Source organism: Micromonospora musae, assembly GCF_003626635.1.
Classification (GTDB): Bacteria; Actinomycetota; Actinomycetes; order Mycobacteriales; family Micromonosporaceae; genus Micromonospora; species Micromonospora musae.
This window is the reverse complement of sequence record NZ_RAZT01000005.1, coordinates 287,869-344,522: the sequence shown is the minus strand read 5'-3', so window position 1 is coordinate 344,522 and position 56,654 is coordinate 287,869. Positions and strand designations below refer to the sequence as shown.

The following is a 56,654-nucleotide window of genomic DNA, read 5'->3' as shown; positions in this document are numbered from 1 at the left end:
TTGATCGGTCAGTCAAGAACCCTGGCCCACGGCGTCCGCCCTGGTCAGGCCACCCCGGTGGTGCGGAAACGGCGCTGGTAGACCGAGGGCGGGATGCCGTACGCCGTGATGAAGGCCCGCCGCAGCGTCTCGTCGCTGCCGAACCCGCTGCGCCGGGCGGCGTCCCCGACGGTGCCGCCCTGCTCCAGGAATACCCGGGCCGCCTCGATGCGCGCCAGCTCCAGGTAGCGCCCGGGCGTGAGGCCGAGCTCCTGTTGGAAGATCCGCCGCAGGTGCCGTGGGGTCACGGTCGCGTCGCGGGCCATCGCCTCGATCGGGTACGGCCGGGCCGGGTCGGCCGCCACCCGGTCGACGACCCGGCGCAGCCGCTGGTCGCCGCTGGGCGGAAGATCCTGCCGGACGGAGAACTGGGACTGCCCGCCTGGACGCTGCATGAAGACCACGAGTTCGCGGGCCACCTCCCGGGCCGGGCCGGCACCGTGGTCCGCTTCGACCAGGGCGAGCGCGAGGTCGATCCCGGCGGTCACCCCGGCGCTGGTGAGGAGGCGGCCACTGCGGACGTAGATGGCGTCGGGCTCCACCTCCACCTGGGGGAACTCGGCGCGCAACCGCTCCGCGTGCCGCCAGTGGGTGGTCGCCGGATGCCCGTCCAGCCACCCCGTCCGGGCCAGTACGAACGCCCCGGTGCAGACCGCGGCCAGGCGCGTTTCGGGGCGGACCAGGCGGCCCAGCCGGGCCCGGACCTCCGCCGTGTCGGGCAGCGCGGTCAGATCGTCGGCGCCGGTGAGCACGAGGGTGTCCACCGGATCGGCCTCGTCGAGGGTGGTGTCGGCGGTCAGCCGTACCCCGGACGAGGTGCGTACCTGCGCCGACCGCCAGCCGATCAGCTGCACCGAGTAGTGCGCGCCGCGTCGGGTGGCCGCGTCGAAGACGTCCACCGGCCCGGAGACGTCGAGCAGCTGCACGCCGTCGAAGACCAGCACACCGACCCGGTGCGGTCCCTGCGTGGTCATTTCGCGGTGCCTCCTCACGGCCGGCGGGGAGCCACCCGCTCCCCCGGTCACCCATGTCCGTATCTGTGGGGTGCCCGTCCTCAGGGACATGGCCCGTCGAGTCTAGCCCCGGCAGCATCGGATCGAGCCGGGCGAAGACCGGCCGCCGCCAGCACGGAAGGAACTCGGATGACCGAGATCATCGCCGGGATAGCGATCCCGGACACGCCGCTCGTCGCCGCCGCGACCGAACTGGTCCGGAAGGCGACCGACGACCTGCTCTACCACCACTCCCGCCGGGTGTTCCTCTTCGGCGCGCTCCAGGGCGAGCGCCGTGGCCTCGACCCGGACCCGGAGCTGCTCTACGTCGGCGCGATGTTCCACGATCTCGGCCTCACCGGCGAGTACGGCGGCACCGAGCTGCGCTTCGAGGTCGACGGGGCGCGGGCGGCGGAGCGGTTTCTGCTCGACCACGGCCGCTCCGCGCAGGAGGCACGCAAGGTCTGGCTCGCCGTGGCGCTGCACACCACGCCCGGCGTACCCGAGCATCTCGATCCGGAGATCGCCCTGGTGACTGCCGGGGTGGAGACCGACGTGCTCGGCATCGGCTACCGCGACCTGGACCCGGCGCGGGTCGCCGAGGTGACCGCGGCCCACCCGCGCCCGGACTTCAAGCGCCAGATCCTGGCGGCCTTCAACCGGGGCGTGACGCACCGACCGCAGACCACGTTCGGCACGGTGAACGACGACGTGCTCGCGCACTTCGACCCGTCGTTCGTACGGGAGGACTTCGTGCAGATCATCCTGGGAAACGACTGGCCGGAGTGAGCCGTGGCCGGGCCCGGCGTCAGCCCGCCTGACGTCGGGCCCGGGCCCGACGCTTGCCCTCGTGCATCGCCTGCACCCGGGCGATCGGGATGGCCCGCCCCTCCTCGACCAGATCGGTCGGAAGGGGCTGCGGTTCCGGCATCAGGTCCAGCCACGGGTCACCGGCGGCGACCAGCCCCGGGACGGTACGCACGGTGAAGTCGCCCGGCGTGACGTCCGTCAGGGCGGCCCAGTCGACCGGGAAGGAGACCGGCAGCCCCGGGCGCAGCCGCGGGCTGTACGCGGCCACCACCGTGGCGCCGCCAGCCCGGGTGGAGTCCACGAAGACCCGGCCACCCCGGTCCTCGCGGATGAAGGCGGTGGTGGCCAGTGCGGGGTCGAGCCGCTCGGCGCGGGCGGCGAGCGCCCTCGTGGCGGCCGCCATCTCCCCCGCGTCGAAGCCGGCCGCTACCGGCACGAAGACGTGGACCCCCTTGGCGCCGCTGGTCTTCACCGCGCCGGCCAGGCCGGCGTCGGCGAGCGCCTGCCGCACCAGCAGCGCGGCGGCCACCGCGGCCGGGAACGAGTCCCCCTCCGGCGGATCGAGGTCGAGCACCAGGTGGGTGGGGCGGTCGAGTTGATCGGCGCGGGCCAGGGTCGGGTGGTACTCGACGGCCCGCTGGTTGGCGAACCAGAGCAGCGTCCGGCGGTCGTCGCAGAGGGCGTACGACACCTGCCGCTGCGACGCCTCGGCCCAGACGGGCACCCGGCGCACCCATTCTGGGGTGTACTTCGGCAGGTTCTTCTGCATGAACGGCGCCTGCCCGCGCAGCGCCCGGATCACCGACAGCGGCCGCTCCCGCAACTGCGGGATGATCCGGTCCCGGACGGTGTCGAGGTAGTCGACAAGGTCCCGCTTGCTGGCCGTGGCGCCCTCGAAGAGCGTCTGGTCCAGGTTGGTCAGCGACACCCCGTCCCGGGTTTCGTCCGCCGCACTCATCAGCCCACCTTCCCGGCCGCCGAGACGGAGGTCAACCGGGCGCGACGGGCCGGTCGGAGATTCCCCACCGGGGCCGGTGGTTCGTCGTCCGCGGCACGGCCCGAGCACGCCTGTGGGGAAGGCCACGATTTTCTTCTGACCGATCGGTCAGGGTCTGACCGATCGGTCAGGCATGCTGGTCAACGGAGGTGACGGCATGCGACGGACGGAACCGGAGACCCGCGGGGAGATCCTGGCCGCGGCGACGCGGCGTTTCGCGGCGACCGGCTACCGGGGTACGTCGCTGCAGGACATCGCCACCGAGGTGGGCTGCTCGAAAGCCACCGTGCTCTACCACTTCGCCAACAAGGAAGCCCTGCTCACCGAGCTGATGGCACCGGCCATCGCGATGCTCCAGTCGCTCGACGACTCCCTCGTCGGGCTGACCGGGCGCGCGGCGCAACAGACCGCCGCAGCGGGCTTCATCGACCTCGCGGTCCGCTTCCGGCGGGAGATCGCCGTGCTCCGCGGCGAGTTCCCCGAACTGCTGCAACAGCCGGCGTTCGCGCACATCCAGCGGATCTCCGAACGGATGCGGGACGCCCTGGCCGGGCACAGCGCCCAGCCTGGCGCCCGGATCGCGGCGCTGGTGCTGCTCGCCGGGATCTCCGAGGGGTGCGCCGAGTTCGTCGACGTTCCCGACGACGAACTGCGCCCCGCCCTGCTCGCCCTCGCCGGGCGGGCGCTCGAACCCGTACCTGACCAATCCCCGACCCAGGACAAGGAAACCTGATGGCGACCCTGCTCTACCGGCTCGGCCGGGGCTCGTTGCGCCGGCGGCGACTCGTCGTCGCGGTCTGGCTCGTCGTACTCGTCGGTCTCGGCCTGGCCGCCGTGTTCCTGCGCGGCCCGACGGCGAGCAACTTCACCATGCCCGGCACCGAATCACAGCGGGCCCTCGACCTGCTCTCCCAGCAGTTCCCGTCGGCCAGCGGCGCCACCGGAACGATCGCGGTGAAGGCGCCCGCGGACGGCGAGCTGGGCACACCACAGGGGCAGGCGGTGATCAAGGAGATCGTGCAGGAGGCCACGAACGTGCCCGGCGTGGTCGGCGCGGTCGACCCGCTCGCCGTCGGCGCGGTCTCCCCCGACGGCCAGTACGCCCTGGTCCAGGTGCAGTTCGCGGGCGGCGCCGACGAGGTGGACGACGCGCAGCACGCGGCGTACGAGAAGATCGGCGCGAACGCCGAGGCCCAGGGCTGGCAGGTGGCCCCCGGCGGTGAGGTGCTGGGCGGTGAGCCGGAGGTCGGCTCGACCGAGGCGATCGGGGTGGCGGTGGCCGCCGTCGTCCTGGTCATCACGTTCGGCTCGCTGGTGGCGGCCGGAATGACCATGCTCAACGCCCTGATCGGGGTGGCCGTCGGCATGGCCGGCCTCTTCGCGCTCAGCAGCACCGTCGAGCTGACCGGCACCGCGCCGATCCTCGCGCTGATGCTCGGCCTCGCGGTCGGCATCGACTACTCGCTCTTCATCACCTCCCGCCACCGGCAGAACCTGCTCGACGGGCTGCCACCGGATGAGGCCGTGGGCCGAGCGGTCGGCACGGCGGGCTCGGCGGTCGTCTTCGCCGGGGCGACCGTGGTGATCGCGCTGGCCGGGCTGGCGGTGGTCGACATCCCGTTCCTGACCGTGATGGGTCTCGCTGCGGCGGGCACGGTCACCGTGGCGGTGCTAGTCGCGATCACCCTCCAGCCGGCGCTGCTCGGCTTCGCCGGCCGCAAGGTGCTCCCCCGCCGGCTGCGCGGGACCGCGCCGGTCGACGGCGTGCCGGCCCTCGACGGCGACAGCGTCGCCCGGGTGATGCGCCGGGCCGGGCCGGGCACGCCGGTCGAGGAGCTCTCGACCCGCCACGAGCCCGCCGCCGAGAACCGGTCCGGCTTCGGGTTCCGCTGGGCTCGGCTGGTCACCCGGCTGCGCGTACCGGTGATCCTGGTCGGGCTGCTCGGCCTGGGGCTGCTCGCGGTCCCCACCTCGGAGATGCGGCTCGCCCTGCCTGACGCCGGCACGGCCGCGGTCGGCTCGCCGGCCCGGGTGTCGAACGACCTGATCACCGAGGGCTTCGGTCCGGGCTTCACCGGCCGGCTGGCCGTGGTGGTGGCCGGGGAGACCCCGGAGGCCACGGCGGCGGCCGTACCCCAGGTCACCGCCCTGGTCCAGCGCACCGACGACGTACTCGCGGTGGCGCCGCCGCAGCTCAGCCCGGACGGCCGGACGGCCCTGCTCGGCGTGGTGCCGAAGACCGGGCCGACGGACGCCGCCACGGAGACGCTGGTGCACGACATCCGGCACGCGGTCGGCGGGATCAAGGACGTGGACGTGCTGCTGACCGGGGCCACCGCGATCGGCATCGACGTCTCGGAGAAGCTCGCGGACGCCCTCCCGATCTACCTGGTGCTGGTGGTGGGCCTCTCCGTCCTGCTGCTGATGCTGGTCTTCCGCTCGCTGCTGGTGCCGGTCAAGGCGGCGCTGGGCTTCCTGCTCACCGTCGCGGCGACCTTCGGCATCACCGTCGGGGTCTTCCAGCAGGGTCACCTCGCCGACCTGGTCGGCCTCGACACCCCGGGCCCGCTGATCAGCTTCCTGCCGATCCTGCTGATCGGCATCCTGTTCGGCCTGGCCATGGACTACGAGGTCTTCCTCGTCTCCCGGATGCGGGAGGACTTCGTGCACGGCGACACCGCGCAGCAGGCGACGATCAACGGCATGGGCCACGGCGCCCGGGTGGTCACCGCGGCCGCGCTGATCATGATCTCGGTCTTCGGCGGCTTCGTCTTCTTCCTCCACGACCCGGTGATCAAGTCGATCGGCTTCGCGCTCGCCGTCGGCGTGGCCATCGACGCCTTCGTGGTCCGGATGACCATCGTGCCGGCGGTGATGTCCCTGCTCGGCCGGCACGCCTGGTGGCTGCCGAGGTGGCTCGGCCGGGCCCTGCCGAACGTCGACATCGAGGGCGAGGGTCTCCGCGCCCACCTGGCCGACCGCGAGCCCGCCGGAGTCTGAGCGAGCGGCGGGGCCCCTCGGTGACTGCGAGAGGCCCCGCCGGCGCGGCCGGGTCACACCCCGGCCGGGTAGGTCTCCATCTCGCCGGTGGTGCTGATCGCGGGCAGCGGATGCAGCGCCGTGCTGTCGTCGCACCAGATGAAGGCGTCGTACCGCTCACCGAGACGGGTCGGCACGTAGTTGCCCCAGGACTCGAACGTCGGGTCGTAGACCACCCCGATCGCCCGGTGGTCGATCGTGTCGGTGACCCACCCGGGCTGGTCGTCACCGCCGAAGACGAGCACCGCCCGGTCCGGCATCAGCTCGTGCAGCCGCCGCTCGATCGAGCCGGGCCGTGCCGGCGGCACCACCATCGACTCGGCCGGTGAACCCCAGCGCGGCGCGGCGATCACGCTGCCCTCGTAACAGCCGAAGCCGATCAGCGCCACCGCGTCGGCTCCGTGCCGCTCCCGGGCCAGCTGCCCGATGTTGACCATTCCCTCCGCCGACATGTCGGTGGCCCGGGCGTCGCCCACGTGGGTGTTGTGTGCCCACACCACCCCCCGCGCGTCCGGGCCGTACCGGTCGAGCAGTCGGTCCAGGGTGTCCTGCATGTGGATGTCACGGATGTTCCAGGACTCCGGTCCACCGCCGACCATCGCCCGGTAGTACCGCTCCGCGCCCGCCACCACCTCGGCGTTCTGCCAGGCCGAGAAGCTCTCCGCACCGTCGGCGAGCGCCTGCTCCCGGGTGCGGGCCAGCAGCCGGACCACCTCCTCCTCGCACCGCGCGGAGACGAAGCGGCTCGCGAGGCCGTACTCCTCGGGGCGCCGGCCGTACGGCTCGAAACAGCGGTACGCGTCCTGCGCGGCCTCCAGCCCGGCCGGGTTCTCCTCGCCCAGGTAGTCGAAGATCGCCTGCATCGACTCCCAGAGGCTGTAGACGTCCAGCCCGTGGAAGCCGGCCCGCTCCCCCTCCGGCCGTCGCGCGTTCCACGCCCGCAGCCAGCCGGCGAAGCGCGCCACCTCGGCGTTCGCCCACATCCAGGTGGGCCAGCGCTCGAAGCGTTCGAGCGCGGCCAGTGGCTCGACCATCCCACCGGGCGCAGCGGTGACCGAACGGTGCACCCGGTCGCAGTCCGGCCAGTCCCCCTCGACGGCGACGAACGAGAATCCGCACTCGGCGATGAGTCTCCGGGTGAGCTGTTCCCGGAGTTGGTAGAAGTCGTAGGTCCCGTGGGTGGCTTCGCCGATCATCACCACCCGGGCGTCCCGGACGCGCTCCAACAGGGGGTCGAAGTCGCTCGGCGCGCCGAGCCGCTGAACCAGCATGCGAGCGGCTACCCGGCGGGTCGGCGGGCAAACCGGGGCGGGAGAGGCGTCGCGGGCGGCGGCCGGTGTGCCGGCCCGCTGAGCGGGTAGCCGCCGGGCATGACCGTCACCGGGGTGCAGTGGCAGGAGTTCCTGGCCGGGCTCGACTACCCGGTCTCCCGCGAGGACCTGGTCCGCTGGGGGCAGGAGAACGGGGCCAGCACGGAGATGTTGCAGATGTTGCGGGCCCTGCCGGCCGAGCAGTTCGACGCTCCCGCCGAGCTGCACGAGGCGCTCGGCACGCTGGCCTGACCGCCCGCCGCAGCCGTCACCTCGCGCGGGGCGCCGGTGGCCGGGCCGGAGGGCCCGACCACCGGAGTGAGCGGCTCAGCGAGCGTGCAGCAGCCGGAACAGCACCAGCCACTGCTCCGGCCAGACGTACCCGACCGGGGTGGCCGGGTCCAGTCGGGTGGCTCGCAGGGCCGCCGACACCCGACCTGGCGGGTACCGCCGGCGCAGCGAGGCCGCGAGCGAGCCGCCGGCGCCGCCGAAGCCCAGCTCCACCATCCGGTGGTACGCGGGCAGCGCGGCCGGTGCGACCAGCGACTGCGGCCGCCGCTCGATCCGCAGGATGCCCGCGTCCACGGTGGGCACCGGGCGGAACGCCGTACGCGGCAATCGTCCGGCGAGCCGCCAGGAGAACTCCGGCCAGCTCAGCACCGTGAGTCGGGACCACCGCCCGTAGTCGCCGGTGCGCCGGCGGGCGTACTCCAGCTGGGTGAGCAGCGTCGCGGTGCGCAGCCGTGGCGCGGCCAGGCACCACCGGACCACCGCCGAGGTCAGTGACCAGGGGATGTTGCCGACCACGGCGAACGGTTCGCCGGGCGGCTCGGCGGTGAGGAAGTCGGCCTGCCGGTGCCGGACGTGCGGCAGTTCGGCGCAGAGGGCGGCCAGTTCGGCTGCTGCCGTGGGATCGACCTCGTACGCCACGAGCTGCCCGCAGCGGGCCGCGAGCGGGCGGGTCAGCTGGCCTCGGCCGGCGCCGACCTCCAGCACGAGGCCGGTCGGGTCGGGATCCGCCGACCGGAGGACCCGGGCGATCGCGGCCGGGTCGGCGAGGAAGTTCTGCGAGAGTACGCGACGGTTCCGGTCGCGTTCGGTCGAGCGGGTACGGCGGGGCGCCACGTGTCGTCGTCCTGTCTGTCGCCGGTGCGGCGACGCGGGGACAGGCAGCCCGGAGTGGGGGCCTGTCCGAGTGGATGGGACTCGGACGGCCCTGGATACGGCGCGGGGAAGCGCCCGGCGGTCAGTCGCGGGTCGCGTCCCGGCCCACCAGGGCCGGACGCCGGACACGCGGGCGGGACGCCAACAGGGGGCCCCGGGCGGCCGGCGTGCCGGCCACCTCGATCAGGGCGTGCGTGAACATGGCCGCACGCTATCCCGCGCTCGGCCGCCCCACCACCGGATTACCGGCCGACGAGCGACGGCTACTGCCCGCGGATGATCGACTCGACTTCAATGAGGTCGGGGCATCCCGAGGGCGCGGATGCCCCGACTTCCTGACCTCGAGTTGACCACGCGACCGGACCCACTCGAACTCGCCCGGACGCGGCTTCCGTACGCGCCGGGGCGAAAGGCCTGCGCTCAGGCGGGAACGACGACGGTGCGGGACTCGGCCCGGGCCGTCTCGGCGGCGGCCAGCACGGCCACCACCTCGCGGCCGAAGCGCACGTCGCAGCGGTGGTCCCGGGTGCCCGCCTCGATCTCCTCGAGCAGCTGGTCGATCGCCACCCCGAAGGCGACCGGCGGCTCGTACTGCCCGTTCGGCACGGTCTCGATGCCGTTCTCGCCGTAGAAGGTGAACTCGCGGGTCATCGCCTCGGCTGGGGCGTCGAGCGTCAGCGAGACGCTGCTGGTGGCACCGCCGTCGTGGGTGAGCAGCAGGTGCACCAGGCCGCTCGGCCCGTCCGTCGCGGCCACCTTCTCCACCCGGCCCAGCACGGGCAGGATGATCGAGAGGGCGTGCGGGCCGACGTCCCAGAGCGCGCCGTGGTCACGCCGCCACTGCGACCCGCTGTACGGGCTGCCCGGCTGGTAGATCGAGGAGAACATGATCGCCTTCGCGTGCTGCCAGCCGCCGGCCGCGGCGGTGGCGGCGAGGAAGGCGGTCACATTCGGCTGGTACCGCTGGGTGAAGAAGACCACCGAGGCGACCCCGGCGGACTGCGCGGCCCCGACCACCCGGTCGGCGTCGGCGAGGCTCAGCGAGATCGGCTTGTCGAGCAGCAGGTGCCGTCCGGCGGCGGCCGCCCGGGCCGCGATGTCCGCCTGGATGTCCGGCGGCAGGGCGACCGCCGCCACGTCGCACGCCTCGATCAACGCGTCGACGTCGGCGAAGGCCGGTACGCCGTACCGGTCGGCCAGCGCCGCGGCCCGCTCCGGGTTCCGCCCCCACACCCCGGCCAACTCGGCGCGCGGGTGCGCGTCGAGCGCCGCCCCGTGCGTCTCCGCCGCCCAGTGACCGGTGCCGAACAAACCGAACCGCAGCACGTGAACCCCCGCCTTAGTCGTCCCCGCGGCAGTGCCACGGACGTGATCCACGCTAGTCGCCCGATCCGGGCCGCGCGGGCGCGGGGCCAGGTCGGGGCGGGGGCGAGCAGCCGCTACTACGACAATTAGTAGGCTGTGCCGGTGACCGAGCCAAGGACCGGGTGGTCCCGATGACCGTCGCCGCCGCCGCGACGGGATCGCCGGTGGACGGCCTCCTCGCCACCGCGTCGATCGTGCTGTCGCTCCTGATCGCGGTCTGGAGCCTGGTCTCCGCCGCGCGCAACCGGCCGCCGGACCGCTGGCAGCTGATCGGACTGGGCATGCTGGAGCTGGCGCTGCTCGGGCTGGCCGTGCTCGCCCTGGTCGCCGTCGGCGGGGGTGACCAGCCGGGCGAGCCGGGCGCCTTCTTCGGCTACCTGGTGACGCTGGTCTGCCTGCCGCCGCTCGCCGCGGTGCTGGCCCGGATGGAGCCGACCCGGTGGGGCTCGGCGATCGTCGGCGCGGTCTGCCTGGTCACGCCGGTCGTGGTGGTCCGGCTCCAGCAGACCTGGGAGGTGCTCGGTGGTTGAGACAGCGACGCCCCGGCGCAGCACGAACCGGGGTCCCGGCCGGTTGCTGATCGCCGTCTACATCCTCTTCGCGATCGCGGCGACCTCGCGGGCGCTGCTCCAGATCGTCACGAAGTTCGGCGAGGCGCCGGTGGCGTACGCGCTCTCCGCGGTGGCCGCGCTGATCTACATCGTGGCGGCGATCGGGCTGGCCCGGGCCGGTCACGCCGGGCGCCGGTTGGCCCTGATCTGCTGCTCCGTGGAGCTGGTCGGCGTGGTGGTGGTCGGCATCCTCAGCCTGGCCGACAAGGCGCTCTTCCCGGACGAGACGGTCTGGTCGCAGTTCGGCAGCGGCTACGGCTACATCCCGCTGCTCCTCCCCCTGCTCGGCCTCTTCTGGCTCTGGCGTACCCGCGCCACCCCCCGCTGACCCGCCCCTGACCCGCCCCTGGCTCGCCGGGCCAGGTCAGGCCACGAAGCGCCTCTTTCACCGAAAGAGTTGCTGTGGTGAGCGGAATGGCCACTCCTTCGGTGAAAGAGTGGCCATTCGCGCGGGGCGGGGCGGGATGGGCGGGGCGGGCTGGGGGTCAGGCGCGGGGGCCGCCGGCGACGTAGATGACCTGGCCGGAGACGAAGGACGCGCCCTCGCCCACCAGGAACGAGATGGTGTGGGCCACGTCCTCCGGTCGACCCACGCGGCGTACCGGGATCTCCGCGACCGCGTGCTTCTGCAGCTCCGCGAAGTCCACCTTCATCCGGGCGGCGGTCGCCGCCGTCATGTCGGTGACGATGAAGCCGGGCGCGACCGCGTTGACGGTGACACCGAAGGGGCCGAGCTCGATGGCGAGGGTCTTGGTGAAGCCCTGCAGGCCCGCCTTCGCCGCCGCGTAGTTGGCCTGGCCGCGGTTGCCGAGCGCCGAGGTGCTGGAGAGGTTGACGATCCGGCCCCACCTCCGCTCCACCATGTGCCGCTGGGTGGCCTGGCTGAAGAGGAAGGCACCGCGCAGGTGCACACCCATCACCGTGTCCCAGTCGGCGTCGGTCATCTTGAAGAGCAGGTTGTCCCGGAGCACCCCGGCGTTGTTGACCAGCACGGTCGGCGTACCCAACTCGGCGACGACCCGCTCCACGGCGGCCTCCACCTGGCCGCGGTCGGCGACGTCCGCGCCCACGCCGAGCGCGCGGCCCCCGGCGGCCACGATCCCGTCGACCGTCTCCTTCGTCGCCGACTCCTCGATGTCGACCACGGCGACCGCCAGGCCGTCCGCGGCGAGCCGGCGTGCAGTGGCCGCGCCGATACCGCGCGCGGCTCCGGTGACGATGGCGACGCGGGGCTCCTCCGACATGACTACCTCCCGGTAACTCAGGGTCGATCGAAGGAGCTTAGCCGCCAGCCGCCGCCGGGCGCGATCGTTGCCCTATACGAAATGATCATTGCGGCGTAGCGTCTCGTTCCGCCCTCCGACACCTGCGCGCCCCGATCCCCGAACCGGGACACGCATCCGGAGAGGTCGCTACCACCCCTGTAGCGACCGGTGCAGAAGACGAGACAAGGACGACATCACGTGAAGCTCTCGCGTACCCGTGGGGCCTGGCTCGCCGCCGTGGTCGCCACGGCCCTCGCGGCGACCAACGGGTCACCCGCCCTGGCCGCCCCGGGCTCTCCGGCCGGCCCCACCCCCGCTCCCCCGACGGATCTGCCCACCCCACCCGGCACCCACTCGGTCACGCTGATCACCGGTGACGTGGTCACCACCCGCAGCACCCCGAACGGCGGCACAGTGGACGTCCGACGGCCCGACGGCGCTCCCACGCCGGTACGGGTGGTCGAGGCCGGCGACGAGCTCTACGTCTACCCGCAGACGGTGCTGCCCTACGTGGCCGCGGACACCCTCGACAAGCGACTGTTCAACGTGACCCGGCTGATCGCCGACGAGTACGACGACGCGCACTCCGACCACCTGCCGCTGATCGTGTCGTACGCCGGGGCGGGCGCCGGGCTCCGCGCCACCGCACCCGCCGGCGCGACCCGCACCCGCACGTTGAGCAGCATCTCCGGCAGCGCGATGAACGAGGCCCGCGACCGGGCCGACGAGTTCTGGGCCGCGATCACCGCCACCCCCGCCGCGAGGTCGGCCACCGGGAACAGCGGCGCGGGACGCTTCGGCGGCGGGATCGCGAAGATCTGGCTGGACGGGCGGGTCCGCGCCGACCTCGCCGACACCACCGCGCAGATCGGCGCTCCCGAGGTGTGGGCCGGCGGCGACACCGGGCAGGGTGTCCGCGTCGCCGTGCTGGACACCGGCATCGACGCCACGCACCCGGACCTGGTCGACCGGGTGGCCGAGTCCGCCGTCTTCGTGCCCGGCGAGGAGTTGATCGACCGGTACGGGCACGGCACCCACGTCGCCTCGACCATCGCCGGCACCGGCGCCGCGTCCGGCGGCCGGGAGAGGGGCGTCGCCCCCGACGCCCGGCTCCTCGTCGGCAAGGTGCTCAGCGACGCCGGCTCCGGGCAGGACTCCTGGATCCTCGCCGGCATGGAGTGGGCGGCGCGGGACGCCGACGCGAAGGTCATCAACATGAGCCTCGGGTCGAACCAGCCAAGCGACGGCACCGACCTGCTCAGCCAGTCGGTCAACTCGCTCAGCGCCGAGACCGGTGCGCTCTTCGTCATCTCCGCCGGCAACATCGGCGCGCCGGGCAGCGTCACCGCCCCCGGCGCGGCCGACGCGGCGCTGACCGTCGGCGCGGTCGACGCCGACGACCAGCTCGCCTCCTTCTCGAGCCAGGGGCCGCGGATCAGCGACGAGGCCGTCAAGCCGGAGCTGACCGCACCGGGCGTCGGCGTGCTCGCCGCCCGGTCGCAGTACACGCCCGGTGAGGGCGCGTACCAGAGCATGGACGGCACGTCGATGGCCGCGCCGCACGTGGCCGGCGCCGCCGCCCTGCTCGCCGCCGAGCACCCGGACTGGACCGGCCAGCAGATCAAGGACGCGCTGGTCAGCACCACCCGGCGCACGCCGCAGTACGACGCGTACCAGGGCGGCACCGGCCGGGTCGACGTGGCCGCGGCGGTGCGGGCCCCGGTCTTCGCCACCGGCACCGTGCACACCGTCATGGGGGACGAGACGGCGAAGGTGGGTGGCAGCACGCCGCCGGTGACGTACACGAACACCACCGGCCAGCCGATCCCGCTGGAGCTGACGGTCGACGCCCCGAACGCACCGGCCGGCCTGTTCCGCCTCTCCAGCGCGCGGGTGACCGTGCCCGCGCACGGCACCGCCACGGTCACCCTCACCACGGACACCACCCGGGCGAACGCGGGCAGCCGATACACCGGGCAGATCGTCGCCACCGGAGCGGACCGGGCCGCCTCGGCCCGCACCGCGATCAGCGTCGGCACCTATACGCCGTACCACTGGCTGCGGATGCAGCTGACCGACCGGGCCGGTAAGCCGGCCGCCGGCCTCATCGAGCTGGGCCAGCCCGGCGCGTACGGCCCGGACTTCCTCAACACCGACGAGAACGGTGTCGCGCAGCTCTACCTGCCCGAGGGCGTCTACTCGGCGATGAGCTTCCTGAACGTCACCGGCGTGCACGGGCCGAACTCGCTCGGCGTGGCCCTGGTCGGCGACCCCGACATCGACCTGCGCAAGGACACCGTGGTCCGGTTGGACGCGAGCGCGGCGCGCCGGATCGACTCGCGGGTGCCACAGCAGACCGCCGACACGTACACCCGACTGGACTACTACCGGTCGCAGGGTGAGGGCCGGTGGCGCTCGTTCGTCGAGGGCGGTGTCTTCTTCGACAGCTTCTGGGCCCAGCCGACGAGCCGCGACGTGCGGCACGGCGACTTCTACCTGGGCGCCCGGTGGCGCAAGGAGCAGCCGGTGCTGAGCGTCGGCACGAGGACCGTCGACTTCGACGACGTGGTCCGGCAGCAGGGCACCACCCAGCTTCCGAAGGGGCGTTGGACGCTGCCCACCGTCTACGCGGGCAACGGCGCCGCGAGCGACTACGCCGGCCTGGACGCCCGGGGCAAGGTCGTGGTGGTCCGCCGCAACCAGGACGTCTTCGACGCCGATCAGGCCGCCGCGGCGACCGCCGCCGGGGCGAAGCTGCTGCTGGTCGTGAGCGACCAGCCCTGGCGCGACGTGCGCGACTACTCGATCGACTTCTTCACCCCCACCCCGATCGAGGTGGCGCTGGTCAGCCTCGACGAGGGCGAGGCGTTGATCAAGCAGATCCAGCGCGGGTCGACGACGGTCCAGGTGACCTCGCAGCCCGTCGCCGACTACGTGTACGACCTCATGCAGGCGTACCACAACCGGATCCCGCGGGAACTCAGCCGGACCGAGACGAAGAAGACGCTGGCCCGGATCGACGTGGGCTTCGCCTTCCCGCCCGGTCAGACCCGGGGCGGCGAGTTCCGCTTCGACTGGCCGTCGTACTCGGACTGGGGCATCGGCCAGACCAGCAACCGGCCGCTCGCCCCGGTACGCACCGACTGGGTCTCCACCGGCCAGCTCAACGAGTGGGGCCAGGAGGCGTACGTCGAGGGCGGCACCTACCAGATCGACGAGCGGACCGGCTACCGGGCGGGCAGCAGCGGGACGGAGCAGTTCTTCGAGCCGATCGAACGACCGCACCTGAACGACAACTTCAAGCTGCCCACCCGCGCCGGTGACACCCTCAACCTGGACGTGCCTGGTTGGGGCGGGGCCGACCACGTCGGCATGGCGATGAACGGCGCCACCCAGACCAACCAGCTCTACCAGGGTGACGAGCTGCTCGCCGAGGGCACCAGCACCTGGATCAGCGGCACCGCGCCGGGCGCGGGTGACCTGCCGTACCGGCTGGTGGTGCGGACCGCCCAGGACCCGACCGCCGGCGCGTACTCGACGCGTACCGAGTCGGAGTGGACGTTCCGGTCGAAGGCGCCGGCCGCCGGGGTGGAGTCGAGCGTGCTGCCGCTGCTCCAGCTCGACTACGTGGTCGACACCGACGCCGCCGGCACCGCGAAGCGCAACAGCACGCTGGCCGTCTCCGCCGCGCACCTGCCCGGCGTCACCGGCTGCGGCGACGTGCGGGCGGTCCGGTTGGAGGTCTCCTACGACGACGGCGCGCACTGGCGGACGCAGTCGGTGCGCCGGTCGAAGGACGGCTCCTGGACGGCGGCGCTGAACGCGCCGAAGGGCGCGTCGTACGTCTCGCTGCGCGCCCGTGCCACCGACGGTTCGGGCAACTCGGTCGACCAGACGGTGATCCGGGCCTTCGGCGTGCGCTGACGATCCGAGCGCGGAGCAGGGGGCCACGGCGGACGCCGTGGCCCCCTTTTCCGTTGCTCCTCGGCGACGGCCGGGGTGGGCGCGGCCGTCTGCCTGTGGCCTCAGCGGCCCCGCCGCAGCCGGATCCAGCGGTAGCCGCGCCCGGCGAGCTGGAGGCGTTCCAGCTTGCCCACCTCGCCGTAGCCACGGTCAGTGAGGACATCGATCGGCTGGTCCGCCTCCGCCTGGAGCAGGCTGAGGTCCACCTCGACGTCGTCGGTGCCCAGGTTGTGCAGGAAGACCATGGTCCCGGTGGGCCCGTCGGCGCGGTGCGCGAGAACCCCGGAGGGCATCGGCACGTCGATGTGGGTGGTCGAGCCGGAGCCGATCTCCGGCGCCTCGCGCAGGGTACGGATCATCCGCTCGAACCAGGCGAGCAGCGACCTCGGGTCACGCCGCTGGGCGGTGACGTTGACCTTCTCGTAGCCGTACTCCCCCTTGTCGATCACCGGGCGGACCAGCTTGCCCGGCTCGGCGGTGGAGAAGCCGGCGTTCTCCTTGAAGGACCACTGCATCGGGGTACGGATCGCGTGCCGCCCCGGGAGGGAGAGGTCCTCCCCCATGCCGATCTCCTCGCCGTAGCGCAGCACCGGTGTGCCCCGCAGCGAGAACTGCAACGCGTACGCCAGCTCGATCCACCGCCGGTCGTTGCCGAGCATCGGGGCGAGCCGCCGACGGATGCCCCGGTTGTAGAGGCGCATCTGCTCGTCCGGCCCGAACCGGGCGTAGACCTGGTTGCGTTGCTCGGCGGTGAGCCGGGACAGGTCGATCTCGTCGTGGTTGCGCAGGAAGGTGGCCCACTGCCCGCCCGTCGGCAACATGGGGGTGTCGCGCAGCGCCTCGATCACCGGCTCCGGGTCCTCCCGGGCCAGCGCGAGCATCAGACGGCCGTTGAGCATGAAGTCGAAGAGCATGTGCACGCGGTTCGCCGAGCCACCGCGGTCACCGAAGTAGACCGGCAGCTGGTCCGGTTCCACGTTCGCCTCGGCCAGCAGGATCGCGTCGCCCCGACGCCACTGGACGTGCTCGCGCAGCTCGGTGAGGAAGTCCAGGTCCTTCGGCGAGTTCGGGTTGCCCGGCTCGGTCAGCTCGATGATGAACGGCACCGCGTCCATCCGGAAGCCGGAGACGCCGAGCTGGAGCCAGAACGACATGATCTTCTTGACCTCGGCGCGTACCGCCGGGTTGGCCATGTCCAGGTCGGGCTGGAACCGGTAGAACCGGTGGTAGTACCAGGCCTTCGCCGTCCGGTCGTAGCTCCACGTCTCCTTCTGCTCGCCGGGGAAGACCATGCCCTGCTTGCGGTCCGGCGGCTCCTGCTCGGACCAGACGTACCAGTCCCGGTACGGCGAGTCCGGCGAGGAGCGGGCGGACTGGAACCACGGGTGCTCGTCGGAGGTGTGGTTCACCACCAGGTCGATGATCACGCGAATGCCGCGGTTGCGGGCCTGGTGCAGCAGCTCGGCGAAGTCGCCGAGGGTGCCGAAGCGCGGGTCCACGGTGTAGAAGTCGGTGACGTCGTAGCCGTCGTCCCGGTTCGGCGACGGATGGATCGGGTGCAGCCAGAGGCAGGTCACGCCGAGCCGGGCGAGGTAGTCGAGCCGGCCGATGAGCCCCGGGATGTCACCGACGCCGTCGCCGTCGGAGTCCGCGTACGTGTCGATGTCGAGGCAGTAGACGACCGCCTCGGAGTACCACCTGTCGCCCATGCCCGTTCAACTTCTCCGATCCGTCGCCCGGGCAAACCGGTTCGCCTTCCCACCGGTAGCGTGCCGGTCATGCCCGACGCACCCCAGACCGAGCCGGTCGACTGGTCCACCGGTGAATGGCTGCACCAGCCGGTCCGCGCGGAGCGGACCGCCGAGGGAGATCTCGTGGTGGAGCCCGCCGCCGGCAGCGACCTCTGGCGGCACACCAGCTACGGCTTCGTGCACGACGACGCGCCCGCGCTGCTCGCTCCGTTGCCCGCCGACACGGCCGTGGAGGTCACCTTCCGGCTGGAGTGGACCGAGCAGTTCGACCAGGCCGGCGTGCTGGTCCGGGTCGACGAACGGAACTGGATCAAGGCCGGGGTGGAGGTCAGCGACGGTCAGCCGCAGGTCGGCGCGGTGGTGACCCGGGAGCTGTCGGACTGGTCGGTCGCCCCGGTGCCCGAGTGGGCCGGGCGGGAGGTGACGGTGCGGGCCAGCCGGGCGGGTGACGCGCTCACCGTACGGGCCCGGGTGGCCGGGGAGCCGTGGCGGCTGGTCCGTCTCGCCCCGCTGGCGCCGGACGTCGAGGTGAGCGCCGGACCGTTCTGCTGCTCGCCGACGCGGGGCGGCCTGACGGTCCGGTTCACCGGTTGGCACCGGGGGCCGGCCGACGCGGCACTGCACCCGCAGGAGTGACGTCCGGCGGGCGCTAGGGTCTGTTTCATGAGGCTCGCCCGAGCGAGCCGAGTCCCAGGCGGCGGTCCGGCAAGGCGGAGGTTCGTCCGGATACCGGTGTTGTATCCGGACGAACCTCCAACGCGGCCGGTCGTCGCCTGGGGCCGGCGCAGCCGGGCACGGTCTTATGAAACAGACCCTAGGTGTGGCGCCCGCGTCGCGGGGTACAGGAGTCCGATCCCCTCCCGTAGCGGAAAGGATCGGCCATGGCGAGCGCCCAGGACGTCGACCCGACTCAACTCGGCGGGCTGACCGGCTGGGTGGCCGGCGTGATCGACGCGGCCGGCGTGATCGGCGTCGCGCTGCTCGTGGCCCTGGAGAGCGTCGTCCCGCCGATCCCCAGCGAGATCGTCCTGGCGCTGGCCGGTTTCCTGGCCGGCGAGGGACGGTTCAACGTGGTCGTGGTGGCGCTCGCCGCCACCGCCGGCTCCCTGCTGGGCGCGCTGATCCTCTACTGGGTGGGTGCCGGCGTCGGCGAGGACCGGCTGAAGCGGTGGCTGGACCGGCTGCCCCTGGTGGACCTGGACGATCTGGAGCGCGCCGACCGCTGGTTCGAGCGCTACGGCAGGTGGGCGGTCTTCTTCGGCCGGATGATTCCGGTGGTGCGCAGCCTCGTCTCGATCCCCGCCGGAACGAACCGGATGCCGCTGGTGCAGTTCGTCGTGCTGACCACCCTCGGCAGCGGAATCTGGAACGCGCTCTTCGTGGGGGGCGGGTACGCGCTCGGCTCCCGCTGGCAGCAGGTCGAGCAGTACAGCACCTGGTTCGACTACGGCATCCTCGCGCTCTTCGCCGCCATGATCACGATGTGGGTGGTGAAGAAGGTCCGTCGGCGCAACGGGCGTGGTGATCGCCCGAAGGTGCCCGCCGGCCGCTGAGGCGTACCGGCCGGAGGGGCCCCGGCGTCGCGCGAGGCCCCTCCGACCGGGTCAGCGGCGGAAGGTGAACCAGTTGACGTTGACGAAGTCGTTCGGCTGGCCGCTGGTGAAGGTCAGGTAGACCGAGTGCCGGCCGGTGGCCGCGCCGACGTTGCCCGGCACCGAACGCCAGCTCTGCCAACCGCCGGTGTTGGCGATGGCGAAGCTTCCGATCGGCGCGCTGGTGGGGCTGTCCAGACGCACCTCGACGAGCCCGCTGACCCCGCCACCGGCGCCGGAGGCGACCCGGGCCACGAAGTCGCGGGGCGAGGTGGAGCCGAAGTCGACGTTGTCGAACCGGACCCAGTCACCGTTGCGCAGCGCCGCGATGTTCTGGCCGCCCTCGCTGCACGCCTCGACGAGCACCCCGTTCTGGGCATTGAAGGACTCCGCCTGGATCGTGGCGTACGCGTCGCGTGCCCCGCCGGGCGGCGGATCGGTCGGCGGCGGGTCGGTCGGCGGGGTGCCGCGGCTGTAGACCGCCACGTAGTCGACCAGCATGGGGTGGCCCGGGACGGTCTGCGCGGTCGGGGTGGTGAAGCCGGCGACCCCGTTCGGGAAGCCACCGCCCATCGCCACGTTGAGCAGCAGGAAGTAGCCGGCGTGGCTGGTCATCTGCGACCAGTACGGCTCACCGACCTGGCTCTGCGTCACGGTGTGGTACTGCTGGCCGTCGACGTACCAGCGCAGCTGCTGCGGGCTGACCGAGGCGTCCCACTCGAAGCGGTAGGTGTGGAACGTCGACTGGCAGGTGGCGCCGGGGCAGGCCCGCGAGTTGCCGAGGCCGTTGAACTCGTTGCAGGGGCCGCCGGGCGCGACGCCGCAGTGCAGCACGCCCCAGACCGAGTTGAGCCCGTTCACGTTCTCCATCACGTCGAACTCGCCGATTCCGGGCCAGTTCTGGTAGTTGCCCCGGTAGGGGGCGCCGAGCGCCCAGAACGCGGGCCAGTAGCCGAGGGCGGGCGTGCCGGTCACGTTCGGCATCTGGATCCGGCCCTCGATGGCGAGCACCCCACCCGCGGGTGCCTTGAAGTTGCTCCGGACGGTCTCGATCCGGGCCGACGTCCAGCCGCCGGAGGCGTTGCGCAGCGGCGTGATGCGCAGGTTGCCCGCGCCGTCGTGGCTGACGTTGGCGGTGCTGTTGGTGTACGTCTGGATCTCGCCGGTCCCCCAGTTCGGCGGACCGCCCGGGTAGCTGGTGCCGGTGTCGATGATCCAGTTGGCGGCGGAGGGCAGCGTGCCGGCGGCGCCGGTGAAGTCGTCGCTCCAGACGAGGCTCCAGCCGCTCGGGGGTGGTGGCACGGCCGCTTGCGCGGTCACGGTGACCCCGGCCAGTGCGGTGGTCACGACGGCGAGCAGGGCGAGCGACAGGCGTGCTCGGTGCCGTACGGGCAGGGCGGCGGGTACCGCCGGGGCAGCTTCCATGGGTGTGCCTCTCTGCGGGGACGGGGGCGAGAGAGCGCTCTCTCACGAGTTGTACGGGCTCCTCGGACAGTTGTCAACGTCGATCTGTTCCGGCCTCCGCCGGGCTTGCCTGCGGCCGGCGCAGCACCCCCTGCTCAAGCGCGGTCCACGCGGTCGTCGTCACCAGGTAGAGCACGGCGGCCATCGGCAGCACCAGCGCCACCAGCACCGTCGTGTACGGCAGCAGCGGCAGCAGCCGACCGAGCAGGGCCGCCGGAGGGGCCGCCGACTGCGGAGCCGGCGCGACGGCCGCGCGACGCATCCGCCGCGACGACAACCAGGCCAGCAGCACGAGAGCGGCCAGCAGCAGGGCGAAGAGCGGCCCGGCCGCCCCCGCCACCCCGTCGCCGAGGTGGTGGCCCAGCGGTACGCCCGCCAACCGCTCGTCGAGCAGCCCGGTGCCGCCCTCCGCGGTGCTGAACAGCCGATACATCACCAGCAGGAAGGGAGCCTGGAGCAGCATCGGCAGGCAGCCCGCGACCGGGTTGGCGCCGGCCGACCGGTAGAGCGCGAAGAGTTCGCCCTGCAGGCGGGCCGGGTCGTCCGCGTACCTCCGCTGGACTTCGCGGACCTGGGGCGCGAGCGCCGCCCGACGCCGCTCCCCGCGGATCTGCGCGACGGTGAGCGGTGAGATCAGCAGCCGGACGGCCACGGTGAAGAGCACGATCGCGGCGGCCGTGGCCGCGCCACCGGCGATCGGTTCGAGCAGGGTGCTGAGCTGCGCCAGCGCGGTGCCGGCGAAGCCGACGGCGGTGTGCAGAGGTGCGAACGCGAGCATGGGAGGTCCCTCGGTCGATTCCGGGTGGTCCCGACCGGGCGGCAGGCCCGGTGGGGACGGATGACGACGGAATCGGCCGCGCGGCGCGGATCCGGTCCGGGCCCGTCCCGGCCCCGGCGAGAACACCGGTCGGGCGTGGGACGGGGGAACCAGGACGGACGGCCCGCCGAGGGGCTTTTGTCCCGGGACCGGGCACCGGGGGGGCGGTCCCCGGGCCGAGCCTGGGGAGGCGCCGCCCGGGTCCGGATCCCGCAGGCGTCGCCGGCCGTACCGACCGGCTGCGCTACGCGGCCGAGAGGCGGACGCCGGGGGCGCGGGGACGGGGTCGTCCGGGCGCGTTCGGATCGACCTGGCGGGGCACCCGCCGTCGGCGGGACCGCGCCCGCAGACCGGTGGCCCGCGAGCCGGCCCGCGGCGTGGGGTCCTGGACCAGGGCACGCGTGGCGAGCAGGGCGGTCAGCAGCGCCGCCGCACCGAGCGCGGCCCCGGCGAGCAATCCGGCCGGCTGGTCGGCGAGCCCGGCGACCTGGGCGCAGACGTACGCCCACAGCTCCAACGCGAACCCCGACCCGAGCACGGCGCCACCCTAGGACTCGCGCGCAAGCCCGCGACCCGGCGTCCGGCGCGCCCCGATCCGGCCGCCCGTTCGGGTGGAACCGCAGACACGCCGGGGAGACACGCCGCACACCGCGCGTAACGCGTTTCCCGGCTTCGCCACCCTGGGTAACCACGGAGGCGAGCTGTCGTGGACAGACCGCGACCAGCAGGAACGGACGGTGATCGGCATGACGGGCCAGCTGACGGAGGCACCCGGTCGGACCGCGGACGGGACCGAGCTCCTCACGGTGGGGGTCGAGGAGGAGTTCCTGCTCGTCGACCCGCACACCGGCGCGGCGGTGCCCGCCGTCGACCTGGTGCTGGAACAGGTGCCACCGGAGCTGCGCGGGCAGGTCGAGCGGGAGTTCCAGACCAGCCAGATCGAGATCGGCAGCCCGCCCGGGCTGGAGCTGCGCTCGATCCGGCACTCACTCGGCGTGCTCCGCGCCGCCCTGGCCGACGCGGCCGAGCGGGCCGGCGTACGCCTGCTCGCCATCGGCACCGGGCCGGTGGACGGCCCGGTGCCGCCGGTGGTCGACAAGCCCCGGTTCGACCGGATGATCGAGCGGTTCCGTCTGCTCGTGCCCGGCCCCGGTAACAACGGCATGCACGTGCACGTCGGCATCCCCGACCCGGAGATCGGCGTCCAGGTGCTCAACCACGTCCGGCCCTGGCTGCCCACGCTGCACGCGGCGACGGTGAACTCCCCGTTCGCGCGGAGCGAGGACACCGGCTACGCGAGCTGGCGGTCGGTGGAGTGGGAGCGCTGGCCCTCGGTGGCGCCCACCCCGTACCTGGAGTCGCACGAGCACTACCGCCGGCTGATCCGCCAGCTGATCGCCAGCGGGGTGATGCTCGACGAGGGGATGCTCTACTGGTACGCCCGGTTGTCGGCGAAGTACCCGACCGTGGAGATCCGCATCGGCGACGTCTGCCCCACGGTCGACGACGCGGTGCTGGTCGCGGCGCTCGTCCGGGCGATGGTGGCGACCGCGATCGAGGACGTCCGGGCCGGGCGACCGGCCATCCCCACCGACCACCACCTGCTGGTGGGCGCGCACTGGCGGGCGGCCCACGACGGGCTGGAGGGCGACGGGGTGGACGTGACCACCGGTGAGCTGCGCCCGGCGTGGGAGCTGCTGGACCGGTTCGTCGAGCGGCTCCGTCCCGCGCTGGAGAGCCACGGCGACTGGCCCGAGGTGACCGACCTGCTGGGCGGGCTGCGCCGGCACGGCACCGGCGCGGCGCGGCAGCGAGCGGTCTTCGCCCGCACCGGGCGGCTCGCCGACGTGGTGCAGGACGTGGCGAGGCAGACCCGCGGCACCAACACCCCGTGACAGGATGACTGCGTGGCGCAACGGTTGATCGTCATTGGTGGTAACGCCGCCGGGATGTCGGCGGCGTCCCAGGCGCGGCGCCGCTGCGGGCGGGACGAGCTGGAGATCATCGCCTTCGAGCGGGGTCACTTCACCTCGTACTCGAGCTGCGGTATCCCGTACTGGATCAGTGGGCTGGTGGACGGGCCGGAGGAGTTGATCGCCCGCGACCCGGAGACGTTCCGCCGGCGCTTCGACATCGACGTACGCATGCGGCACGAGGTGGTGGGGATCGATCTGGAGCAACGCGAGGTGATCGCCCGGGACCTCGTCGGCGGCGGCGAGGTCCGGGAACGCTTCGACGACCTGATGTACGCCGCCGGCGCGCTGCCGGTCCGGCCGGCCTGGGCCGAGGCGGAGATCGACGGCGTCTTCGGGATGCAGACCCTCGATGACGGCGCGGCGCTGCGCGACTGGCTGGAGGGCGAGCCGAAGCCGCGCCGGGCGGTGGTGGTCGGCGGCGGCTACATCGGGGTGGAGCTGGCCGAGGCGCTGCTCCAGCGGGGCCTGGCGGTCACCCTGGTCGAGAAGGCCGAACAGCCGATGTCCACGGTGGACGAGGACATGGCGGAGGTCGTCGTGGCCGCGATGCGCGAGCTGGGCGTCCAGATCCGCACCGGGCTCGGGGTGACCGGGATCGAGGAGCGGGACGGCCGGGTGAGCGCGGTCGTCACCGAGGAGGGGGCGATCCCCGCCGACGTGGTGGTGCTCGGCCTGGGCGTACGCCCCAACACCGACCTCGCCACCGCCGCCGGCGTGCCCCTGGGGCCGTCCGGGGCGATCCGGGTGGACCGGCGGATGCGGGTGCCGGGGGTGGACGGGGTCTGGGCGGCCGGTGACTGTGTCGAGTGCCTGCACCGGATCAGCGGAATGCCCGTGCACGTGCCGCTCGGCACGCACGCGAACAAGCAGGGCCGGGTCGCCGGCACGAACATCGGCGGCGGCTACGCCACCTTCACGGGGATCATCGGCACGGCGGTGACAAAGGTCTGCGACCTGGAGGTGGGACGCACCGGCCTCCGCGAGAAGGACGCTGCGGCCGTCGGGTTCGAGTTCGTCTCGGTGGTCGCCGAATCCACCAGCCGCGCCGGCTACTACCCGGGCACCCGGCCGATGACGGTGAAGCTGATCGCCGAGAAGCCCAGCGGCCGGCTGCTCGGAGCGCAGATCGTCGGCTGGTCCGAGGCGGCGAAGCGGATCGACACGCTGGCCGCGGCGCTCTGGAACGGCATGACGGTGGACGACATGACGGCGCTCGACCTCGGCTACGCGCCGCCGTACGCGCCGGTCTGGGATCCGGTGCTGATCGCCGCGCGCAAGGCCGTCGACGCGCTGCACCACGCCACCCGGTAACGACGGCCCGGTCCACTTCGGCCCCCCGATCTTGTCGGGGGCGCGGGTTAGCGTGCTCGCGTTGTCGCACCGGCGATCCGCCGGTCGCCCACCCCTTCCCCGGAGGCATCCCCCCATGGCTCAGGAGACGACCTACCTCGAGCTGTCCGAGTCCGACGGCGGCGCGCACAAGTTCTACGAGGTGGTGGTCGAGGACACCGCCATGACCATCCGCTACGGCCGCATCGGCGACCAGGGCCAGGTGAAGAACTCAAGCTTTCCGGACAACGCCCGCGCCCGGGCGGCCGCGGCGAAGAAGATCGGTGAGAAGATCCGCAAGGGGTACGCCCCGGCGGTGCCCGGCGTACGACAGAAGCGCTCGGTCTCCCGCCGCCAGATCGTCAGCACCCGCTCCACCGCACGCACCGCGCCGGTGCTCTGGCGCTACAACTCGGGTGCGCCCGCGTTCGGCATCTTCGTCGACGGGCAGAGCTGCATGGTGGGCAACGAGCACGGCGTGATCACCACGCTCGGCCACGACGCCCGGGTGCTCAACCAGGTTCGGCTCCCCGACGGGGTGAAGTGCATCGTCGCCGACGACGCGTGGATCTACGCCGGCTGCGACGACGGCAACGTCTACGACCTCTCCGGCAAGGTGCCCCGGGTGGCCTACGCGATCGCCCCCGACATCGACATCTACTGGCTCGACATCCACGACGGCGTGCTGGGGGTCTCCGACCGCGACGGTGGCATCGCCGCCGTCGACCACGAGGACGAGTTCCTCTGGCGCCGACCGGGCCGCGGCCGCTCCGCCTGGATGGTGCGCTGCGACCCCGACGCGCTCTACCACGGCCACTCGCGGGGCGTCACCGGCTACGACTGGCGGACCGGGCAGGAGCTGTGGCACACCGACACCGGCTCGGTCCTCTTCGGCTGGCAGGAACGGAACGCCGTCTTCGCCGGCACCGGCACCCGCGAGGTGGTGCGGCTGCGCAAGGACGGGCGCGCCGAGCGGACGTACCGCTGCGACGCCGCGGTCTTCTCCTGCGCCACCGCCGAGGGCGGCCGCTACGTCTTCGCCGGTGACAGCGCGTCCTCGATCTACTGCTTCGACGAGGCCGGTAACCGGCTCTGGAAGCTCGGCACCGGCTGCGGCTCGGCCTACTCCATGCAGTACCACGAGGAGCGGCTCTACGTGGTGACCACCAGCGGCCACCTGGCCTGCATCGACGCCAGCGAGCCGGCGATCCGGGCCGCCGAGGCGGGCAGCGTGCCGGACGTCGTCGACGTGAAGGCTCCCACCCGGCTGCCCGAGCCGGCCGCCTGGACCTCGGTCGAGGTGACCACCGACGACCGGTCCGGCGTGGTGGTGCAGTGCGTCGAGCACAGCGGCCGGCTGCGCATCCAGGTGCTCTCCGACGGGTACCACCATGACTGGTCGGTGCAGTTCCCCAAGGGCATCCGCGAGCCGGGGGCCCGCTACCTCGTCACCGAGGTGCGGGAGTCCGGCCGGGGTGGCTTCTACCGGGCGTACGGCGACATCCGCCGGCTCCGCTGAGAACTCCGGTCCGGGGGCGGAGCGGGACCGCCCCCGGACCGGTCTTCACCGGCAGGTCCAGCGCACCGCGTGACCTCTCTCGTTCTGGAAGAGCTGCCCGCCGAGCACCCGGCCGTCATCGCTGAGGCTCTTGACCCAGCCGTCCCCACTGGCGGTCGTTCCGTCCAGCCCGGGCAGCTTGACCAACTTGGTATCGGTGACCACGGCGGTGCCGTTGCCCGTGCCAGCCATCGAGCCGGCCTGCCACCCTCGCGCGTTCCCGGTCCCGGCCCAGACGACGGCGGGCATCAGGTCCGCCTTTCCCGTCCGCAGATCGATCCGCACCGGATACTCCTGCAGGGCCCTTCCGGACTTGCCCGGCTGCTTCTCCCGGTACGCCATCCCGGTCACCCAGCCACCGACCAGCGACACGGGCGTGAACTGGATGGTGGTTCCGCCCGGCACCTGAGGCAGTGGCAGCACCTCGGGCCGGGTGGCGCCCGGACGCCAGATGACTGCCCGCCGCGGCCTGCCCGGATCGTCCGCGCCAGCCATGTCGGCCATCTCGGCCAGGATGGTTCCGTCCTCATCGATGTCGATCGCCGAACCCGCCCACCCCGGGCCGGGTAGCGGCAGGTCGACAGCCGAGGCTTCGGACGAGTCCCAGATCACCGGCCGCTGCTGGGTCCACACCTCACGCCCGTCCTCGGCGTTCCGGAAGCCCACGATCCGGCCGGCGTCGTTGACCGCTGCCGCCGAGCCGGAGCTGACCCCCTTGAGTCGGATGGCCTCGCCGTCGCGCACCGCCCATGGCTGCGACAATTTGAGGCTGCGCCCCGTCGCACCCACCGCCAGGCCGGCCCGGTTGACGTCGCGCAACTGCTGCTCCTCACCGGGAATGGCAATTTCCCGGACCCGGTTCCCCTCCCAGATCAAAAGGCGGTAGTCGCGGAAGTCGTGCATGGTCAGACGGCCGACGAGCCACCGCCCGTCGGGGTCACCTGCCGTGACCTCACTGCCGGCGGCTTCCTCCGATCCAGGCAGGAGTGCTGCCGTGCACACCCCCTGCCAGGGGCCGCTCGGACGCGGTTTCGGGGACGGCGTCGACGGACTGGCTGACGTCGCCGGCGCCGGTGCCCCCCGATCGACCCCGTTTAGAGCGACCGGTAGGACGGCCACCGCCAGCACGCCCAGCGCGGCGGCCCCGGCCGCCGTCGCCCGGCGGTTGCGGCGGCGTCGCCGCGCCTCCCGGATCGCCCCGCCGAGGTCGACCCGGGGCGGACGAGTCGGTTCGTCGTCAAGCCGCCGCAGCAGGTCAGCGACCTGATCCTCGTCGATCCTCATCGTCACCGCTCCTTTCCGTTGCTACCGGCCAGCTGCCGATCGCTGAGCAGCCGGCGCATGGCGGCCAGCCCGTGCGAGGTCTGGCTCTTCACCGTCCCGGCCGAGCAGCCCAGAGACCGGGCCACCTCGTCCACCGGCAGGTCGTACAGGAAGCGCAGCACCAGCACGGCCCGCTGCCGGGGTGGCACCTGCGCCAGCGCGTCGCGCAGCACCGTGCGCTCCTCGACACCGCGGTCCTCGCTGCGCCGCACGTCGGGCGGGGCCGCGAAGAGCCGGATCCGCCACCAGCCCCGGCGTCGGCCGTCGAGGAAGAGCCGCACCACGATCGCCCGCACGTACGCGTCGACGTCGTCGGCCCTAGACGCGCGCGACCAGCGCTCGAAGAGCCGCGTCGCCGCCTCCTGCACCAGGTCGTCGGCCTGGTCGGCATTGCCGCAGAGCGAGTACGCCAGCCGGTGCAACGCCGGCAGCCGCGCACTCAGGTACGCGACGTATTCCTCATCCGATGCGTCCGGCATCCGGTTACCTCCGTCGGTTCCACGGGCGTGTCTCGGACGCGTCGGTCGAGCCGAACGGCGTCCGCCTCCGAGGCACGCCCCGAGGGCGTGTGTCGAGGTCCTGGCCGATTACCTCGGCACACGTCCTTAAGACGGGAATCGGCCGGGATCGGTTGTACGCGTGTCGAATGCGCGGTCCAGGATGGTCGCATGACCGACCTCCTGCCCATCCCCGAGCAGCTGACCTGGGTACGGCGGACTCCGGTCGGCCGGGCGTGGTTGGCCGAGCTGCCGGACCGGGTGGCGGCCTGCGTCGACCGCTGGTCGCTGCGGGTCGGCCCGCCGTTCCCGTACACCTTCGCCTCGCTGGCGCTGCCGGCCGAGCTGCCGGACGGAACACCGGCGGTGCTCAAGCTCCAGTACCCGGACAGCGAGAGCGAGCACGAGGCGGCGGCGCTGGCGAGGTGGTCGGGTGCGGGGGCGGTCCGGCTGCTCGGGCACGACCCGGGGCGGCGGGCGCTGCTGGTCGAGCGGGCCGTTCCCGGCACCCCGCTGAACGGGCTGCCGGCGGAGGCGGCTCTGGACGTCATGGTGGCGCTCCTCCCCCGGCTCTGCGTGCCGGTCGCCGGCCCGTTCACCTCGCTCGCCGAGGAGGCCGCCGGTTGGGCGGAGCGCCTGCCGGGCAAGTGGGAGCGGGCGAACCGGCCGTACGAGCGGCGGCTGCTGGACACCGCGCTCGGGCTGCTCGCCGAGCTGGCCCCGTCCCAGGGCGAGCAGGTGCTGGTCAACCAGGACCTGCACGGCGGCAACGTGCTGCGGGCGACCCGGGAGCCTTGGCTGGTCATCGACCCGAAGCCGCTGGTCGGCGAGCGTGAGTTCGCGGTGGCGCCGGTGGTGCGCGACGCCGCGCTGGGGCACTCCCCGGCGGCGGCACGTCACCGGCTCGACCGGCTCGCCGTCGAGCTGGGTCTGGACCGCGATCGGGCGCGCGGCTGGACGGTCGCGCAGACGCTGGCGTGGAGCATCAGCGACGGGGCCGTCTTCCCCGACCAGGTCGACGTGGTCCGCTGGCTGCTCGACGCCGTGCCGAAGTAGAAGCCCCTACCGGCCCTGGGGCACCAGCCTCACCGGCTCTGGCAGGTGGCGCACCAGTAGAGGTTGCGGCCGGCGAGTTCGCCGCGGCTGATCGCCGTGCCGCAGACGTGGCAGGGCGCGCCGGGACGGCGGTAGACGTACACCTCGCCGCCGTGCCGGTCGACGCGCGGTTCCCGACCCATCGCCTCCGGCAGGTGCTCGTCGCGCACGGTGTCGATGCGGCCCTGCCGCACGGCGAGGGTCATCAGCGTCACCAGGTCGGCCCAGAGCCGGTCCCAGCCGGCACGGTCCAACGCCCGGCCGGGCAGCGTCGGCGGCAGGCCGGCCCGGAACAGCGCCTCGGTCACGAAGATCAACCCGGTGCCGGCCACCACCGACTGGTCGAGCAGCAGGGCGGCGAGCGGCGTCGCGCTGCGGGAGATCCGGGCGTACGCCCGATCGGGGTCGGCGTCGGCGCGCAGCGGATCGGGCCCCAGCCGGGCCCGCAACGCCGCCACCTCCGGCGGGGTGAGCACCTCGCAGGCGGTGGGGCCACGCAGGTCGAGCCAGTGCCGGTCCTCGGGTCCGCCGCCGCGCCGAGGCCGGGGACGGTCGTTGGTGAGCCGCAGCCGCACCTGGCCGACCGGCTCCGGGGGCTCGCCGACGCCGTCGGTCACCTTGCCGTAGAGCCCGAGGTGCACGTGCAGGGTCAGCTCACCGGCGTGGTGGTGCAGGAGGTGCTTGCCGTACGCCTCGGTGGAGTCGAGCACGGTCCCGGTGAGCCGGGCCGCGCCATCGGCGAACCGGCCCTGCGGGCTGCTGGCGTGCACCGGTCGGCCGGCGAAGAGCTCGGCGTGCCGGGCCGCCAGGCGGTGGATGGTGTGTCCCTCTGGCACGGGCGCAAGGGTAGCCACCGCCGTTCACGCCTGCCAGACGGCCTGCTCGGGCGGTCGGCGTGCGCGACAGCCGGCCGGGCGGGAACGGCCGTGGGCGCGGGACGTGTCGGGAAACGGCCAGGCGGGTACTTCCGGGGACGTATCGCGTGGGTGCCGCCGGTTCCTCGGCCACCCCGCATTTCCTAGGAGGTGTGTTGTGGCCAGAATTCCTTCCCCGTCGCGCCGGCCCGCGCGCGACGAGAACCGTGACGGTGCCGGCAACGGTTCGGTCGCCACCGTCCCCGCCCCGGCGGACGCGGACCGTCCGGACGCGACCCGGACCGCGGTGACCGAGCGGACGTCGCCCCGCGACGGTGCCGCGCCCGTCGGTGCCCCGCGCACCGCCGACGCGCCGCCCACCGGCACGCGGGCCGCGACCGGGGCCGCCCCCGCGCTGCGTCCGGGGCCGGTACCCGCCCGCCCCGACGAGGAGCGGGACGGCGACCGGGCCGTACGCCCCGAGCGGGACCGCCCGCTCGACCCGGACGTACGGCCGGACGAGCCGGCGCCGACGGTGACGCCCGGTCCCCGGCCCCGCGCCAGCCTGCTCGCCACCCTCGGCCTGGTGGTCGGGGTGGCCGGGGCGCTCTTCGTGCTCACCGGCACCCTCGCCGGCTACGGGATCGGGCTGGGGGCGATCGGCGCGGTCCTCTCGGTGCTGGGAATGATCGCCACCCGGCGTCGACACGTCGCGGGCAAGACCGACGCGCTGCTCGGCATCGCCCTGGGCCTCACCGCGGTGGTCGTCGGGGTGCTCGCGATGACGGGGCTCTTCGACTGGCCGACCACCGACGGCGACTGGGTGCAGCGGTTCCGGGAGTGGCTCGACTCACAGTTTGTCGATCGGATCTAGCGGGCACTGTCCGGCTCGCCGGCGGTGCGCCGGCCAGCGGAGACCGGTGGTTCACCGGTCGAGCCCGACCAGTCTGGTGGTTCACCAGCCGGGCGACACAGTTTCAGGGGCGGCGGTTCGCCGCCCCTGATGTGTTTCCCGTCGAGGCTGCTCGCCGCCGCGCGGCCGGCCCGAGCGCGACCGGCGTCGATGTGGCCGCCACCCCGTCCCGCCGGGCCCGGCGCGTCGTTGACCGAAGGTGATCGAGCCCGGCTCCGGAGGAAGCGGCCGCGTAGAGCGGTCCGCGCAATGAATCGCCGTCGGCCTTGGCCCAGACGCAATGAACAGCCGTCCTGCGCAATCCTCTGCGGTGGATCCTGTCGGCCCGCGCCGAATAACGTTGAACATCGGCGCCAGCCCGTGGGCCGAGGTGGCCGGGCGCGCCCGACCCCTGGGAGCAGGACAATGACGATGGACGCGACGCGCCAGCGCTTTCTGATGTGCCGGCCGACGTACTTCGCCGTGGACTACGCGATCAACCCGTGGATGGACCCGACCGCGCCCGTCGACGCCGACCTGGCGATCCGGCAGTGGGAGCAGCTGCGGCAGGTCTACCGCGACCTGGGCCACACCGTCGAGGAGATCGCTCCGGTGCCCGGCCTGCCCGACATGGTCTTCGCCGCGAACGGCGGCACCGTGATCGACGACAAGGCGATGGCGGTGCAGTTCCGCGACCCGCAGCGTGCCGACGAGGCCCCGGCCTACCGGGCCTGGTTCGAGGCGGCCGGCTTCGAGATGTACGACCCGAAGCACGTCAACGAGGGCGAGGGCGACATCCTCCTCGCCGGTGAGCTGCTGCTCGCCGGCACCGGCTTCCGCACCGCGCACGCCTCACACGCCCAGTTGCAGGAGGTCTTCGGATACCCGGTGATCACCATGCAGCTGGTCGACCCGCGCTTCTACCACCTGGACACCGCGCTGACCGTGCTCGACGAGCGCACGGTGGCGTACCTGCCGGAGGCGTTCACCCCCGGCAGCCAGGCCGTACTGCGTCGGCTCTTCCCGGACGCGGTGCACGCCACGATGGCCGACGCCGAGGTGCTCGGCCTGAACGCGGTCAGCGACGGGCGGCACGTGGTGCTGCCGGCGCAGGCCACCGACCTGGCCGCGAAGCTTCGCGACCGGGGCTACGAAACCATCGGTGTCGACCTGTCCGAGCTGCTTAAGGCGGGCGGCGGACCGAAGTGCTGCACGTTGCGGCTCCGACAGGGAAAGGCAAGCAAGTGATCGTCGACGACATGCTGCGGACGCCGGGCGCGGTCCGCGACGCGGAGCGCTGGACCGCGCACAACTACCACCCGCTGCCGGTGGTGATCTCGTCCGCCGAGGGCGCCTGGCTGACCGATGTGGACGGGCGTCGTTTCCTCGACTTCCTGGCCGGCTACTCGGCGCTGAACTTCGGTCACCGGCACCCGCAGCTGGTCGCCGCGGCGCACGCGCAGCTCGACCGGCTCACCCTCACCAGCCGGGCGTTCATCCACGACCAGTTCGCGGCCTTCTGCCGGGAGCTGGCCGAACTCAGCGGCAAGGACCTGGTGCTGCCGATGAACACCGGCGCCGAGGCGGTGGAGACCGGGATCAAGGTGGCCCGCAAGTGGGGCTACCAGGTCAAGGGCGTACCGGCGGGCCAGGCCAACATCGTGGTCGCCGAGGGCAACTTCCACGGGCGTACGACCACCATCGTGAGCTTCTCCACCGATGAGGAAGCCCGGGAGGACTTCGGGCCGTACACGCCCGGGTTCACCGTGGTCCCCTACGGCGACCTGGACGCCTTGACGGCCGCCATCGACGAGAACACCGTCGCCGTGCTGATCGAGCCGATCCAGGGCGAGCAGGGCGTCGTGGTGCCGCCGGAGGGCTACCTGCCGGGCGTCCGCCGGGTCTGCACCGAGCGCAACGTGCTCTTCATCGCCGACGAGATCCAGTCCGGCCTGGGTCGCACCGGGGCGACGTTCGCCTGTGACCACGAGGGCGTCGTGCCGGACATGTACCTGCTCGGCAAGGCGCTCGGCGGCGGCATCGTGCCGGTCTCCGCCGTGGTCGCGAACACCGACGTGCTCGGCGTGCTCAAGCCCGGCCAGCACGGCTCGACCTTCGGCGGTAACCCGCTGGCCTGCGCGGTCGCCGTCGAGGTGGTCCGGATGCTGGCGACCGGCGAGTTCCAGCGCCGCTCCGCCGAGCTGGGCGAGCGGCTGCACGCCGGGCTGCAGGAGCTGGTCGGCAAGGGTCTGGTCGCCGTACGGGGCCGGGGCCTCTGGGCCGGGCTCGACATCGACCCGGCGCTGATGACCGGCCGTCAGGCCTGCGAGCGCCTCGCCGAGCGTGGTGTGCTCGCCAAGGACACCCACGGCTCCACGATCCGGCTCGCCCCGCCCCTGGTGGTGACCGAAGAGGAGATCGACCACGCGGTGGCCCAGCTGGCCGCCATCCTCACCCCCTGACCCCCACCCCCACTCCGCACGCGGTGATCAAGAGGTTTGCGTCACGAACAAGCCGCTTCCTGACGCAAATCTCTTGATCAACCGCTTCGGGTGATCGGGGCGGGCGGGGCCGGGTGTGTGTGGGTGGGGGGCGTCAGGGGCGGGGTAGACGCATGGCCATGGTGGGGGCCTCCGCCATCACCGAGGTCGGCGTGAACGACGCCCCCGCGGGCAGCTCCTCGGCCCGGCCGATCTGCACCCCCGGATAGAGCTCGATCATGTCGTTCTCGCCGAGCACCCGCGACTGCTTCGGCACGAGCGGAATCCGCTCCGCCTCGGTCATCGATCCGGCCGGACGGATGCCCGAGCCGTTGGTGCTCACGTCGGTCACGATCACCTCGCCGACGCGCAGCTCGAGGTGCAGGTGGTTCCGGCTGATCCAGCGCCGCGCCTCGTCGTTCAGCCACTGACCGAGGACGATCCCGCCCTCTGCCTCGGGGGCCCGGCCGACCAGCACCGGCTGCTCCTCGCTGACCACGAACCGGCGACGGACGAGCCCGCCGATGCGTACCGCGAGCACCTCGGTACGCGGCCGCGGGCCCACGTCGCCGAGCCGGGTGCCGTGCCGGGGGCAGGTCGGTACGCCGCCGCGCAGCGAGGGCGGCGCCTGCTCGGCGGGGCTGCGCTGCACCCGGGCCAGATCGGCGAAGGAACCGCCGCCACCGCCGCCGAAGAGGGCGCAGCCCGACTCCGGGCACCGCCACTGCCGGGTGAGCAGCTTCGCCCCGGCCGGGGAGCGGCGGCCCGCGACCGGCTTGTCGCCGCCCCCGACGTGCGCGACGAGGTTCGGCCCGCCGGCGCCCGGCACCGGGGCGAGGACCCGGCCGGGCTCCTCCGCCACCCAGGGGAACCGTCCACGCAGCCCGTCCAGCCGGGCCCGGGTCAGCACCGGAAGGCCGAGCAGGTCGGCCACCTCCAGCATCCGGTCACCCGGATTGTCGAGCACCTCGACCAGCCCGTCGTCGGCCCACCGGCGAACCACCATCCGCTCGTTGGAGGTGAGGTCGGCGTCGGAGAGCAGCGCCCGGTGCACCACGGCGTAGACCTGGACGCTGTCCTCCTCCAACTGCCGGGAGAGGGCGTCGATCACCATGCCGAGCCGCAACAGGCTGGCCGGTCGGCCACCGTCGATGTCCTGGTAGCGGATCACGTCGGCCAGATCGAGGACGGCCCGGGCCAGCGACGGGTCGACGCAGACCCGCCCCTCGATGGCGTCCAACACCTTGCTGATCTCGAATCTCATCGGGCACTCCGAATGATCTCGTCGATGCGACGGGCCAGGTCGACGTCACGGCGAGTGACCCCACCGACCGAGTGGGTGACGCACCGGAACGTCACGGTGCGCCACCGGATGTCGATGTCGGGGTGGTGGTCGAGCTGCTCGGCCGTCTCGGCGACCCGGTCCACCACCGCGATGGCGGCCGGGAAACCGGCCAGCTCCACGCTGCGGCTGATTCCGGTCGGGTCGCCCGACCAGCCGTCCAGCCCGCCCAGCTCCTGTTCCACCGCCTCCGCGGTGAGCACGTCTGCCATGGGGTGACCCTACCGGGACGGAGAGCCCCGCCGGCCGCGCATACCGGTGGGGTGTCCACCGCCGTCCGCGCGGCCGGCCGCGCCGAACCCGTCAGCTCCGCAGCGGTCGCCCCACCTCGTGCAGGTGGCCCAGCGCCTGCCGGTACGAGTCGAAGAGCCCGGTCTCCGCGTACGGGATGCCCTGCTCCGCGCAGTACGCCCGCACCAGCGGCTGGGCCCGGCGCAGGTTCGCCCTCGGCATGTTCGGGAAGAGGTGGTGCTCGATCTGGTAGTTGAGCCCGCCCAGCGCGGTGTCGACGAACCGGCCGCCCCGCACGTTGCGGGAGGTGAGCACCTGCTTGCGCAGGAAGTCGAGCTCGTCCTCGGCCGTCGGCATCGGCATGCCCTTGTGGTTCGGGGCGAAGGCGCAGCCCATGTAGAGCCCCCACAGCCCCTGGTGGACGGCCGCGAAGAGCAGCGCCTTACCGGGCGACATGGCCAGCAGCAGCGCGGCCAGGTAGCCGGCCGTGTGCACGCCCAGCAGCAGCGCCTCGACCCGCCGGTGCCGCATCGGCGTCCGGAACCGGCCGTCCGGCTCCCGCCCGACGATCGCCTGGATGCTCGCCACGTGCAGGTTGAGCCCCTCCAGCAGCAGCATCGGGAAGAACAGGTACGCCTGCCGCCGGGCCAGCCAGCGGCCGAAGCCCCGGGTGCCGAGCGCCTGCTCGTACGTCCAGACCAGCGCGCCGGCGCCGACGTCCGGGTCCTCGTCCTCGTGGTTCGGGTTGGCGTGGTGCCGGTTGTGCTTGTCCACCCACCAGCCGTAGCTGAGCCCCACCGCGAGGTTGCCGGCGATCAGACCGACCGCCTCGCTCGGGCCACGCCGGCGGAACATCTGCCGGTGCCCGGCGTCGTGACCGAGGAAGGCCACCTGCGTGGTGGCCACCGCCATCACGACCGCGACCAGCGCCTGCCACCAGGAGTCCCCCACGGCGAAGACCGCCACCCAGCCGGCCGCGAAGATGCCCAGGGTGAGCGCGATCCGCGCCACGTACCAGCCGGGACGGCGTTGCAGCAGGCCCGCCTGGTTGACCCTGCGGGACAACTGTGCGTAGTCGCTCCCTCGCCGTACCGGCGGGTCCGCCACCGCTGACAGCACCATGGCCGCTCCTGTTTCCTCGATGTACGGCCGGCCGTGCGGCTCGACCCCCGCCATCGAGTCTCCGGAGATCGGTAGCGTTGAGTAACCCTGTCCACCCCCGAGTGGGGGTAGGGTTCGCCCTACCTTGACACCGCCCGCGCCGCCCGCGACCTCCGCGACGCCCGCGACGTTCCCGGCGGCCGCGACGGCCGCGATGGCCGCGCCGGGGCAGGGCGCGCGCTCAGGGTCGGGTCTGCTCGTGCACCCAGGCCGCATACCCGGGGTCCCCGCTCTCCACCCGGCTCACCAGGATCTCCGGCACCTGGTACGGGTGGTTGGCCCGAAGCTGGTCGACCAGCGCGGCCACCCGGTCCGGGGCGGTCTTGAACTGCACCGACCACTCGCTGCTGGTCTCCACATCGGAGCGCCACCAGTAGGTGCTGTCGACCTGCCCGCCCACCTGTGCGCAGGCGGCGAGTCGGCCGGTCACGGCGGCCGCCGCGAGCACGTCGGCGACCGAACGGGCATCCACCACGGTCGTCACCACGCAGATCTGGTCCACGATCGCACCCTACGTGCCATGCTCACCGTCGCTCATGTCCATGCCGTCCCGATTCGCGGCGATCCACTCGTCGATCCGGGCCCACCAGTCGAAGAGCCAGTCGATGCGTTCCTGCCGGCCCGTCGGCACCTCCTCGGGCGGTACCGACCAGAACCGCATCACGATCCGCTTGTCCATCGGCAGCTCACGCCAGACGTCGGCGACGGTCAGCATCCGGTCCAGACCGGTGTGCGCCACGAAGACCACCCCGGCGTCGGGAGCGGCGTCCAGCGCGGCCAGCAGCCCACCGGGTTGCGGGGCGAGCACGTGCCGCATCCGCTCGGCCCGCAGCGCCATCCGCTCCAGGCCCAGCGACCGCAGGCGGGCGATGGCGCGCAGCCGCCGCTTGGGGGTGAAGTTGCCGCCCTCCGGGAAGATCACGAAGGCGTCGTCGTCGTCCAGCCCGGCCGCGAGGTGCCCGACCTGACGGATCACCGCCTCGGTCCGGTCGTGGTCCGGCGAGGGCGCGATGAAGCGATTCGGCAACCGGTTGAGCAGCACGTCGATCGCCGGATCCCACTGGAGGCTGTCCTTCAGCACGATCCGTGGCTCGCGCTTGAACCAGTTCACCAGGGCGTGGATCAGGATGAACGAGTCGCCCGGCCCGGCGTGCCGACAGAGCACCAGTTCGGGCCGGCCGGGCAGGGCGGTGTCCGGGTCGGCGCCGGTCACGTCGATCCGCAACCGCAGCGTCCAGCGCGCCTGCCAGAAGAGCACCCGCAGGAACCGGCCGGCGAGCACGTAGTGGGCGCGTTGGAAGGCCGGCGAGTGCACGCGGGCGCCGAAGCCGGCCCCGACCCAGAGCACGAAGAGCGCGATCAGCGCCGCCGCGTCCCACACCAGGTAGACGGTGCCGATCCAGAGCAGCCGCAGCGGGCGCAGCCGGCCGGGAACGAGCGGGGACAGGGCCGCCGCGACCAGGGCCCAGAGCGGCAGGGTGGTGACGACCGTGACGGCGAGCAGGACCACGGCGGGCCCCAGCAGCACCCGGCGCGTCCACCGTGGCGGCAACGGCATCAGCGGTCCAGGTTGGCCAGGTACCGCCGTGAGGCGGTGTAGGCGCGGCTGATCCGCCGCCCCACGGCCGCCATGTCCCGGTACGCCCACGGTGTGTCGTCGCGCGGGTTGAGCCCGCCGGTCGGCAGCACGTGCACCTCGACCCCTTCGGGCAGCGCGGCCATCTCCCGGAAGAACCGGTGCCGCCGGGCGATCTCGAAGGCGACCTGGGCGATCTCCCAGGGCCGCCGGGGAGGCGAGAGCTCCCGTTCGATCCGGCCCACCTGGAGGACGAAGATCCGGGTCGCGCCGACCGCGACGGCCTCGCCGATCGGGATCGAGTTGACGATCCCACCGTCGATGTAGTGCGCGCCGTTGATCTCCTTGGGCGGCAGCAGTCCGGGCACCGAGGCGGAGGCGAGCACGGCCGGCACCACCGGCCCGCTGTCGAACCAGTGTTCGGCGGCCCGTTCGATGTGCGCCGCGCAGCACCGGAACGGGACCCGCAGGTCGGCGAAGGTGGTCTCGGCCCCCAGCTCCGACTCGAGCAGCCGGCGCAGCGGGCGCGGCGAGTGCAGGTGCGTACGGGCGGCGAACCGGCGGAGCTGGCGGGCGACCGAGTCGCCGTACACCTCGCTCGCCTCCGGCGACGCCCAGAGCCGGACCAGCCGGTCGGTGACCGCCTCGGACGGGTCCGCGGCGACCAGGGCGCCGTTGACCGCCCCGATCGACGTGCCGAGCACCAGGTCCGGCTGGATACCGGCGCGGAACAGCGCGCGGAGCATGCCCACCTCGACCGCGCCGAGCACACCGCCGCCGCCGAGCACGAACGCCACCGGTCCCCCCGCCATGCCGTTCATCCTGGCACGACTGGCCGCCGCTCACCCTGGTGAGCCCGACCACCCCGGGCCGCGGTGCAGCGCGGAGTTCGCGCAGCGGGCGAGCCGGGCGGCGACCACCGGACCGGCGAACGGGGGTACGGCCGGCCGGGTCCGGCCGGGTCCGGCCGGGTCCGGTCAGCGCCGGCCGAGCCGCACCGCCTCCTGGACCGGCCGCCAGCGCGCGGCCGCGACCTGCCGATAGACCGCCTCGTAGCCCTGCGCCATCCGGCCGGTGGAGAAGTTCGTCGCCACCTGCCGCACGCAGTCGGCCGGATCGATCCACTCCACGGCGCGCAGCGCCGCCGGCAGCTCCTCCGGCCCGCTGCACACGACGCCGGTGACGCCGGTCGTGACCAGCTCCGGCACGGCTCCCCGACCGAGCGCGACCACCGGCGTACCGGTCGCCATCGCCTCGACCATCACCATGCCGAACGGCTCCTCCCACTGGATCGGCATGATCAGGCAGCGGGCGTCGAGCAGCATCCGCAGCGTCTCCGCCCGGTCGGCGTTGAGCACCACCTCGACGTCGTCGCCGAGCATCGGCGTCACCACCTCGTCGTAGTACCGGCGTTCGGCGGGCTCGTTGCACTTCCCGGCGAGCAGCAGCGGCAGGCCGGCGGCGCGGCAGGCGCGGATCGCGATGTCCGGCCCCTTGTCCGGGCTGAACCGGGCCAGCCACAGCACGGGGCCCGGCGCGGGCGCGGACTTGTGCGGGACGTCCCGCAGGTCCAGGCCGTTGTGCACCGTGCCGACCCAGGGCAGCCCCGCGTTCAACCCGCGCTGGGCGTGCGAGATGGCCACCAGCCGGACGCCGTGGTCGGTGTCGCTGAGCACCCTGCCGTACTCGCCGACGGGGTTGCCGTGCACCGTCGCCACCGTCGGCACGCTGCGCCGACCGGCCACCAGCGGCCCGATGGTGGTGTGGTCGTGGATGATGTCGAAGTCGGCGGGGTCGATCAACTCTCGTACCCGCGCCAGGTGGGCCAGCTCGGGCAGGGACTCGCCGAGCCGCGCGAACTGCAGCTGCGCCTCGGTGGAGACGAACTCCTGGGCGGTGGTGCCGTGCCACTCCCCGGCGCCGAAGAGCGTCACCCGGTGACCGCGGCCCACGAGGGCGTCCACCAGGCCCGCGACGACCTGTTCCAGCCCCCCGTAGCCGGGTGGCGGCACGGAGAGCCACGGCGGCACCACCATCGCGATCCGCAGCGGCCGACCGGCGTACCGATCGCCCGTCAGCTGGATTCCGCCCACGCGTCCTCCCCGTCGCTCCCCGGTGCGTGGTGACCGCAGGTGCGCGCGGTACCCCGGCGCACCGGCGGCCCGCTTTCCCGCAGGCGGCGCGGATAAACCGGACAACCGGGACGCTCTGCTCGCCCTGCCTCGGACGTCTCGGACGCCTCAATCGCCGACGAGCAGCTGGCTCTCCACCTCCCGTACGCCCGGCGCCGCCCAGGCGATCCGCTCAGCCTGATCCCGCTCCCACCAGGAGCGCACCACACCGCTGAGGACCAGGACGTCCCCCTGCGCCGCCACCTCGACCCGCCCGCCGGCGAGAGCCCGCCCCATCGCCCGCCGGACGTCGCGGAGCAGCCGGTCGGTCTCCGTCGGCGCGGGCGGGCGCACCTCGACGAGGTTGGTGACGCCGCGTACGCCCCGCAGCCGGCGCAGCTCACGCTCGGCGCTGCGGCGCTGCCAGCCGAACTCCACCTCGCCGCGGAGCATCACCCAGCCGTTGGCGACGGTCACGTCCAGCCGCTCCGCCGGGACGAAGCTGTCCCACTCCAGCGCCCGGCCGGCGGCGACGGCGATCTCCGGATCGGTGACCCCGGGGCTGCCGGGCAGGCGTACCTCGACGTCGTCGGCGACCGCGCGCACCCCGCGTACGCGCTGCGCGCAGCGGGTGGCGGCCCAGCGCCGGGCCGAGCTGTCCACCCAGCCGGTCAGGGTGACGATGCCCTGCTGGACGCTCACCCCGATCTCGTTCGGCTGCACCTCGGCGGCCCAGGCCAGCTCGGCCAGGACGTCCTGCTGGATGCGCTGGTCCTCGCGGGCGACGGCTGCGCTGCCCATCGCGTCCTCCCCTCGCCGGTGCTGCCGAGACTGCCCCCGATACGGGTGACGGCGGTTCACCCGCACCGGGTGAACCGCCGTCGCCGACGGAGGCGGCGGCGGGTGACGGAGCCAACCCCCTTGTCTCCGTCACCCGCCGCCTGGAGGAGGAGGCAGGTTCAGTGCCCGGTCAGGACGTCTCGGCGAGCGTGACGGTCGCGGTGGCCTCCGAGCCGTTCCGCTTGTACTGCACCTCGACCCGGTCGCCCACCTTGCCGGCCTGGACCGCGCCGACCAGGTCGTCCGAGTCGTTGATCGGCTTGTCGCCGAACCGGGTGATGACGTCGCCGCGCTGGAGGCCGGCCTTCTCGGCCGCGCTGCCCGGGGTGACGGCGGCGACCAGAGCGCCGCCGCCCTCGGCCATGTTCACGCTGACCCCGAGCGACGGGTGGCTCACCTTCTCGCCGCGCTGGAGCTTCCCGGCGACGTCCTTGGCCTTGTTGCTCGGGATGGCGAAGCCCACGCCGATGTTGCCGGTGCTCTGCCCGGAGGTGGCGATCGCGGTGTTGATGCCGATCACCTCACCTCGGGTGTTGACCAGCGCGCCGCCGGAGTTGCCGGGGTTGATCGGGGCGTCGGTCTGGAGCAGCCCGGAGATCGAGGAGGCGGTCTGGCGCGGGTCCTGCTGCTGGCCGTCGCCGGCCTGGATGGTGCGGTCGCGGGCGCTCAGGATGCCGGCGGTGACGGAGCCCTGCAGCCCCAGCGGGCTGCCCAGGGCGAGCACCTGGTCGCCGACCTGCATTCCGTCGCTGTCGCCGAACTTGGCGGCCTTCAGGTTGCTCACCCCGTTGGCCTTCACCACGGCGAGGTCGGTCTTCGGGTCGGTACCGATGATTTTGGCCTCGGCGTTCGTGCCGTCGGCGAAGATCACCCGCACGGTGTCGCCACTGGCCGAGGCGACCACGTGGTTGTTGCTGAGCACGTAGCCGTCGGCGGTCAGGATCACGCCGGAGCCCTCGCCGTTCTCGGTGGCGATGGAGACGACGCTGTCCTGCACCGAGGCGGCGATCTTCGGCAGGTCCGCGCTGTTGATCACCGGCGCGGCGGAGTAGGTACGAGTGACACCGCCACCGTCGCCGTCCAGGGCGAGCGCGAGCGCACCGCCGCCGACCCCGGAGCCGAGCATCAGCGCGAGTATGAGAAGGCCACCGCCGGCGAACTTGGCGATCCGGCCCATCCGCGGCCCGCCGGGTTGGGCGTCGACCTGGGTGTTCACCGCCCAGGGCGGCAGGGACTGGCCCGGCTGCTGCCCGTACGGCTGCGCCCCGGCACCCGGCTGACCCCCGCCCGCCCAGCCGGTGTGCTGGCCCGGGTACCAGTGGCCGCCCGGGTAGCCGGCGTTCGGCTGCGGGTAGCTGGGCTGGCCCGGGACGTGCTGGCCCGGCACGTGCTGGCCCGGGACCTGCTGCCCCGGCTGACCCGGAACGTGGTGGCCCGGAACGTGGTGGCCCGGCTGGCCCGGAACGTGGTGACCCGGCTGGCCCGGAGCGTGGTGACCCGGCATCTGGTGGCCGGCGTAGGCCGGCGTGCCGGCGTACGGCTGGTAGTCGGGCCCGGCGGGCGTCGCCACCGGCACGGTGGGGTCGGCGTCCCGGCCGAGGCCGGACGTCACGGCCACCGGCGCGGTCACGTCGGCGTCCGAAGTCGTAGCCACCGGCACGGTCGGGTCGGCGTCCCGGCCGGGGCCGGGCGACACCACCGGCACGGTCGGGTCGGCGTCCCGGCCGGGGCCGGTTCCGGTGCTGTCCTCGACGCCGGCGGGCTCCGCGGTGGCGGAGGCGGCCGGAGCCGCGGGCAGGTCGGTGGTCGGGGAGTCGGACTGCGCGCGCTCCACGCGCGGCAGCTCGTCGGTGGGTTGCGACGGCTCGGCGTCGGCGGTGGCCGGCCGGTGCTGCGGGTCGGACTCGTACTCGGTCATGACCTAACCTTCTCCCGCGCCTCTGCGATCAAGCTGGATTCGACCTGGAAGTTGCCTGAAAGTCAGTCGCCGTGCCCGTCGGCCTCCGGCACCAGCGGCAGCCGAACCCGGAAGGTGGCCCCACCACCCGGCGTCTCGGCGACCTCCACGTTCCCCCGGTGGGCACTGACCAAGGCCGCCACGATGGCCAGGCCCAGACCGGTGCCGGTGTTGCCATCGGCCCGACGGGTGCGGGCCGCGTCCACCCGGTAGAACCGCTCGAAGACCCGTTCCGCCTGCTCCGGGGTCAACCCGGGGCCGGTGTCGGCCACCTCCACCACGGCCAGGTTTCCGCGCTCGGCCCGCAGCCGCAGCGTCACGGAGGCGTCCGCCGGAGTGTGGCTCAGCGCGTTGGTCATCAGGTTGCCGATGATCTGCCGCAGCCGGGCGTCGTCGCCTAGCACCACCAGCGGGCCCGAGCCGGGCTCGATCTCCAGTTCGATGCGCCGCTCCGGGGCGACCGCCCGGGCGGCCTGGACCGCGTCACCGGCGAGGACCGGCAGCTCCACCGGCGCCAGGGAGATCGGCCGCTCCCGGTCCAGCCGGGCGAGCAGCAGCAGATCCTCCACGAGCAGACCCATCCGGGCCGCCTCGTCCTCGATCCGGCGCAGCAGCCCGGACGTCTGCTCCGGGTCGCGGGCCGCTCCCTGCCGGTACAGCTCGGCGAAGCCGCGAATGGTGGTCAACGGGGTACGCAGCTCGTGCGAGGCGTCCGCGACGAACTGCCGCATCCGCTCCTCCGAGCGCCGCGCCCGGGTCTCGGAGGCCTGCGCTGCCACGGCCGCGTCCCGGGCGGCCGCCTCCGCCGAGCGGGCGGCGCTCTCCGAGGCGGCCCGGGCCGTGAAGGCGGCCTCGATCTGGCTCAGCATCGCGTTCAACGCCCGGGAGAGCCGCCCCAGCTCCGACGTGGGGTACTCCTGCCCCTGCTCCGGATCGGGCACCCGCTGGGTCAGATCACCCCCGGCGATCGCGGCGGCGGTCCGCTCGATCTCGACCAGCGGTTTCAGGCTGGTCCGCACGATCGCCGCGCCGACCGAGGCGAGCAGGATCAGCACCGATCCGCCGACCAGCAGGTCGATCCAGACCAGCTGCCGCACCGCGAGATCGACGTCGGTGAGGTTCTGGCCGATAGCCGCCCACTGCCCGTTGGGTAGCTCTGTGTAGAGGATCCGCCAGCGGATGGGACTGCCCTGCGCCCGGACGGTCAGCGGGTCCCCGGACAGCCGTTGGAATCCGCTGGCGTCGGCGGGCCAGCGTGGCAGGTCGTTCGAATCGAACCGCTGGTTGTCGAACTGGACCCCGATAACCCTCCCGGTGCTTCGGTCCGTCACCACAACCAGATAGTCGGTGGGAACACCAATCCGCGCGGGCTGCTCCGAGATCAGCGCCGTCTCGATATTGCGGACCGAACCCTTGAGCTCGGAGTCGACCTGCCCCACCAGGTAGTTGCGCAGGAAGTAGGTGGTCAGCGAGCTGATCACGAGCAGGGCCAGCGCGACCAGCGTGAGGACCGCGGTGACCAGCTTCAACCGGAGCGGTACGCTGCGCAGCCGTCCCTTCGCCTGGTCGACCGCGTTCACGCCGCCGGCTTGCGTAGCACGTACCCCACGCCGCGGAGCGTGTGGATCAACCGGGGCTGGGTGGTGTCGACCTTGCGCCGCAGGTAGGAGATGTACGACTCGACGATGTTGTCGTCGCCGCGGAAGTCGTAGTTCCAGACGTGGTCGAGGATCTGCGCCTTCGAGAGCACCCGGTTGGCGTTCAACATCAGGTAGCGCAGCAGCTTGAACTCGGTCGGCGAGAGCTGCACCCGCTGGCCGGCGCGGTAGACCTCGTGGGTCTCCTCGTCGAGTTCGAGATCGGCGAAGGTGAGCCGGGAGGGCGGCTGCTCCCCGCTGGTCGTCCGGCGCAGCACCGCCCGGATCCGGGCGGTCAGCTCCTCCAGGCTGAACGGCTTGGTGACGTAGTCGTCCCCGCCCAGGGTCAGCCCGCGGATCTTGTCGTCGGTGGCGTCCCGCGCGGTCAGGAAGACCACGGGCGTACGCGTGCCGGCCTCCCGGAGCATCCGGATCACCTCGAAGCCGTCCAGGTCGGGCAGCATCACGTCGAGCACGACCAGGTCCGGCCGGTGATCCTTGGCGGCGGTCAACGCCGTGCTGCCGCTGGTCGCGGTGGCCACGTCGAAGCCGGCGAAGCGCAGACTCGCGGAGAGCAGTTCGAGGATGTTCGGGTCGTCCTCGACGACGAGCAGTCGCGCCTCGGTCTGGGTAGCGGGCATGTGCCCCATCATCCGCGAACTGACTGCGCCCGCGCTGGATGCTTCCTGCAAAGAACCTGTGAGCGAGCCCTCAACGTCCGGGCGGGTGACTCGCCGTCGCGGGTCGCCGGTCGGGCCCGCTCAGCGGAGCAACCGCCGCAGCCCGTCCAGCGCGCCGTCGAGCAGCCGGATCGCGGTGCGCAGCTGGGAGTCGGTGAACCGGCGGACGCGTACCAGCCGCGCCACCTCCGCGGTGAACTCGGCCAGCCGCTGGTCGAACTCGGCGAGCACGGCGGGGCCGGGCTCCGGCGGACCGGCCGGGGGCGGCGGTGCGCCGGGGGTGAACGAGGGGGACTCCCACCGGGCCCGTCGGCCCTGCCGCGTCTGCCGGGTGGCCTCGCGCAGCTCCCGCTTGAGGTCGCGAACGGAGCCGCGTACCTCGTCGCGGATCTCACCGGCGAGCGCGGAGAGGTCCTCCACCGAGGCGGCGATGTCCGACTCGAGGGCGGCCAGTTCGTCGGCGCGCTGCCGCAGCTCGGCGCGGCCGCTCTCGGTGATCTCGTACGTCTTCCGGCCACCGGCGGCGGTGTGCGTGACCAGCCCCTCCGCCTCCAGCCGCTGGAGGCGGGGGTAGATGGTGCCGGCGCTGGGTGCGTAGAGACCGAGGAAGCGCTCCTCGAGCAGCCGGATCAGCTCGTAGCCGTGCTTCGGGCCGTCGTCGAGGAGCCGGAGCAGGTAGAGCCGCAACCGCCCGTGACTGAAGACGGCCGTCACGGCAGCTCATCCTCCTCGTCGTCGTCCACCGGACGGGCGAGCAGCGCGATGCTGCCGGACGTGGCGGACGCCCAGAGCTTACCGTCGCCGGCGCCGAGCACTCCCTCGCTGTTCGCCACCGAACCCAGCTTCGACTCCCGCATCACCTGGGGGAAGCCACTGGTGATCCGGCCGGACGTGGTGTGCAGGCGTACGGCGAGGTCGCTGTCCTCGCGGACCCGGACGGTGATGCTGCCGGAGATGGTGTGCAGCCGGATCTCGCTGCTGCGGGGATTGTCGAGATCGCAGGTGATCGCCCCGGAGACCGTCTGCGCCCGGACCTGGGCGGCCGCGCTGTCGGCCAGGATGACCTCGCCGGAGACGGTCTCCAGGTGCAGGTCACCGCCGACGCCGAGCGCCTCGACCGGGCCGGAGACGATCTTCGCCATGGTGTTTCCGCGCAGGCCCATCAGGGTGATCTGCCCGGAGGTCACGTCGGCCCGGGTGTGCCGGCGCAGCCCGGAGACGACCAGCGAGCCGTCCACCAGCCGCAGCTCGGCCCGGACGTCGGCGGGCACCGCGATCGAGACGTCCACCCGGGACCAGTGCCCGAACGGCCCGATCCACCGCAGCACGTCCCGCCAGTGCCAGTGCCGCTCCTGCCGGACGGAGAGTCGCCCCTCGTGCTGCTCCACCAGGATCGGCCGGCGGCCCACCCGGGTGATGTCGACGCGGGCCGGCCCGTCCGTGGCCACCACGTTGAGCCGGCCACTGAAGAGGCGTACGTCCAGCCGGCTGACCGGCTCGTCCAGGCTCAGTCGCTGCGGAGCGTCGACCGTCCAACCGGCCATGGTGTCCTCCCCTTCCGACGACACGCCGACAGCGCGTCCGACGAGAGGAACAGTAACGCGATACATCGCGACAGCACAAGACATCGCGAGTCGCTCACGCCGCCAGGTCGAGCCCCCCGGCGCCGGGCCGGCTCGGGCGCACCGGCAGGCCCGTCGAGGGCAGCGCCAGCGGGACACCGGCCCGACGGACCGGAACGGCGCCGGCCGGCACGAGGTGCACAGCCGACTCGGCGGCCCGGGCGAGCACCCGACGGTCCGCGTCCCGGCTCGGGTGCAGCGCAGCGCCGACCGTCACCGTCACCTCGAGCCCCCGCCCCGCGACCACCCGGCGTACCGAGCGCAGCAGGGTCTCCTCGCCCAGGAAGGCGGTGGCCGTGGTGCTCTCCCCCGTCGCCGCGCAGCGGTAGGCGATCCGCAGCGGGACCACCGGGGCGCCGGCGTCGATCGCCGCCTGGAACATGGCCGGGCGGAAACCACCGTTCGGTCGGCAGTCGACCGCGTCCTCGCCCGCGCACCAGGTCGTACCCTCCGGGAAGACCGCGACCGCGCGACCGGCGCGCAGCGCGTCGGCGACCCGGCGCACGGTGTCGGGGAGCGCGCGGGGCCGCGACCGGTCCACGAAGACGGTGCCCGCCGCGGCGGCCAGCAGGCCGATCAGCGGCCAGGAGCGGACTTCGCGCTTCGCCACCATCCGGGTCGGGGCGACGGCCAGCACGACCAGGATGTCCAGCCAGGACATGTGGTTGGCGGCCACCAACGCCCGCCGCCGGGGCGGCCGGCCGCGCACCACCAGCCGCACACCGAACGCCCGTGCGGTCCCCCGCGCCCAGGCCCGCACCGCCGCCTGCCCGTCCCGGGCCGGGAGCACCGGCAGCACCGCGGCCAGTCCGGCGCCGAGCAGCAGCATCCCGACCCCGGCGAGCAGGCGTGCCACCTGCCGGAGCGCCGGCACGGTCGGCGTCTCCCCCGGAACCGGCAGGCACTTGTCGTCGCAGCCGGAGGTGGGGCGCCACAGGTCGAACGGCACCGCGGTCACTGCCCCACCCCGCCCAGGAAGTGCCGCAGGTAGCGCGGATTCATCCGGTCCATGGAGAGGAGCACGTAGAAGTCGGCGACGGCGAAGTCCGGGTCGTACGACGGCTCACCGCAGATCCACGCGCCGAGTCGCAGATAGCCGCGCAGCAGCGGCGGCACCAGACTCGCACCGTCCAGCGCACCGGCCGGAGCGGGCGGCACGGCCGGCGCCTCGGCGAACCACGGGCGCCGCGGACGCACCCGCAGCGGCGGCGGCGCGAGGTGCCGGGCCTGCGCCCGCTCCCACACCTCCGCCACGGCCCGGCCGCCGTCGGCCACCGGTACCGAGGCGCAGCCACCCAGCCAGCGGGATCCGCGCAGGTGCAGGTAACGGGCGATGCCGGCCCACATCAGGTTGATCACGGCGCCGCTGCGGTGATCCGGGTGCACACAGGAGCGGCCCGCCTCGACCAGCTCGTCCCGCAACGGGGCGAGCGCGCTCACGTCGAACTCGTCCTCGGCGTACCGGCGGTCGGTCCGGCCGGGCGGCAGCAGCCGGTACGTGCCGACCACGTCACCGGTGCTGTCCTGTCGCACGATCAGGTGGTCGCAGTACCTGTCGAACGGGTCCACGTCCAGCCCGACGGCGTCCGGGCGGAGGGTGGCGCCGAGTTCGGTGGCGAACACCTCGTGACGCAGGCGTTGCGCGGCCGCGACCTGGCTCGGGTCGTCGGCGATCAGCAGGGTGTAACCGCTGGTCGTGAGGGATGTCCCAGCGGTCGGCAGGGGTGTCCCGGCGGCGTGCAGAACGGACATGGGATCTGTGTAAGGGGCGCGGGTTGCCACTCCAGGGGGCGAGGAGTGTCGATCCGGTGAACGACGGCGGGCCACCGGTGTGCGTCGTGCGTACCGGCCGTGCGAGGCTGCCGGACGGATCCGGCCGCGGCGCCGGGTCACGCGCCCCACGGAGGTCGGCCGATGCGCATCGAATCCCGCTACAACGGGCCCCCCGGATCGGGCAACGGCGGCTGGAGCGCCGGTGTCTTCGCCGCCGAGGCCGGGCCCGGACCGGTCGAGGTGACCCTGCGCCGGCCGCCACCGCTGGAGACGCCGCTGACCCTGGTCGACGGCGAGGTCCGCGATCCGGCCGGAGAGGTGGTCGCCGAGGTGCGCCCCGGCGCGCCCGTCGACGCGGTGGTGCCGCCGGTTGATCGGGCCACCGCCGTCGACGCGGCCGCCCGGTACCCCGGACTGGTGGACCACCCCTTCCCCGGCTGCTACGTCTGCGGGCCGGAGCGGACCGACGGGCTGCGGATCTTCCCCGGCCGGTTGCCGGACGGCCGGACCGCCGCGCCGTTCCGCGCGCCGGAGCAGGTCGGCGGGGCCACGGTCTGGGCGGCCCTGGACTGCCCCGGCGGCTGGTCGGTGATCGCCCCCGGCCGCCCGTACGTCCTGGGACGGATGGCCGCCCGGCTGATCGCGCTGCCCGAGCCGGGTGACGAGTGCGTGGTGACCGGCGTGACCGTCTCGGTCGAGGGGCGCAAGGCACGGGTGCACAGCAGCCTGTACGGGCCGGACGGCGCCCTGCTCGCCAGCGCCCGGGCCACCTGGATCGCCCTGCCGTCCGGGGCGGACCGGGCCTGACCCGAGCGGCGGCTGTCGGCCCGGCAGTAGTCCTCGCGGATGACCGGACTCCTGCGTGAGGCGGAGGCGAGGGTACGGACCGCGCCTGATTGACCTCGCCGCGCGCTCCGGTCACGCTGTGCAGCGGCGTATCTCGACGCCACCGCACGGGAGGAGAACGATGTCTGACGGGCAGCCAAGCCCCACCAGTGGTCAGATCGTGGTGTCCGGCCTGACGAAGCAGTACCGCAACGTTCGGGCGGTCAACAACCTGTCCTTCACGGTCGAGTCGGGTCGGGTGACCGGCTTCCTCGGCCCGAACGGCGCGGGTAAGACCACCACGCTGCGCATGCTGCTGAACCTGGTCACCCCGACCAGCGGCACGGCGACCATCGGTGGCCGGCGGTACGCCGACCTCCCCGAGCCGCTGCGGCACGTGGGCGCCGTGCTGGAGGCCTCGAGCGCGCACAAGGGACGGACCGGGCTCAACCACCTGCGGGTGCTCTGCGCGGCGGCGGGGCTGCCGAGGCAGCGCGCCGACGAGGCGCTCGCCCTGGTCGGGTTGACCCCGGCCGCGAAGCGGAAGTTCAAGGGCTACTCGCTCGGCATGAAGCAGCGGTTGGGGATCGCCGCCGCGATGCTCGGTGACCCGAAGGTGCTGATCCTCGACGAGCCGGCCAACGGGCTGGACCCGGAGGGCATCCGCTGGATGCGTGGGTTCCTCAAGGGCCTGGCCCAGGAGGGGCGCACCATCCTGGTCTCCAGCCACCTGCTGTCGGAGATGCAGCTGCTCGCCGACGACGTGGTGATCATCGCGGCGGGCCAGCTGGTCCGCCAGGGCCCGGTCGACCAGGTGATCGGGTCGATGACGCAGGGCGTACGGGTGCGCGTCCGCACCCCGCAGGCCGAGGCGCTCGCCGCGGCGTTGAAGGACCAGAACGCCACTGTCGACGCCGACGGGCAGGGCGCCCTGCTGGTCGCCGGGGTCGACGCGGCGACGGTCGGCCGGACCGCCCTGACGGCCGGTGTCGAGCTGCACGAACTCACCACGGAACGGCCCGACCTGGAAGGGGTCTTCCTGGAGTTGACGGCCGGAAAGGCGGGCATCCGATGAACCTGGTCCGAGCCGAACTCCTCAAGATCCGCACCACCAGCACCTGGTGGTGGCTGGCCGTCGGCGCCTTCGTCTCGATCGTCCTGGCGTTCGCGTTCAACGCGTACCTGGCGACCGTCGTGCTCGGCGGCGAGGCCGGGAACGTCGGCATGAGCGCCGAGCAGTCGACGCCGGCCGCGCAGGCGGCGAACATCTACACCTCGGGCCAGTACCTCGGGCTGATGTTCGTGATGCTCATCGGCATCCTGATGGTCACCAACGAGTTCTTCCACCAGACCGCGACCACGACGTTCCTGGCGACCCCGCGGCGGACGTCGGTGATCGTCGGCAAGCTCGTCGCGGCCAGCCTGCTGGGCTTCGCCTTCTGGTTGGCGACCACGGTGATCGACCTGGTGGCCGGGGGCATCTTCCTGACGCTGAACGATTACGGCACGCAGCTCGGCGAGTGGCCGGTCCAGCGGGCCCTGCTGTTCAACCTGCTCGCGTACGCGATCTGGACCATCCTCGGCGTGGGCATCGGCACGCTGATCACCAACCAGCTCGGTGCCGTCATCACCGCCGCCGTGCTCTACCTGGTCGGCACCCAGGTGGTCGGTCTGCTCTTCCTCCTGCTGTCGAACCTGCTGGACACGCAGGCGGTCCTCAAGTGGCAGGTGATCTGGCCCGCCGTCGCGTCCCAGGTGATGATCACCGAGGGGCAGTCGGAGTTCGTCCCCGCCTGGTGGGTCGGCGCTCTGGTGCTGTTCGGCTACGCGCTCGCGAGCGGCGTCGCCGGCATCCTGATCACGCGCCGGCGCGACATCTCCTGACCCGCGTCGGGCGGCTGCCCGGAACGAGCCCGGATCCGGTGGCGAACGGCCACCGGATCCGCCGCTCCCCGGACCCACGCCGGTCCGCCGTCACCTGGGCCGGGAGCCATAGCAGGAGTCAATGGGACACGCAGCGCTTCGTGAACTTCTGGCATCTTCTGTGAAACGGACCACGCGACGGAGGCGGAAATGCCGTGGGGATCTGTACGGCGTAGCCTTGGAGCGTCCCGGCAGCCCGTGATACAGGGGGCCACCGGGCGTCGCGTGACACACAAACCCGCGTGAAAGAGGCGATTACCGGCCGTGTCGACCCAGCAGACTTCGCAGGAGAACCCACTGGCGGGTTTCGGCCCGAACGAGTGGATCGTCGAAGAGATGTACCAGCGGTATCTCGCCGATCCCAAGAGTGTCGACTCGGCCTGGCACGACTTCTTCGCCGACTACCGCCCCGGCCCGGGCGCGGGCACACCACGCCCGGACGCGAAGCCGGCGCCCGCGACCCAGCAGCCCGAGCCCGCCGAGCAGCAGGAGCCGGTCGCCGCGGTCGCCCAGCCCGCTGAGGCCAAGCCGGCCCCGGCCGCGCCCGCCAAGGCCGCCCCGGCCAAGCCCGCCGCCCCCGCCGCGAAGCCGGCGGCCAAGCCGGCCACGTCCGCGCCGACCGCCACCGGCCCGCAGAACACGCCGCTGCGCGGGGTCGCCGCGAAGATCGTCCAGAACATGGACGCCTCGCTCAGCGTGCCGACCGCGACGAGTGTGCGCGCCGTCCCGGCCAAGCTGCTGGTCGACAACCGCATCGTGATCAACAACCACCTCGCCCGCGGTCGCGGTGGCAAGGTCAGCTTCACCCACCTCATCGGCTACGCGCTGGTCCGGGCGATGGCCCAGCACCCGGAGATGAACAACTCCTACGCCGTCGTCGACGGCAAGCCGACGCTGGTCCGCCCCGAGCACGTCAACCTGGGCATCGCCATCGACATGACCCGGCCCGACGGCAGCCGCAACCTGGTGGTCCCCTCCATCAAGGGCTGCGAGCAGATGGACTTCCGGCAGTTCTGGCAGGCGTACGAGGACGTGGTCCGGCGAGCCCGCCGCAACGAGCTGACCATGGAGGACTACGGCGGCACCACGATCTCGCTGACCAACCCGGGCGGCATCGGCACGGTCCACTCGATGCCGCGGCTCATGCAGGGGCAGAGCGCGATCATCGGCGTCGGCGCCATGGAGTACCCGGCGCCCTACCAGGGCATGTCCGAGGCCACCCTCGCCGAGATGGCGGTCAGCAAGGTCATCACGCTGACCAGCACGTACGACCACCGGGTCATCCAGGGCGCCCAGTCCGGCGAGTTCCTCAAGGCGATGCACGAGCTGGTCCTCGGCGAGCACGGCTTCTACGACGAGATCTTCACCTCGCTGCGGATCCCGTACGAGCCGGTGCGCTGGATGCGCGACGTCGCGGTCGACAGCGAGGGCCAGATCAACAAGACGGCCCGGGTGCACGAGCTGATCCACGCCTACCGCGTGCGCGGCCACCTGATGGCCGACACCGACCCGCTCGAGTTCAAGATCCGCAAGCACCCCGACCTGGACGTGCTCCAGCACGGGCTGACCCTGTGGGACCTGGACCGCACCTTCCCGGTCAACGGCTTCGCGGGCAAGCAGCGGATGAAGCTGCGCGAGATCCTGGGCGTGCTGCGCGACTCGTACTGCCGGCGGGTCGGCATCGAGTACATGCACATCCAGGACCCGGAGGAGCGGCGCTGGCTCCAGGAGCGGGTGGAGCGCAAGTACGAGAAGCCCGCCTCCGACGAGCAGAAGCACGTGCTGAACCGGCTCAACGCCGCCGAGGCGTTCGAGACGTTCCTGCAGACCAAGTACGTCGGCCAGAAGCGCTTCTCGCTGGAGGGCGGGGAGTCGCTGATCCCGCTGCTGGGCGAGGTGCTGGAGGCCTCCGCCGAGGGCGGCCTCGACGAGGTGGTCATCGGCATGGCGCACCGGGGCCGGCTCAACGTGCTGGCCAACATCGTCGGCAAGCCGTACGAGAAGATCTTCTCGGAGTTCGAGGGGCACCTCGACCCGCGCTCGACGCAGGGCTCCGGCGACGTGAAGTACCACCTCGGCCAGAACGGCAAGTTCACCACCCCGGACGGGGCGAACTCGGTCAAGGTCTCGGTGGTGGCGAACCCGTCGCACCTGGAGGCCGTCGACCCGGTGCTGGAGGGCATCGTCCGGGCCAAGCAGGACCGGATCGACCTGAAGCTGGAGGGCTACACCGTGCTGCCGCTGGCGGTGCACGGTGACGCGGCCTTCGCCGGTCAGGGCGTGGTGGCCGAGACCCTGAACCTGTCGCAGCTGCGCGGCTACCGCACCGGCGGCACCGTGCACGTCGTGGTCAACAACCAGGTCGGCTTCACGACCGCCCCCGAGTACAGCCGGTCCAGCCTCTACAGCACCGACGTGGCCCGGATGATCCAGGCGCCGATCTTCCACGTCAACGGCGACGACCCCGAGGCCGTGGTCCGGGTCGCCCGGCTGGCCTTCGAGTACCGGCAGACGTTCAACAAGGACGTCGTGATCGACATGGTCTGCTACCGCCGGCGTGGCCACAACGAGGGCGACGACCCCTCGATGACCAACCCGCAGATGTACAAGATCATCGACTCGAAGCGCTCCGTTCGGAAGCTCTACACCGAGGAGCTGATCGGTCGCGGCGACATCACCGTGGAGGACGCGGAGGAGCTGCTGCGCGACTACCAGGCGCAGCTCGAGCGGGTCTTCAAGGCCACCCGGGACGCCGCCACCAAGCCGCGGCAGCTCAGCCGGCCCCGCCGCGAGGAGGAGCCGGAGCCGCAGGTGGACACCGCCGTCGACGCGTCGCTCGTCCGGGCCGTCGGCGACGCGCACGTCAACCTGCCGGAGGGCTTCACCCCGCACAAGCGAATCCAGCAGCTGCTCGACCGGCGGGCGAAGATGTCCGTCGAGGGCCACATCGACTGGGGCTACGGCGAGATCATCGCGTTCGGCACGCTGCTGCACGACGGGGTCACCGTGCGGCTGGCCGGGCAGGACTCCCGCCGCGGCACCTTCGTGCAGCGGCACGCCTCGATCGTGGATGCGCGCACCGGCGAGGACTACCTCCCCCTGAAGTCGCTGACCGGCGAGGGCGAGCGCTCCCGGCTCTTCGTGCACGACTCGCTGCTGAGCGAGTACGCGGCGATGGGCTTCGAGTACGGCTACTCGGTGGAGAACATCAACGCGCTGGTCTGCTGGGAAGCCCAGTTCGGTGACTTCGTCAACGGCGCCCAGTCGGTGATCGACGAGTTCATCTCCTCGGGCGAGGTCAAGTGGGGCCAGCGCTCCGCGCTGACCCTGCTGCTGCCGCACGGGCACGAGGGCCAGGGCCCGGACCACACCTCCGGCCGCCCCGAGCGCTTCCTGCAGCTCTGCGCCGAGGACAACATGCGCGTCGCCATCCCGACCACCCCGGCGAACTACTTCCACCTGCTGCGCCGCCAGGCGCTGTCGCCGAAGCGCAAGCCGCTGGTGGTGTTCACGCCGAAGTCGCTGCTGCGGCACAAGCTCTGCGTCTCCGGCGTCGAGGAGTTCACCACCGGCACCTTCCAGCCGGTGCTGGCCGACTCCGCCGCCCCGGCGCCGGAGTCGGTGAAGCGGGTGCTGCTCTGCTCGGGCAAGGTCTACTACGACCTCTTCCAGGCCCGGCAGGAGCGCGGCGTCACCGACACCGCGATCCTCCGGATCGAGCAGCTCTACCCGATGCCGGTGGAGGAGATCCGGGCCGCGCTCGCGCAGTACCCGAACGCCGAGGACTTCGCCTGGGTGCAGGAGGAGCCGGCCAACCAGGGCGCCTGGTCGTTCGTCGCGCTGAACCTGCTCGAGCACCTCGCGGACGTGCGGCTGCGCCGGATCTCCCGGCCAGCGGCCGCCGCCCCCTCGGTCGGCTCGGCCAAGATGCACGACGTCGAGCAGAACGCCCTGATCGAGGCGGCTCTCCCCCGCCCGTGACCTGATCGAACGAACCGTCGCCAGCCGGGGCAGGACCGTCGTGGACGGCCCTGCCCCGGCTGCGTCGGTGGAACCCGCCCGGCGGTTGCCGGGCCAGAAGAAGGACGTACGACATGTACTTCACCGACCGAGGCATCGAGGAGCTCGTCGAGCGCCGGGGCGACGAGCAGATCAGCGTCGAGTGGCTCGCCGAACGCCTGCGCGATTTCGTCGATCTGAACCCGGAGTTCGAGACGCCCGTCGAACGCTTCGCCACCTGGCTGGCCCGCCTCGACGACGAGGACGAGGACTGACCCCCGTCGCCCCGGACGAACGGACCCCCGCGTGTTGCCGTCCCGCCCCCTGCTCGCCCGGCAATCGGCCGTGACGGTCGGCGCCGCCCTCGCCCTCCTCCTCACCGGCTGCGGCAGCGGGCCCACCCCGCCGCCGGCGGCCCCCACCGGTCCCCCGATCTCCGCGCCGCCCCCACCGCCGGTCTTCTACGTCGACCCCGACAACCCGGCCGCCCAGGAGGCGACGCGCCTCGACGCGCAGGGCCGGGCCGACGACGCCGCGCTGCTGCGCCGGATCGCCACCCGGCCGACGGCGAAGTGGCTGACCGGCGACGAGGACTCGGTGCGCGACGAGGTGGACGAGTTCCTCGCGGCGGCGAACCTGGCCGGCCAGACGCCGGTGCTCGTCGCGCACAACGTGCCGGATCGCAACTGCGGTCGGGAGGACGGTGGGGGTGCTTCGGGCGCCGCGGAGTACCACCGCTGGATACGCGAGTTCGCGGCCGGCGTCGACGGCCGGCCGGTCATCGTGATCCTCGAACCCGGCGCGGTCCCGGACGCCGTCGACGGCTGCCCGCAGGACGTCAGCGGGCGGCTCGCCCTGCTACGCGACGCCGTGGACGTCCTGGAGAGCACCGACAGCGCGCGGGTCTACCTCGACGCCGGCCACCCCGCGTGGATCCGTGACGTCGGCGCCCTCGCGGCGGCGCTACGCAAGGCCGGCGCCGCGGAGGCGGACGGGTTCGCGCTCAACGTGGCGAACTTCGTGAGCACCGACGAGAACGTCCGCTACGGACACCAGATCTCCGACAAGCTCGGCGGCAGGACCCGGTTCGTCATCGACACGAGTCGCAACGGCAACGGCCCGTATCCCGCGGCTACCGTCGGCCGCGCGCCCAGTTGGTGCAATCCGCCCGGCCGGGCGCTCGGCGCGGAGCCGACTGCCGACCCCGGGGCGGAGCGGGTGGACGCGCTGCTCTGGGTCAAGTACCCCGGCGAGTCGGACAGTGACTGCCGCCCCGGCGAACCGGAGAGCGGCGAGTGGTGGCCCGAGTACGCCCTGGGGCTGGCCCGTAGCGCACGCTGACCGGCGTTCGAGCGCGGGCGTTTCGCGCGCTAGAGCGTTCCGCCGCGCGGGTGTTCGCGTGCCAGGGGCGTCAGCGGTTCCCGCCGGAGAGCCCCGGTTCCAGCCCGGTACGGCGCAGCTTCTGCCAGCCCAGCCGACCGCCGGTCAGCGCGGTGACGACAGACTGGACCATCACCAGGTACATCAGCTGCCGGTAGACGAACTGCTGCAGCGGAAGGACCCAGAGCACGCCGAGCTTCTCCCGATCCAGGCGGAACGCCACGGCCGCCGTCAACGTCTGCACGCCCAGCATGATCAGCCAGGCGACCACCGTCTCGGTCCGGTCGAGGAAGAAGAGGCCGTAGAGGGCCAGCAGGTCGATGACCGGCGCCATCAGCGGCAGCAGCACCCCGAAGAGGCTCAGGAACAGCAGGCAACGCCGGGTGTACCGGCCGGAGGCACCGCTGTCGAAGA

The 56,654-nt window shown here is 72.9% G+C and carries 50 protein-coding genes and 2 pseudogenes (1 of these 52 running past the window's edge); 23 read left to right on the top strand and 29 right to left on the bottom strand.

The features are described 5' to 3' along the window. Positions 1-44: 44 nt before the first annotated feature. The gene (locus tag D7044_RS12325) at positions 45-1,013 is read right to left on the bottom strand and encodes a GlxA family transcriptional regulator (RefSeq protein ID WP_120688895.1); all 969 of its coding nucleotides are present in this window, start codon (positions 1,011-1,013) and stop codon (positions 45-47) included. A 168-nt stretch (positions 1,014-1,181) separates the two neighbouring features. Here D7044_RS12325 and D7044_RS12320 point away from each other — a divergent pair, with 168 nt between their 5' ends. Beyond that, entirely contained in the window at positions 1,182-1,820 is a 639-nt protein-coding gene (locus D7044_RS12320; protein WP_120688894.1) for an HD domain-containing protein, read from the top strand. 19 nt (positions 1,821-1,839) lie between these two features. Here the strand turns inward: D7044_RS12320 and D7044_RS12315 are convergent, their stop codons facing one another. Continuing rightward, positions 1,840-2,799, bottom strand: coding sequence for a DNA polymerase domain-containing protein (locus D7044_RS12315; RefSeq protein WP_120688893.1), 960 nt, complete (start codon positions 2,797-2,799; stop codon positions 1,840-1,842). 196 nt (positions 2,800-2,995) lie between these two features. On the opposite strand from D7044_RS12315, the gene D7044_RS12310 reads away from it, so the two are divergent. From D7044_RS12310 to D7044_RS33530, 3 genes and pseudogenes are all read left to right on the top strand, one after another. Next, on the top strand, positions 2,996-3,571 hold the full coding sequence (locus D7044_RS12310) for a TetR/AcrR family transcriptional regulator (RefSeq protein WP_120679887.1): 576 nt from the start codon (positions 2,996-2,998) through the stop codon (positions 3,569-3,571). Then, positions 3,571-4,576, top strand: a pseudogene (locus D7044_RS33535) (MMPL family transporter); the annotation flags it as partial. The gene D7044_RS12310 and the pseudogene D7044_RS33535, both read left to right, overlap by 1 nt. Before the next feature lie 122 nt (positions 4,577-4,698). Beyond that, positions 4,699-5,838, top strand: a pseudogene (locus D7044_RS33530) (MMPL family transporter); the annotation flags it as partial. A 53-nt stretch (positions 5,839-5,891) separates the two neighbouring features. On the opposite strand, the gene D7044_RS12300 reads toward D7044_RS33530, so the two are convergent. Continuing rightward, complete coding sequence (locus D7044_RS12300) at positions 5,892-7,148, bottom strand: erythromycin esterase family protein (RefSeq protein WP_120688892.1); 1,257 nt, start codon at positions 7,146-7,148, stop codon at positions 5,892-5,894. Between the two features lie 99 nt (positions 7,149-7,247). Between D7044_RS12300 and D7044_RS12295 the strand changes: the two genes are divergently transcribed. After that, positions 7,248-7,439 (top strand): DUF2795 domain-containing protein, encoded by a 192-nt coding sequence (locus D7044_RS12295; RefSeq protein ID WP_120679425.1) that lies wholly within the window; start codon positions 7,248-7,250, stop codon positions 7,437-7,439. Between the two features lie 75 nt (positions 7,440-7,514). On the opposite strand, the gene erm is transcribed toward D7044_RS12295, so the two are convergent. Next, positions 7,515-8,312, bottom strand: coding sequence for an ErmE/ErmH/ErmO/ErmR family 23S rRNA (adenine(2058)-N(6))-methyltransferase (erm, locus tag D7044_RS12290; RefSeq protein ID WP_120679423.1), 798 nt, complete (start codon positions 8,310-8,312; stop codon positions 7,515-7,517). A gap of 459 nt (positions 8,313-8,771) precedes the next feature. Next, on the bottom strand, positions 8,772-9,677 hold the full coding sequence (locus D7044_RS12285; RefSeq protein ID WP_199716591.1) for a Gfo/Idh/MocA family protein: 906 nt from the start codon (positions 9,675-9,677) through the stop codon (positions 8,772-8,774). Between the two features lie 170 nt (positions 9,678-9,847). On the opposite strand from D7044_RS12285, the gene D7044_RS12280 reads away from it, so the two are divergent. Both D7044_RS12280 and D7044_RS12275 read left to right on the top strand, forming a co-directional pair. Continuing rightward, positions 9,848-10,246 carry a hypothetical protein gene (locus D7044_RS12280; RefSeq protein ID WP_120688945.1) on the top strand — a complete coding sequence of 133 codons (399 nt, stop codon included), beginning with the start codon at positions 9,848-9,850 and terminating at the stop codon, positions 10,244-10,246. Then, complete coding sequence (locus D7044_RS12275) at positions 10,239-10,655, top strand: hypothetical protein (RefSeq protein WP_120679419.1); 417 nt, start codon at positions 10,239-10,241, stop codon at positions 10,653-10,655. Before D7044_RS12280 ends, D7044_RS12275 begins: the two co-directional genes overlap by 8 nt. A 157-nt stretch (positions 10,656-10,812) precedes the next feature. On the opposite strand, the gene fabG is transcribed toward D7044_RS12275, so the two are convergent. Then, positions 10,813-11,571 carry a 3-oxoacyl-ACP reductase FabG gene (gene fabG / locus D7044_RS12270; RefSeq protein WP_120679417.1) on the bottom strand — a complete coding sequence of 253 codons (759 nt, stop codon included), beginning with the start codon at positions 11,569-11,571 and terminating at the stop codon, positions 10,813-10,815. A 219-nt stretch (positions 11,572-11,790) separates the two neighbouring features. On the opposite strand from fabG, the gene D7044_RS12265 reads away from it, so the two are divergent. Next, on the top strand, positions 11,791-15,516 hold the full coding sequence (locus D7044_RS12265; protein WP_199716590.1) for a S8 family serine peptidase: 3,726 nt from the start codon (positions 11,791-11,793) through the stop codon (positions 15,514-15,516). Positions 15,517-15,617: 101 nt separating this feature from the next. Here D7044_RS12265 and D7044_RS12260 read toward each other — a convergent pair whose 3' ends face one another. After that, the gene (locus tag D7044_RS12260) at positions 15,618-17,264 is read right to left on the bottom strand and encodes an alpha-amylase family protein (RefSeq protein ID WP_120679415.1); all 1,647 of its coding nucleotides are present in this window, start codon (positions 17,262-17,264) and stop codon (positions 15,618-15,620) included. 69 nt (positions 17,265-17,333) lie between these two features. Here D7044_RS12260 and D7044_RS12255 point away from each other — a divergent pair, with 69 nt between their 5' ends. Both D7044_RS12255 and D7044_RS12250 read left to right on the top strand, forming a co-directional pair. Continuing rightward, positions 17,334-17,942 carry a DUF1349 domain-containing protein gene (locus D7044_RS12255; protein WP_120679882.1) on the top strand — a complete coding sequence of 203 codons (609 nt, stop codon included), beginning with the start codon at positions 17,334-17,336 and terminating at the stop codon, positions 17,940-17,942. A 245-nt stretch (positions 17,943-18,187) separates the two neighbouring features. Then, on the top strand, positions 18,188-18,859 hold the full coding sequence (locus D7044_RS12250) for a DedA family protein (protein WP_120679413.1): 672 nt from the start codon (positions 18,188-18,190) through the stop codon (positions 18,857-18,859). Between the two features lie 51 nt (positions 18,860-18,910). Here the strand turns inward: D7044_RS12250 and D7044_RS12245 are convergent, their stop codons facing one another. From D7044_RS12245 to D7044_RS12235, 3 genes are all read right to left on the bottom strand, one after another. Then, entirely contained in the window at positions 18,911-20,323 is a 1,413-nt protein-coding gene (locus D7044_RS12245) for a carbohydrate-binding protein (protein WP_120688891.1), read from the bottom strand. A gap of 73 nt (positions 20,324-20,396) precedes the next feature. Then, on the bottom strand, positions 20,397-21,140 hold the full coding sequence (locus D7044_RS12240) for a YidC/Oxa1 family membrane protein insertase (RefSeq protein WP_120688890.1): 744 nt from the start codon (positions 21,138-21,140) through the stop codon (positions 20,397-20,399). Between the two features lie 283 nt (positions 21,141-21,423). Further along, the gene (locus D7044_RS12235; RefSeq protein ID WP_233564959.1) at positions 21,424-21,717 is read right to left on the bottom strand and encodes a DUF6412 domain-containing protein; all 294 of its coding nucleotides are present in this window, start codon (positions 21,715-21,717) and stop codon (positions 21,424-21,426) included. A 208-nt stretch (positions 21,718-21,925) separates the two neighbouring features. Here D7044_RS12235 and D7044_RS12230 point away from each other — a divergent pair, with 208 nt between their 5' ends. From D7044_RS12230 to D7044_RS12220, 3 genes are all read left to right on the top strand, one after another. Beyond that, entirely contained in the window at positions 21,926-23,074 is a 1,149-nt protein-coding gene (locus tag D7044_RS12230) for a carboxylate-amine ligase (protein ID WP_120679878.1), read from the top strand. Positions 23,075-23,086: 12 nt separating this feature from the next. After that, positions 23,087-24,466, top strand: coding sequence for an FAD-dependent oxidoreductase (locus D7044_RS12225; RefSeq protein ID WP_120679407.1), 1,380 nt, complete (start codon positions 23,087-23,089; stop codon positions 24,464-24,466). 115 nt (positions 24,467-24,581) lie between these two features. Next, positions 24,582-26,003 carry a WGR domain-containing protein gene (locus tag D7044_RS12220; RefSeq protein ID WP_120688889.1) on the top strand — a complete coding sequence of 474 codons (1,422 nt, stop codon included), beginning with the start codon at positions 24,582-24,584 and terminating at the stop codon, positions 26,001-26,003. Between the two features lie 45 nt (positions 26,004-26,048). Here D7044_RS12220 and D7044_RS12215 read toward each other — a convergent pair whose 3' ends face one another. Then, complete coding sequence (locus D7044_RS12215) at positions 26,049-27,326, bottom strand: hypothetical protein (protein ID WP_120688888.1); 1,278 nt, start codon at positions 27,324-27,326, stop codon at positions 26,049-26,051. Between the two features lie 2 nt (positions 27,327-27,328). Further along, positions 27,329-27,844: a SigE family RNA polymerase sigma factor gene (locus D7044_RS12210; RefSeq protein WP_120679401.1), complete on the bottom strand. Its 516-nt coding sequence runs from the start codon at positions 27,842-27,844 to the stop codon at positions 27,329-27,331. Positions 27,845-28,033: 189 nt separating this feature from the next. Here D7044_RS12210 and D7044_RS12205 point away from each other — a divergent pair, with 189 nt between their 5' ends. Then, on the top strand, positions 28,034-28,918 hold the full coding sequence (locus D7044_RS12205) for an aminoglycoside phosphotransferase family protein (protein ID WP_120688887.1): 885 nt from the start codon (positions 28,034-28,036) through the stop codon (positions 28,916-28,918). A 29-nt stretch (positions 28,919-28,947) separates the two neighbouring features. Here D7044_RS12205 and D7044_RS12200 read toward each other — a convergent pair whose 3' ends face one another. After that, positions 28,948-29,793, bottom strand: a complete 846-nt coding sequence (locus tag D7044_RS12200) for an Fpg/Nei family DNA glycosylase (RefSeq protein ID WP_120688886.1) — start codon at positions 29,791-29,793, stop codon at positions 28,948-28,950. Between the two features lie 196 nt (positions 29,794-29,989). Between D7044_RS12200 and D7044_RS32955 the strand changes: the two genes are divergently transcribed. The 3 genes from D7044_RS32955 to rocD all read left to right on the top strand — a co-directional run bounded on the left by D7044_RS32955 (position 29,990) and on the right by rocD (position 33,165). Next, the gene (locus D7044_RS32955; RefSeq protein WP_233564958.1) at positions 29,990-30,685 is read left to right on the top strand and encodes a DUF4190 domain-containing protein; all 696 of its coding nucleotides are present in this window, start codon (positions 29,990-29,992) and stop codon (positions 30,683-30,685) included. A 450-nt stretch (positions 30,686-31,135) separates the two neighbouring features. Next, entirely contained in the window at positions 31,136-31,951 is an 816-nt protein-coding gene (ddaH, locus tag D7044_RS12190; RefSeq protein WP_187398661.1) for a dimethylargininase, read from the top strand. Further along, positions 31,951-33,165 carry an ornithine--oxo-acid transaminase gene (gene rocD / locus D7044_RS12185; RefSeq protein WP_199716598.1) on the top strand — a complete coding sequence of 405 codons (1,215 nt, stop codon included), beginning with the start codon at positions 31,951-31,953 and terminating at the stop codon, positions 33,163-33,165. Before ddaH ends, rocD begins: the two co-directional genes overlap by 1 nt. 133 nt (positions 33,166-33,298) lie before the next feature. On the opposite strand, the gene D7044_RS12180 is transcribed toward rocD, so the two are convergent. From D7044_RS12180 to D7044_RS12105, 15 genes are all read right to left on the bottom strand, one after another. Further along, positions 33,299-34,447, bottom strand: coding sequence for an FHA domain-containing protein (locus D7044_RS12180; RefSeq protein ID WP_120688885.1), 1,149 nt, complete (start codon positions 34,445-34,447; stop codon positions 33,299-33,301). Next, positions 34,444-34,737, bottom strand: a complete 294-nt coding sequence (locus tag D7044_RS12175) for a 4a-hydroxytetrahydrobiopterin dehydratase (protein WP_120679389.1) — start codon at positions 34,735-34,737, stop codon at positions 34,444-34,446. Before D7044_RS12175 ends, D7044_RS12180 begins: the two co-directional genes overlap by 4 nt. A gap of 91 nt (positions 34,738-34,828) precedes the next feature. Continuing rightward, positions 34,829-35,878, bottom strand: a complete 1,050-nt coding sequence (locus D7044_RS12170; RefSeq protein WP_199716589.1) for a fatty acid desaturase family protein — start codon at positions 35,876-35,878, stop codon at positions 34,829-34,831. 220 nt (positions 35,879-36,098) lie between these two features. Further along, a complete protein-coding gene (gene cutA, locus D7044_RS12165; protein WP_120688884.1) occupies positions 36,099-36,419 on the bottom strand; it encodes a divalent-cation tolerance protein CutA in 321 nt (106 codons plus the stop codon). Positions 36,420-36,428: 9 nt separating this feature from the next. Continuing rightward, entirely contained in the window at positions 36,429-37,475 is a 1,047-nt protein-coding gene (locus D7044_RS12160; protein WP_120688883.1) for a 1-acyl-sn-glycerol-3-phosphate acyltransferase, read from the bottom strand. Continuing rightward, positions 37,475-38,305: a patatin-like phospholipase family protein gene (locus D7044_RS12155; protein ID WP_120679383.1), complete on the bottom strand. Its 831-nt coding sequence runs from the start codon at positions 38,303-38,305 to the stop codon at positions 37,475-37,477. Before D7044_RS12155 ends, D7044_RS12160 begins: the two co-directional genes overlap by 1 nt. 165 nt (positions 38,306-38,470) lie before the next feature. Beyond that, positions 38,471-39,529, bottom strand: coding sequence for a glycosyltransferase family 4 protein (locus D7044_RS12145; RefSeq protein WP_120688941.1), 1,059 nt, complete (start codon positions 39,527-39,529; stop codon positions 38,471-38,473). Positions 39,530-39,733: 204 nt separating this feature from the next. Continuing rightward, positions 39,734-40,405: a BON domain-containing protein gene (locus D7044_RS12140; protein ID WP_120688881.1), complete on the bottom strand. Its 672-nt coding sequence runs from the start codon at positions 40,403-40,405 to the stop codon at positions 39,734-39,736. A gap of 169 nt (positions 40,406-40,574) precedes the next feature. After that, complete coding sequence (locus D7044_RS12135; protein WP_120688880.1) at positions 40,575-42,362, bottom strand: trypsin-like peptidase domain-containing protein; 1,788 nt, start codon at positions 42,360-42,362, stop codon at positions 40,575-40,577. Between the two features lie 62 nt (positions 42,363-42,424). Beyond that, positions 42,425-43,981, bottom strand: a complete 1,557-nt coding sequence (locus D7044_RS12130) for a sensor histidine kinase (RefSeq protein ID WP_120679377.1) — start codon at positions 43,979-43,981, stop codon at positions 42,425-42,427. Next, on the bottom strand, positions 43,978-44,679 hold the full coding sequence (locus tag D7044_RS12125) for a response regulator transcription factor (RefSeq protein ID WP_120679375.1): 702 nt from the start codon (positions 44,677-44,679) through the stop codon (positions 43,978-43,980). The genes D7044_RS12130 and D7044_RS12125 overlap by 4 nt, the downstream gene beginning before the upstream one ends. 120 nt (positions 44,680-44,799) lie before the next feature. After that, positions 44,800-45,432 (bottom strand): PadR family transcriptional regulator, encoded by a 633-nt coding sequence (locus D7044_RS12120; protein ID WP_120679373.1) that lies wholly within the window; start codon positions 45,430-45,432, stop codon positions 44,800-44,802. Then, the gene (locus tag D7044_RS12115) at positions 45,429-46,262 is read right to left on the bottom strand and encodes a DUF4097 family beta strand repeat-containing protein (RefSeq protein WP_120679371.1); all 834 of its coding nucleotides are present in this window, start codon (positions 46,260-46,262) and stop codon (positions 45,429-45,431) included. Before D7044_RS12115 ends, D7044_RS12120 begins: the two co-directional genes overlap by 4 nt. Before the next feature lie 94 nt (positions 46,263-46,356). Further along, positions 46,357-47,298, bottom strand: coding sequence for a lysophospholipid acyltransferase family protein (locus tag D7044_RS12110; RefSeq protein ID WP_120679369.1), 942 nt, complete (start codon positions 47,296-47,298; stop codon positions 46,357-46,359). Further along, complete coding sequence (locus D7044_RS12105) at positions 47,295-48,092, bottom strand: GNAT family N-acetyltransferase (RefSeq protein ID WP_120679367.1); 798 nt, start codon at positions 48,090-48,092, stop codon at positions 47,295-47,297. Before D7044_RS12105 ends, D7044_RS12110 begins: the two co-directional genes overlap by 4 nt. A gap of 162 nt (positions 48,093-48,254) precedes the next feature. Between D7044_RS12105 and D7044_RS12100 the strand changes: the two genes are divergently transcribed. From D7044_RS12100 to D7044_RS12075, 6 genes are all read left to right on the top strand, one after another. After that, the gene (locus D7044_RS12100; RefSeq protein ID WP_120679365.1) at positions 48,255-48,920 is read left to right on the top strand and encodes a hotdog family protein; all 666 of its coding nucleotides are present in this window, start codon (positions 48,255-48,257) and stop codon (positions 48,918-48,920) included. A 160-nt stretch (positions 48,921-49,080) separates the two neighbouring features. Continuing rightward, positions 49,081-50,013 carry an ABC transporter ATP-binding protein gene (locus D7044_RS12095; RefSeq protein WP_120679363.1) on the top strand — a complete coding sequence of 311 codons (933 nt, stop codon included), beginning with the start codon at positions 49,081-49,083 and terminating at the stop codon, positions 50,011-50,013. Then, complete coding sequence (locus D7044_RS12090; RefSeq protein WP_120679361.1) at positions 50,010-50,822, top strand: ABC transporter permease; 813 nt, start codon at positions 50,010-50,012, stop codon at positions 50,820-50,822. Before D7044_RS12095 ends, D7044_RS12090 begins: the two co-directional genes overlap by 4 nt. A 303-nt stretch (positions 50,823-51,125) precedes the next feature. Then, positions 51,126-54,842, top strand: a complete 3,717-nt coding sequence (locus D7044_RS12085) for a multifunctional oxoglutarate decarboxylase/oxoglutarate dehydrogenase thiamine pyrophosphate-binding subunit/dihydrolipoyllysine-residue succinyltransferase subunit (RefSeq protein ID WP_120688879.1) — start codon at positions 51,126-51,128, stop codon at positions 54,840-54,842. A 113-nt stretch (positions 54,843-54,955) separates the two neighbouring features. Beyond that, positions 54,956-55,135 (top strand): DUF6104 family protein, encoded by a 180-nt coding sequence (locus D7044_RS12080; protein WP_076472068.1) that lies wholly within the window; start codon positions 54,956-54,958, stop codon positions 55,133-55,135. 31 nt (positions 55,136-55,166) lie between these two features. After that, positions 55,167-56,201 (top strand): glycoside hydrolase family 6 protein, encoded by a 1,035-nt coding sequence (locus D7044_RS12075; RefSeq protein ID WP_233564957.1) that lies wholly within the window; start codon positions 55,167-55,169, stop codon positions 56,199-56,201. 70 nt (positions 56,202-56,271) lie between these two features. Here the strand turns inward: D7044_RS12075 and D7044_RS12070 are convergent, their stop codons facing one another. Continuing rightward, a protein-coding gene (locus D7044_RS12070) for a bifunctional polysaccharide deacetylase/glycosyltransferase family 2 protein (protein WP_199716588.1) crosses the window boundary here: on the bottom strand, positions 56,272-56,654 show its end. It continues 1,804 nt past the right edge of the window; only the last 383 of its 2,187 coding nucleotides appear in the window; its start codon lies off the right edge, out of view; it ends in the stop codon at positions 56,272-56,274.

Bases quoted from the DNA above. Each gene is read 5' to 3' on its own strand.
- D7044_RS12250 (WP_120679413.1), top strand. From the start codon at position 18,188: ATGGCGAGCGCCCAGGACGTCGACCCGACTCAACTCGGCGGGCTGACC.
- fabG (WP_120679417.1), bottom strand. From the start codon at position 11,571: ATGTCGGAGGAGCCCCGCGTCGCCATCGTCACCGGAGCCGCGCGCGGT.
- D7044_RS12100 (WP_120679365.1), top strand. From the start codon at position 48,255: ATGCGCATCGAATCCCGCTACAACGGGCCCCCCGGATCGGGCAACGGC.
- D7044_RS12240 (WP_120688890.1), bottom strand. From the start codon at position 21,140: ATGCTCGCGTTCGCACCTCTGCACACCGCCGTCGGCTTCGCCGGCACC.
- ddaH (WP_187398661.1), top strand. From the start codon at position 31,136: ATGGACGCGACGCGCCAGCGCTTTCTGATGTGCCGGCCGACGTACTTC.
- D7044_RS12260 (WP_120679415.1), bottom strand. From the start codon at position 17,264: ATGGGCGACAGGTGGTACTCCGAGGCGGTCGTCTACTGCCTCGACATC.
- D7044_RS12310 (WP_120679887.1), top strand. From the start codon at position 2,996: ATGCGACGGACGGAACCGGAGACCCGCGGGGAGATCCTGGCCGCGGCG.
- D7044_RS12095 (WP_120679363.1), top strand. From the start codon at position 49,081: ATGTCTGACGGGCAGCCAAGCCCCACCAGTGGTCAGATCGTGGTGTCC.
- D7044_RS12295 (WP_120679425.1), top strand. From the start codon at position 7,248: ATGACCGTCACCGGGGTGCAGTGGCAGGAGTTCCTGGCCGGGCTCGAC.
- D7044_RS12325 (WP_120688895.1), bottom strand. From the start codon at position 1,013: ATGACCACGCAGGGACCGCACCGGGTCGGTGTGCTGGTCTTCGACGGC.
- D7044_RS12175 (WP_120679389.1), bottom strand. From the start codon at position 34,737: ATGGCAGACGTGCTCACCGCGGAGGCGGTGGAACAGGAGCTGGGCGGG.
- D7044_RS12145 (WP_120688941.1), bottom strand. From the start codon at position 39,529: ATGGTGGTGCCGCCGTGGCTCTCCGTGCCGCCACCCGGCTACGGGGGG.
- D7044_RS12125 (WP_120679375.1), bottom strand. From the start codon at position 44,679: ATGCCCGCTACCCAGACCGAGGCGCGACTGCTCGTCGTCGAGGACGAC.
- D7044_RS12220 (WP_120688889.1), top strand. From the start codon at position 24,582: ATGGCTCAGGAGACGACCTACCTCGAGCTGTCCGAGTCCGACGGCGGC.
- D7044_RS12320 (WP_120688894.1), top strand. From the start codon at position 1,182: ATGACCGAGATCATCGCCGGGATAGCGATCCCGGACACGCCGCTCGTC.
- D7044_RS12140 (WP_120688881.1), bottom strand. From the start codon at position 40,405: ATGGGCAGCGCAGCCGTCGCCCGCGAGGACCAGCGCATCCAGCAGGAC.
- D7044_RS12155 (WP_120679383.1), bottom strand. From the start codon at position 38,305: ATGGCGGGGGGACCGGTGGCGTTCGTGCTCGGCGGCGGCGGTGTGCTC.
- D7044_RS12160 (WP_120688883.1), bottom strand. From the start codon at position 37,475: ATGCCGTTGCCGCCACGGTGGACGCGCCGGGTGCTGCTGGGGCCCGCC.
- D7044_RS12090 (WP_120679361.1), top strand. From the start codon at position 50,010: ATGAACCTGGTCCGAGCCGAACTCCTCAAGATCCGCACCACCAGCACC.
- D7044_RS12170 (WP_199716589.1), bottom strand. From the start codon at position 35,878: ATGGTGCTGTCAGCGGTGGCGGACCCGCCGGTACGGCGAGGGAGCGAC.
- D7044_RS12210 (WP_120679401.1), bottom strand. From the start codon at position 27,844: ATGCCGGACGCATCGGATGAGGAATACGTCGCGTACCTGAGTGCGCGG.
- D7044_RS12080 (WP_076472068.1), top strand. From the start codon at position 54,956: ATGTACTTCACCGACCGAGGCATCGAGGAGCTCGTCGAGCGCCGGGGC.
- D7044_RS12255 (WP_120679882.1), top strand. From the start codon at position 17,334: ATGCCCGACGCACCCCAGACCGAGCCGGTCGACTGGTCCACCGGTGAA.
- D7044_RS12180 (WP_120688885.1), bottom strand. From the start codon at position 34,447: ATGAGATTCGAGATCAGCAAGGTGTTGGACGCCATCGAGGGGCGGGTC.
- D7044_RS12245 (WP_120688891.1), bottom strand. From the start codon at position 20,323: ATGGAAGCTGCCCCGGCGGTACCCGCCGCCCTGCCCGTACGGCACCGA.
- D7044_RS12105 (WP_120679367.1), bottom strand. From the start codon at position 48,092: ATGTCCGTTCTGCACGCCGCCGGGACACCCCTGCCGACCGCTGGGACA.
- D7044_RS12315 (WP_120688893.1), bottom strand. From the start codon at position 2,799: ATGAGTGCGGCGGACGAAACCCGGGACGGGGTGTCGCTGACCAACCTG.
- D7044_RS12280 (WP_120688945.1), top strand. From the start codon at position 9,848: ATGACCGTCGCCGCCGCCGCGACGGGATCGCCGGTGGACGGCCTCCTC.
- D7044_RS12300 (WP_120688892.1), bottom strand. From the start codon at position 7,148: ATGCTGGTTCAGCGGCTCGGCGCGCCGAGCGACTTCGACCCCCTGTTG.
- D7044_RS12115 (WP_120679371.1), bottom strand. From the start codon at position 46,262: ATGGCCGGTTGGACGGTCGACGCTCCGCAGCGACTGAGCCTGGACGAG.
- D7044_RS12230 (WP_120679878.1), top strand. From the start codon at position 21,926: ATGACGGGCCAGCTGACGGAGGCACCCGGTCGGACCGCGGACGGGACC.
- D7044_RS12135 (WP_120688880.1), bottom strand. From the start codon at position 42,362: ATGACCGAGTACGAGTCCGACCCGCAGCACCGGCCGGCCACCGCCGAC.
- D7044_RS12205 (WP_120688887.1), top strand. From the start codon at position 28,034: ATGACCGACCTCCTGCCCATCCCCGAGCAGCTGACCTGGGTACGGCGG.
- D7044_RS12215 (WP_120688888.1), bottom strand. From the start codon at position 27,326: ATGAGGATCGACGAGGATCAGGTCGCTGACCTGCTGCGGCGGCTTGAC.